At 72.6% G+C, this 57,466-nt stretch carries 50 protein-coding genes and 1 pseudogene (1 of these 51 cut by a window edge); 21 read left to right on the top strand and 30 right to left on the bottom strand.

The window, feature by feature from the left end; translation table 11 throughout:
• Positions 1 to 672, bottom strand: partial view of a sigma-70 family RNA polymerase sigma factor gene (locus OO68_RS13455; RefSeq protein ID WP_033308559.1) — the 5' portion only. It extends 258 nt beyond the left edge of the window; the window shows 672 of its 930 coding nt (coding positions 1–672); its start codon is at positions 670 to 672; its stop codon lies off the left edge, out of view.
• A 175-nt stretch (positions 673 to 847) separates the two neighbouring features.
• Here OO68_RS13455 and OO68_RS13450 point away from each other — a divergent pair, with 175 nt between their 5' ends.
• From OO68_RS13450 to OO68_RS13440, 3 genes are all read left to right on the top strand, one after another.
• Positions 848 to 1,093 (top strand): hypothetical protein, encoded by a 246-nt coding sequence (locus OO68_RS13450; RefSeq protein WP_033308558.1) that lies wholly within the window; start codon positions 848 to 850, stop codon positions 1,091 to 1,093.
• A gap of 3 nt (positions 1,094 to 1,096) precedes the next feature.
• Positions 1,097 to 1,474: a hypothetical protein gene (locus tag OO68_RS13445; protein WP_031110699.1), complete on the top strand. Its 378-nt coding sequence runs from the start codon at positions 1,097 to 1,099 to the stop codon at positions 1,472 to 1,474.
• Between the two features lie 330 nt (positions 1,475 to 1,804).
• A complete protein-coding gene (locus OO68_RS13440; RefSeq protein WP_033308557.1) occupies positions 1,805 to 3,430 on the top strand; it encodes an RICIN domain-containing protein in 1,626 nt (541 codons plus the stop codon).
• A 59-nt stretch (positions 3,431 to 3,489) separates the two neighbouring features.
• Here OO68_RS13440 and OO68_RS13435 read toward each other — a convergent pair whose 3' ends face one another.
• Both OO68_RS13435 and abmR read right to left on the bottom strand, forming a co-directional pair.
• Complete coding sequence (locus OO68_RS13435; protein ID WP_033308556.1) at positions 3,490 to 4,659, bottom strand: lactate 2-monooxygenase; 1,170 nt, start codon at positions 4,657 to 4,659, stop codon at positions 3,490 to 3,492.
• A 107-nt stretch (positions 4,660 to 4,766) separates the two neighbouring features.
• Positions 4,767 to 5,309 (bottom strand): ATP-binding transcription factor AbmR, encoded by a 543-nt coding sequence (gene abmR / locus OO68_RS13430; RefSeq protein WP_033308555.1) that lies wholly within the window; start codon positions 5,307 to 5,309, stop codon positions 4,767 to 4,769.
• Between the two features lie 326 nt (positions 5,310 to 5,635).
• Between abmR and OO68_RS13425 the strand changes: the two genes are divergently transcribed.
• Positions 5,636 to 6,070 carry a protease inhibitor gene (locus OO68_RS13425; RefSeq protein ID WP_033308554.1) on the top strand — a complete coding sequence of 145 codons (435 nt, stop codon included), beginning with the start codon at positions 5,636 to 5,638 and terminating at the stop codon, positions 6,068 to 6,070.
• Between the two features lie 162 nt (positions 6,071 to 6,232).
• Here OO68_RS13425 and OO68_RS13420 read toward each other — a convergent pair whose 3' ends face one another.
• From OO68_RS13420 to OO68_RS13380, 9 genes are all read right to left on the bottom strand, one after another.
• Positions 6,233 to 6,439, bottom strand: coding sequence for a CDGSH iron-sulfur domain-containing protein (locus OO68_RS13420; protein ID WP_033308553.1), 207 nt, complete (start codon positions 6,437 to 6,439; stop codon positions 6,233 to 6,235).
• Entirely contained in the window at positions 6,420 to 7,076 is a 657-nt protein-coding gene (locus OO68_RS13415; protein WP_245236965.1) for a HemK2/MTQ2 family protein methyltransferase, read from the bottom strand. Before OO68_RS13415 ends, OO68_RS13420 begins: the two co-directional genes overlap by 20 nt.
• Positions 7,077 to 7,097: 21 nt before the next feature.
• Positions 7,098 to 8,105 carry an iron-containing redox enzyme family protein gene (locus OO68_RS13410; RefSeq protein WP_033308551.1) on the bottom strand — a complete coding sequence of 336 codons (1,008 nt, stop codon included), beginning with the start codon at positions 8,103 to 8,105 and terminating at the stop codon, positions 7,098 to 7,100.
• A gap of 60 nt (positions 8,106 to 8,165) precedes the next feature.
• The gene (locus OO68_RS13405) at positions 8,166 to 8,360 is read right to left on the bottom strand and encodes a hypothetical protein (protein ID WP_033308550.1); all 195 of its coding nucleotides are present in this window, start codon (positions 8,358 to 8,360) and stop codon (positions 8,166 to 8,168) included.
• Between the two features lie 58 nt (positions 8,361 to 8,418).
• On the bottom strand, positions 8,419 to 9,426 hold the full coding sequence (locus tag OO68_RS13400; protein ID WP_033308549.1) for a Ppx/GppA family phosphatase: 1,008 nt from the start codon (positions 9,424 to 9,426) through the stop codon (positions 8,419 to 8,421).
• 139 nt (positions 9,427 to 9,565) lie between these two features.
• A complete protein-coding gene (locus tag OO68_RS13395; RefSeq protein ID WP_033308548.1) occupies positions 9,566 to 12,427 on the bottom strand; it encodes an NHLP bacteriocin export ABC transporter permease/ATPase subunit in 2,862 nt (953 codons plus the stop codon).
• A 1-nt stretch (position 12,428) separates the two neighbouring features.
• Positions 12,429 to 14,654: an NHLP family bacteriocin export ABC transporter peptidase/permease/ATPase subunit gene (locus tag OO68_RS13390; protein WP_033308547.1), complete on the bottom strand. Its 2,226-nt coding sequence runs from the start codon at positions 14,652 to 14,654 to the stop codon at positions 12,429 to 12,431.
• On the bottom strand, positions 14,651 to 15,457 hold the full coding sequence (locus tag OO68_RS13385) for a biotin/lipoyl-containing protein (protein WP_033308546.1): 807 nt from the start codon (positions 15,455 to 15,457) through the stop codon (positions 14,651 to 14,653). The genes OO68_RS13390 and OO68_RS13385 overlap by 4 nt, the downstream gene beginning before the upstream one ends.
• A 117-nt stretch (positions 15,458 to 15,574) precedes the next feature.
• Positions 15,575 to 15,790 carry a hypothetical protein gene (locus OO68_RS13380; protein ID WP_003994898.1) on the bottom strand — a complete coding sequence of 72 codons (216 nt, stop codon included), beginning with the start codon at positions 15,788 to 15,790 and terminating at the stop codon, positions 15,575 to 15,577.
• 744 nt (positions 15,791 to 16,534) lie between these two features.
• On the opposite strand from OO68_RS13380, the gene OO68_RS13375 reads away from it, so the two are divergent.
• Entirely contained in the window at positions 16,535 to 17,902 is a 1,368-nt protein-coding gene (locus OO68_RS13375) for a S1 family peptidase (RefSeq protein ID WP_033308545.1), read from the top strand.
• A 116-nt stretch (positions 17,903 to 18,018) separates the two neighbouring features.
• Here the strand turns inward: OO68_RS13375 and OO68_RS13370 are convergent, their stop codons facing one another.
• Complete coding sequence (locus OO68_RS13370; RefSeq protein WP_033308715.1) at positions 18,019 to 20,175, bottom strand: PP2C family protein-serine/threonine phosphatase; 2,157 nt, start codon at positions 20,173 to 20,175, stop codon at positions 18,019 to 18,021.
• 317 nt (positions 20,176 to 20,492) lie between these two features.
• Here OO68_RS13370 and OO68_RS43970 point away from each other — a divergent pair, with 317 nt between their 5' ends.
• A complete protein-coding gene (locus OO68_RS43970) occupies positions 20,493 to 21,101 on the top strand; it encodes a LuxR C-terminal-related transcriptional regulator (RefSeq protein WP_078625284.1) in 609 nt (202 codons plus the stop codon).
• A gap of 291 nt (positions 21,102 to 21,392) precedes the next feature.
• On the opposite strand, the pseudogene OO68_RS48695 reads toward OO68_RS43970, so the two are convergent.
• The 4 genes and pseudogenes from OO68_RS48695 to lanKC all read right to left on the bottom strand — a co-directional run.
• Positions 21,393 to 22,382 (bottom strand): annotated as a pseudogene (locus tag OO68_RS48695) (ATP-binding cassette domain-containing protein); the annotation flags it as partial.
• A gap of 749 nt (positions 22,383 to 23,131) precedes the next feature.
• Positions 23,132 to 24,970: an ABC transporter ATP-binding protein gene (locus tag OO68_RS13360; RefSeq protein ID WP_245236964.1), complete on the bottom strand. Its 1,839-nt coding sequence runs from the start codon at positions 24,968 to 24,970 to the stop codon at positions 23,132 to 23,134.
• 83 nt (positions 24,971 to 25,053) lie between these two features.
• Complete coding sequence (locus tag OO68_RS13355) at positions 25,054 to 25,170, bottom strand: SapB/AmfS family lanthipeptide (RefSeq protein WP_031113019.1); 117 nt, start codon at positions 25,168 to 25,170, stop codon at positions 25,054 to 25,056.
• 84 nt (positions 25,171 to 25,254) lie between these two features.
• Positions 25,255 to 27,849: a class III lanthionine synthetase LanKC gene (gene lanKC / locus OO68_RS13350; protein ID WP_033308543.1), complete on the bottom strand. Its 2,595-nt coding sequence runs from the start codon at positions 27,847 to 27,849 to the stop codon at positions 25,255 to 25,257.
• A 186-nt stretch (positions 27,850 to 28,035) separates the two neighbouring features.
• On the opposite strand from lanKC, the gene OO68_RS13345 reads away from it, so the two are divergent.
• Positions 28,036 to 30,483, top strand: coding sequence for a SpoIIE family protein phosphatase (locus OO68_RS13345; protein ID WP_033308542.1), 2,448 nt, complete (start codon positions 28,036 to 28,038; stop codon positions 30,481 to 30,483).
• A 42-nt stretch (positions 30,484 to 30,525) separates the two neighbouring features.
• Here OO68_RS13345 and OO68_RS13340 read toward each other — a convergent pair whose 3' ends face one another.
• Positions 30,526 to 31,221 carry a type 1 glutamine amidotransferase domain-containing protein gene (locus OO68_RS13340; RefSeq protein WP_033308541.1) on the bottom strand — a complete coding sequence of 232 codons (696 nt, stop codon included), beginning with the start codon at positions 31,219 to 31,221 and terminating at the stop codon, positions 30,526 to 30,528.
• Positions 31,222 to 31,374: 153 nt separating this feature from the next.
• Between OO68_RS13340 and OO68_RS13335 the strand changes: the two genes are divergently transcribed.
• The 7 genes from OO68_RS13335 (at position 31,375) to OO68_RS13305 (ending at position 36,990) form a co-directional block, all read left to right on the top strand.
• On the top strand, positions 31,375 to 32,307 hold the full coding sequence (locus tag OO68_RS13335) for a LysR family transcriptional regulator (protein WP_051814613.1): 933 nt from the start codon (positions 31,375 to 31,377) through the stop codon (positions 32,305 to 32,307).
• Positions 32,308 to 32,384: 77 nt separating this feature from the next.
• Entirely contained in the window at positions 32,385 to 32,804 is a 420-nt protein-coding gene (locus OO68_RS13330; RefSeq protein ID WP_033308540.1) for a CBS domain-containing protein, read from the top strand.
• Positions 32,805 to 32,984: 180 nt separating this feature from the next.
• A complete protein-coding gene (locus OO68_RS13325; RefSeq protein ID WP_033308539.1) occupies positions 32,985 to 33,167 on the top strand; it encodes a hypothetical protein in 183 nt (60 codons plus the stop codon).
• 104 nt (positions 33,168 to 33,271) lie between these two features.
• Positions 33,272 to 34,339, top strand: coding sequence for a glucose-1-phosphate thymidylyltransferase (locus OO68_RS13320; RefSeq protein WP_033308538.1), 1,068 nt, complete (start codon positions 33,272 to 33,274; stop codon positions 34,337 to 34,339).
• The gene (gene rfbB, locus OO68_RS13315) at positions 34,336 to 35,316 is read left to right on the top strand and encodes a dTDP-glucose 4,6-dehydratase (RefSeq protein ID WP_033308537.1); all 981 of its coding nucleotides are present in this window, start codon (positions 34,336 to 34,338) and stop codon (positions 35,314 to 35,316) included. Before OO68_RS13320 ends, rfbB begins: the two co-directional genes overlap by 4 nt.
• A complete protein-coding gene (rfbD, locus tag OO68_RS13310) occupies positions 35,313 to 36,200 on the top strand; it encodes a dTDP-4-dehydrorhamnose reductase (protein ID WP_033308536.1) in 888 nt (295 codons plus the stop codon). Before rfbB ends, rfbD begins: the two co-directional genes overlap by 4 nt.
• Positions 36,187 to 36,990, top strand: coding sequence for a class I SAM-dependent methyltransferase (locus OO68_RS13305; protein WP_033308535.1), 804 nt, complete (start codon positions 36,187 to 36,189; stop codon positions 36,988 to 36,990). The genes rfbD and OO68_RS13305 overlap by 14 nt, the downstream gene beginning before the upstream one ends.
• 121 nt (positions 36,991 to 37,111) lie before the next feature.
• On the opposite strand, the gene rfbC is transcribed toward OO68_RS13305, so the two are convergent.
• From rfbC to OO68_RS13290, 3 genes are all read right to left on the bottom strand, one after another.
• Positions 37,112 to 37,717, bottom strand: coding sequence for a dTDP-4-dehydrorhamnose 3,5-epimerase (gene rfbC, locus OO68_RS13300; protein ID WP_033308534.1), 606 nt, complete (start codon positions 37,715 to 37,717; stop codon positions 37,112 to 37,114).
• Between the two features lie 4 nt (positions 37,718 to 37,721).
• Entirely contained in the window at positions 37,722 to 39,665 is a 1,944-nt protein-coding gene (locus OO68_RS13295) for a glycosyltransferase family 2 protein (RefSeq protein ID WP_033308533.1), read from the bottom strand.
• Positions 39,666 to 39,848: 183 nt separating this feature from the next.
• Positions 39,849 to 41,744 carry a TerD family protein gene (locus OO68_RS13290; protein WP_033308532.1) on the bottom strand — a complete coding sequence of 632 codons (1,896 nt, stop codon included), beginning with the start codon at positions 41,742 to 41,744 and terminating at the stop codon, positions 39,849 to 39,851.
• A gap of 95 nt (positions 41,745 to 41,839) precedes the next feature.
• On the opposite strand from OO68_RS13290, the gene OO68_RS13285 reads away from it, so the two are divergent.
• The 3 genes from OO68_RS13285 to OO68_RS43070 are packed head-to-tail and all read left to right on the top strand — an operon-like array spanning position 41,840 to position 43,879.
• Positions 41,840 to 42,349, top strand: a complete 510-nt coding sequence (locus OO68_RS13285) for a metallophosphoesterase family protein (protein ID WP_033308531.1) — start codon at positions 41,840 to 41,842, stop codon at positions 42,347 to 42,349.
• Between the two features lie 32 nt (positions 42,350 to 42,381).
• The gene (locus tag OO68_RS13280; RefSeq protein WP_033308530.1) at positions 42,382 to 43,203 is read left to right on the top strand and encodes a methyltransferase domain-containing protein; all 822 of its coding nucleotides are present in this window, start codon (positions 42,382 to 42,384) and stop codon (positions 43,201 to 43,203) included.
• A gap of 10 nt (positions 43,204 to 43,213) precedes the next feature.
• Positions 43,214 to 43,879, top strand: coding sequence for a TetR/AcrR family transcriptional regulator (locus OO68_RS43070; RefSeq protein ID WP_051814612.1), 666 nt, complete (start codon positions 43,214 to 43,216; stop codon positions 43,877 to 43,879).
• Between the two features lie 31 nt (positions 43,880 to 43,910).
• On the opposite strand, the gene OO68_RS13270 is transcribed toward OO68_RS43070, so the two are convergent.
• The 6 genes from OO68_RS13270 to OO68_RS13245 form a co-directional block, all read right to left on the bottom strand.
• Positions 43,911 to 45,149 carry a choice-of-anchor Q domain-containing protein gene (locus OO68_RS13270; protein ID WP_033308529.1) on the bottom strand — a complete coding sequence of 413 codons (1,239 nt, stop codon included), beginning with the start codon at positions 45,147 to 45,149 and terminating at the stop codon, positions 43,911 to 43,913.
• Between the two features lie 411 nt (positions 45,150 to 45,560).
• Entirely contained in the window at positions 45,561 to 46,151 is a 591-nt protein-coding gene (locus tag OO68_RS13265) for a carboxymuconolactone decarboxylase family protein (protein ID WP_033308528.1), read from the bottom strand.
• A 68-nt stretch (positions 46,152 to 46,219) separates the two neighbouring features.
• Positions 46,220 to 47,272: an alcohol dehydrogenase catalytic domain-containing protein gene (locus OO68_RS13260; RefSeq protein WP_033308527.1), complete on the bottom strand. Its 1,053-nt coding sequence runs from the start codon at positions 47,270 to 47,272 to the stop codon at positions 46,220 to 46,222.
• Between the two features lie 27 nt (positions 47,273 to 47,299).
• On the bottom strand, positions 47,300 to 48,307 hold the full coding sequence (locus tag OO68_RS13255; RefSeq protein ID WP_209442576.1) for an NADP-dependent oxidoreductase: 1,008 nt from the start codon (positions 48,305 to 48,307) through the stop codon (positions 47,300 to 47,302).
• Between the two features lie 154 nt (positions 48,308 to 48,461).
• Complete coding sequence (locus OO68_RS13250; protein WP_033308526.1) at positions 48,462 to 48,794, bottom strand: putative quinol monooxygenase; 333 nt, start codon at positions 48,792 to 48,794, stop codon at positions 48,462 to 48,464.
• Positions 48,795 to 48,840: 46 nt separating this feature from the next.
• Complete coding sequence (locus OO68_RS13245) at positions 48,841 to 49,947, bottom strand: XdhC family protein (RefSeq protein WP_033308525.1); 1,107 nt, start codon at positions 49,945 to 49,947, stop codon at positions 48,841 to 48,843.
• A 191-nt stretch (positions 49,948 to 50,138) separates the two neighbouring features.
• Here OO68_RS13245 and OO68_RS13240 point away from each other — a divergent pair, with 191 nt between their 5' ends.
• The gene (locus tag OO68_RS13240; protein WP_033308524.1) at positions 50,139 to 52,115 is read left to right on the top strand and encodes an elongation factor G; all 1,977 of its coding nucleotides are present in this window, start codon (positions 50,139 to 50,141) and stop codon (positions 52,113 to 52,115) included.
• A gap of 82 nt (positions 52,116 to 52,197) precedes the next feature.
• A complete protein-coding gene (locus OO68_RS13235; protein WP_033308710.1) occupies positions 52,198 to 54,069 on the top strand; it encodes a cellulase family glycosylhydrolase in 1,872 nt (623 codons plus the stop codon).
• Here OO68_RS13235 and OO68_RS13230 read toward each other — a convergent pair.
• Positions 54,050 to 55,306 (bottom strand): YncE family protein, encoded by a 1,257-nt coding sequence (locus OO68_RS13230; protein ID WP_033308523.1) that lies wholly within the window; start codon positions 55,304 to 55,306, stop codon positions 54,050 to 54,052. The two genes, OO68_RS13235 and OO68_RS13230, sit on opposite strands and share 20 nt — an antisense overlap.
• 156 nt (positions 55,307 to 55,462) lie before the next feature.
• Between OO68_RS13230 and OO68_RS13225 the strand changes: the two genes are divergently transcribed.
• Positions 55,463 to 56,122: a TetR/AcrR family transcriptional regulator gene (locus OO68_RS13225; RefSeq protein WP_033308522.1), complete on the top strand. Its 660-nt coding sequence runs from the start codon at positions 55,463 to 55,465 to the stop codon at positions 56,120 to 56,122.
• Positions 56,123 to 56,268: 146 nt separating this feature from the next.
• Positions 56,269 to 56,694, top strand: a complete 426-nt coding sequence (locus OO68_RS13220) for a DUF2867 domain-containing protein (protein ID WP_329503685.1) — start codon at positions 56,269 to 56,271, stop codon at positions 56,692 to 56,694.
• Positions 56,695 to 56,709: 15 nt separating this feature from the next.
• Here the strand turns inward: OO68_RS13220 and OO68_RS13215 are convergent, their stop codons facing one another.
• Positions 56,710 to 57,060 carry a hypothetical protein gene (locus tag OO68_RS13215; RefSeq protein ID WP_033308520.1) on the bottom strand — a complete coding sequence of 117 codons (351 nt, stop codon included), beginning with the start codon at positions 57,058 to 57,060 and terminating at the stop codon, positions 56,710 to 56,712.
• The coding region (locus tag OO68_RS13210) for a cbb3-type cytochrome c oxidase subunit I (RefSeq protein WP_033308519.1) at positions 57,057 to 57,466 on the bottom strand (410 nt) is incomplete at its 5' end. The genes OO68_RS13210 and OO68_RS13215, both read right to left, overlap by 4 nt.

Below are 57,466 nucleotides of genomic sequence, written 5' to 3'. Positions count from 1 at the left end.
CTTGCCTCCGGCGTCCGTCCACGCCGTGACGTCCGGCGCGAGGACCTCCATCAGCTCGGCTATGTCCCCGCCGAGGGCCGCGCGCACGAACCGCTCGGTCGCCTCCCGCCGCACCCGCGGATGCGCCTCGTACCGCGGCCGCCGCGCGTGCACGTGCTCCCGGGCCCGGTGCGCCAACTGCCGTACGGCTGCGGGGGAGCGGTCGATGATCTCCGCGATCTCGGCATGCGGGTAGCCGAACACCTCGCCCAGCACGAACACCGCCCGCTCCAGCGGCGTGAGGGACTCCAGGACCACCAGCATCGCCAGCGACACCGACTCCGAACGCAGGGCCGGGTCCTCGGCGGTCCCGGTGTCGTCCGCGACCAGGGGCTCGGGCAGCCACGGGCCGACGTACGTCTCCCGCCGGCGGCTGATCACGGCGCGGCGGCGCAGCGCGTGGTTGACGGCCACCCGGACGAGGTAGGCGCGCGGATTGTCGACACCGGCCAGGGGAGCGCCGCCGCCGCGGGCCGTCCAGGAGAGCCAGGTCTCCTGGAGGACGTCCTCGGTGTCGGCGACACTGCCGAGCATGTTGTAGACGACGCCGAACAGCAGCTCGCGATGGTCGACGAACACCCCGGTCGCCGCGTCGAGCGGGGTGCCGGTGCCGGGTACGGAGCTCTCGGTCATTGCGGGGGCCTCCTCTGGCGCGCTCACCACTGCGAGCCGAGCAGGGCCCCGGCATGTGACATCGCCCGGCCCGATGTGACCCACATCTCAGGCCGTCCACCGTCCCGGTACCACTCGGCGACCGCGCTGACCTCGGGGTATTTACGAGTCAGTACCCGAGCGGTACCGTGAAGTCATGCCAGCTCTCAACGTGGAGTTCAGCGACCGCGAACTTGAGGACCTCAGGCAGATCGCCAAGGAGCGCGGTACGTCCATGAAGGCGCTCGTGCGAGAAGCGGCCGCGGCCGACATAGCCCGCCACCGGGCCCTGCAGGAAGGCGCGGAGGCCTTCCGCCGGTTCTTCTCCACCCACGCCGACGAGTTCGCCGCCGCGTTCCCCGACGACGAACCGCCCGTCAAGGGCGAAGGGCGGGCCGCCTGACTCATGGCGCCCGTGATCCATATCGACGTGCCCTGGCTGCTGCAGCGCCATGAGGAGGTCCTGCCGGACCAGCCCACCGTCAACGACTTCTCCGCGCTGGTCGCCGCCGTCGCCCGGCACCGCGTCGACCCGCCGCGCCTCGGGGTGAACTCCGACCCCGCCTGGCGGGCCGCCGCGCTGCTGCACACCATCACCGTGCTCCGGCCGCTGCCCTCGGCCAACGCCCGCTTCGCCTGTGCGACCGCCGTGGCGTACATGTTCGTCAGCGGCGTGGGCATCGACCCGCCCTACGGGGCGCTCGTCGACCTCGCCCGCGATCTGCTGTCCGGGACCACCGACGTGTACGGCGCGGCGGACCGGCTGCGTTCCTGGCAGATCTGAGGAACGGACGGGGCGCCCGATTCATACGGGCCGCAGGGAAATGTCGAAAACGGGTGCGAACCGCGAGCATCCGTTCCCCCGTTTCTGACTTTCTGTCAATGGCGGGGATGTTGTCCGGGCGCCTTGTTGGCCGTGTGGGGGTTGTGGAAGAGTGAAACACGCGTGCGGGGGGAATGGCCGGGTGTCGCACGTGATTTGTGGACCGCATCCGATTCACCGTCGGTGAATTCGCACCTCCCGCGCCGCGCCAAAAGAGGTACGCACCAACCGGGCCTCCTTTTGCGGCGGCATGACCTCTGTGTGTCACATGCGTGGGAAGGAACCATCTCAGTGCCCACCCCCCACCCCCCTCGTCCTCCGTATCCCCCGCCCGGCGGGGATCCGGGGGAATCCGATGAATCACTCGCCGCTCCGCTGAGAGGCAGCCCGGAGGGCGAGGTCGCCGCCCATTCCGTCGCGCTGCTGATGGCGCGGCACTACCAGCCGGTGCACGACTACGCGGTGATCTGTCTCGCCTCGTCGGCGCAGGTCGCCGCGATGGTGACCACAACCGCCTTCCACCGGACCCTGAACCGCCTCGCCTTCGGCGAGTCGGCCGTCGCGCTGCGCCCGGCCCTTCTGGTGACCGTGCGCGACACGATCCGCGAGTGGTCCGGCGACGATCGAATATCGGCCGTTCTGCCCGCGCTCCAGAAACCGGCCGGAGGGCGCGGGCTGCGCGCGGCGACGTCCATGACGCCCGAAAATCGCATCCTCGCGGAGCGGGCATTCCAGGCACTTCCCGCCGCCTCGCGCTGTTTGCTGTGGCATGTCGAGGTCGAGGCCGATCCTTTAAGCGTCCCGGCCGGCCTGCTGGGCATGGACACCGACATCGCGTCGGCGTTCCTCGAACAGGCACGGGACACATTCCGCGAAGGCTGTGTACATGCCCATCGCGAACTCGCGCCCACCCAGGATTGCCGCTTCTACAACCGCCTCCTCGACGTCCCGATCCGCCGGGGCGGTGCACTCCTGCCGGATGTCCAGCAGCATCTGGACGAGTGCCGCTACTGCCGGGGCGCCGCGGAACAACTGAGCCATTTCGAGGGCCCGCTGGGGCCGTTGATCGCCGAGGCGGTCCTCGGCTGGGGCGCCCGCCGCTACCTCGACTCGCGCCCAGGACGCGCGTCCCACGGGAGCCGGGGCGCTCGCTCCGGCCGGCGCGGCGGCGGCCGGCGGGGCGGCGGCCGGCACGGTCTGCTGTCCCGGCTTCCCGTGCCCGCCCGCGGGGTTCCGGAAGCGCTGCGCTCGTCACGAGCGCTGCTCTCGGGCGTCGGCGCGGTCTCGGCCGGGGTGCTGGCGACGGTGCTCATCATCAGCGCGTCGTCCTACGACGGCGGGGAGGCCGACCCGGCCGGGTCCAACAGCGCCGCCGGCGGCAAGGGCCCCACGTCGGCGACGCCGCCCGATACCGCCGGGCTTCCCTCGGCACCGGGTGTGACACGGCTGCGCAACGCCGGCGCCGACCTGTGCCTCGACATCCGGGGCCTGCCGAAGGAGGGCTCGGGCGCGAAGCTCGCGGAGTGCTCGACGGTGTGGACGCAGCAGTGGACGTACGAGGACGACGGGCTGCTGCGCAGCGTGGCCGACCCCGGGCTGTGTCTGGACTCCCACAAGGACGCCGGTGTCGTCGTCCTCGGCACCTGCGCCGACGAGGATGCCGAGCGGGGCGGCGACGTGCGTTACGACCTCACCGTGCAGGGGGAGTTGCTGCCCCGCTGGGACGAACGGCTCGCCCTCGCCCCGGCGGACGACGACCCGGACGCCGACATCGTCGTCAAGGTGCGCGACCGCACCTCCGAGGCACAACGCTGGCAGCCGGAGCCCTTGCCGACGGCGGAGGGTTCCCTGTCGATCGAGGAGCAGGACGACCCGGCGGCCCGCCAGGTGACAGTCACCGACGGCCGGACCGCCTGACGACGGGCCCCGGGGCCCGAGCGGGGCTGCGCGGCGAGCACGCGGCGCAGCCCACCCCGTCAGACCGGATCCTCGACGAGGTCGGCCGGGCCGATCGTGCCCGGCGTCGCGTGCCCGGAGAGGGCGAGGGTGAGGTCGAGCTCGGCCAGCAGGCAGCGGATGACGTGCTCGACGCCCGACTGGCCGTCGAGACCGAGGCCGTAGACGTACGGACGGCCCACGAGGACCGCGCGGGCGCCGAGGGCGAGGGCTTTGACGATGTCGTCACCGGTGCGGACGCCGCTGTCGAACAGGACGGTGAGCCGGTCGCCCACCGCCTCTGCGACGCGGGGCAGCGCGTCGGCCGCCGCGACGGACCCGGCCACCTGGCGGCCGCCGTGGTTGGAGACGATCACGCCGTCCATGCCGGCGCCGGCGGCCAGCCGCGCGTCGTCCGGGTGCAGGACGCCCTTGAGGACGATCGGGCCGTCCCAGTTCTCCCGCAGGAACGCGAGGTCGGGCCAGCTCTTGGCCGGGTCGGAGAACATCCCGACGAAGTGCATCACGGCGGCGTTCGGATCCTCGTGCACCGGCTTGGCCAGACCCGCCTGGAACGCCGGGTCCGAGAAGTAGTTGGCCGTCCCGACGCCGTGCAGGAACGGCAGGTACGCCTGGTCGAGATCGCGGGGCCGCCACGACAGCAGCGGCGTGTCCAGGGTGACGACCAGAACGGTGAACCCGGCCGCCTTGGCGCGGTCCAGGAAGCTGCGTGCCACCTCCGGGTCCTTCGGCCAGTACAGCTGGAACCAGCGCTCGGCGTCCCCCATGGCCTCGGCGACCTGCTCCATGGGGGTGCTGGACGCCGACGACAGGACGAACGGCACGCCCTGCGCGGCGGCGGCCCGGGCCGCGGCGGGCTCGGCGTCCGGGTGCATGATCGACAGCACGCCGACCGGCGCCAGCGCGAGGGGGGCGGGCAGGACGCGGCCCAGCACCTCGACCGACAGGTCCCGCTCGTGCACGTCCCGCAGCATGCGCGGCACGATCCGGCGGCGCTCCAGGGCCGCCCGGTTGGCGCGGGCCGTACTGCCGTTGCCCGCGCTGCCCGCCACGTAGCCGACCGGGCCGGGCCCGAGCCGCTGCTCGGTGAGCTCCTCCAGCCGGGTCAGATCGGTGGGCAGACGCGGTACGGCGCCCGACATGCCGTTCAGATAGATCTCGTACTGGAAGTCCGCCCAGTGCTTGCCCACCGTACGCCCGCCTCTCGTCGTCTCCTCGTCGAGACCGTGCCGTGCGGGCGAGGATACCGATCGGTATGCGCTCCGGCGGACCGGGGGCGGACGGGGTCCGCACAGGGTCACTCCTCGTCCGGCCGCGGCTCGGTGTCCGGGCCCTGGGAGCGGACGCGCTGTACGTGTTCCAGGGAGTCGCGCAACTCCGTGAGCCAGTCGTCCGTATGACGCTGGACCAGGCGGACGCACCAGGCCAGCGCGTCGCTGCGGCTGCGGGCCACGCCTCCGGCGATCAGGGTGTCGAGGACCTGGCGCTCCGGCTGGCGCAGCCGCGTCATGACCGGTGCGGCCACGTGCGTGAAGAGCGTCCGCCGCCCGCCGCACTCCACGCCCCAGGAGACCTTCCGGCGGAACCGGTGCTCGGCCTCGCGGGCCACGGCCATCCGGTCCTCGCGGGTGCGCTCCCGGAACTCCTGCGCCCGGCTCTCCAGGGCCGCCTCCCGTTCGGCGGCCGGGGCGTCCTCGGCCAGCCGCGGTGTAGGGATGCGGCCGATCACGGTGATCTCCTCGCGGTCGACCGTGATCTCGGTCAGCTCCTCGAAGAGGTCGTCGGGCAGCCGGCCTGCGAACCAGCCGCGAAGCTTCTCTGTCTGCTCGGTCGTAATCATGTAATGACGATTACTCGGCCGTTCCATGAACGCAAGGCATCACAAAGCAGTCGGCCGAGAGCGGAATCGGAATGTTTCAGGCCTATTAACGAACGCACGGAAATCAGCCATCTGGCCGCTTCGTGACCTGGGGGACCGCGCAGTTACGGGCTTCACCGGTCCGGATTCCGTAACTTCGCGCCACTGATTCAACACGCAAGGTTACTGAAACCCGTGGGGTCGATGTGTGTTTCCGCGGCGGACTCGGCAGACTCGCGCTCGCCGCCCCGGGCACCGACCGAGCAAGGGCCGGCACACCCTGTAATCGATGCGGAAGGATGCACACAATGCGGACCACCGCGCGCTGGGCCATGACCCTCGGACTGACGGCCACCGCCGTCTGCGGACCCCTCTCGGGGGCCGCTCTCGCCGATCCGGGCCAGGCCCCCACCGCGCTCTACGCCCCCTCGGCCCTCGTCCTCACGGTGGGCCACGGCGAGAGCGCGATCGCGACGACTCCGGAACGCGCGGTCACCCTGACCTGTGCCCCGACGCCCGCCGGCACGCACCCTGCGGCCGGACCGGCCTGCGCGGAGCTGCGCGGCGTCGGCGGCGACTTCGACGCCCTGACCGCCAGGGACGGCGTGATGTGCACCAAGCAGTACGACCCGGTGGTCGTCACCGTCGACGGCGTGTGGCAGGGCAAGCGCGTCTCCTACGAGCGCACCTTCTCCAACGACTGCATGAAGAACGCCTACGGAACGGGCGTCTTCTCCTTCTGAGAGGGCCGATCCCACAGACCGGGATCGCGCTGAATCCGTGAAGCGCAGCGGGCCGTGGCTGGGGAGCCGGGCCGTTGTCACGGAAAGTCGCGATCTCGCGCAAGGGGGCCGGCGGGCGGAGTGGGGCCGCCCGCCGGCCCCTGGCTTTCTACGCCCCGGGCTTCACGCCCGGTCGCGATGGCTCGTGTCGCACCATGGGTAGCGACGGCTGCGGCGGCAGGTGCACAGCGCCACGCGGAAGCGGTCGGAGGTGACGACGGAGCCGTCCTCCAGCTCCACCTCCACCGGCCCCTCCATGAGCAGCGGGCCCTTGCGCTGGACGGCGACGCGGCGAGGCGCGGCGGACCGGTCAGACGGGGAGTTCGGCACGGACGACCACCAGCTCTTCCTTGTCCTCGGCGGCGGACAGCAGCCCCTGCTGCCGCAGCCAGTGTTCCCGGCCGCGCAGCACCGGCCCGAGCGCGATCCGGCGCCGGCGGGTCACGGCGGCCTTCAGGCCGGCCGCGCGCAACTGCTGGACGGTCAGGTCCGGCCCGCTGAGCGCAGACTGCACGAGCAGCAGGACCCCGCCCGGCCGCAGCAGACCGGGCGCCTGCCGGCAGATCCGGTCGACGACCAGCCGTCCGTCGCCGCCCGCGTCCCAGGCCCGGGCCGCGCCCCGCGGCGGCCTGCGATGACCGTCCGGCGCCGGCACGTACGGCGGGTTGGCCAGGATCAGATCGAACATCTCGTCGCGCACGGGCTCGAACAGATTCCCGTGCAGGATCCGGACCGGCAGCCCTGCCACACGGGCGTTGAGCCGCGCGGCCCACACGGCGCTCCAGGACAGGTCCACGGCGGTCACACGGCTGCCGCGGCGCGCGGCCTCCAGGGCCAGGGCGCCGCTGCCGGTGCCCACGTCGAGGACTTCCGCCCCCGGAGGCAGCGGTTCGTCGGACAGGGCACCGGCCAGCAACTCGGTGTCCTCCTGCGGGGCGTACACGCCCGGGGGTACCAGTGCAATCACGGACACCGGGTACCCCGGCAATCAGGAGGTATGAGCTGCTTCCCGGGCAAGTGGTGCGCACAGTGACGAACGGGATGCCCGCCAGTCGGCGAGCAGCCGGGTGCCGAAGCGTTCCTCGACGAATTCGGTGGCGTCGATGCCGAAGGCGATGTCCGGGGCGAGATGCGGCTCGCTCTCCAGCAGTCCGCCGATGACATCGTGGCGCACCACCTGCTCGTGGACCGCGTCGGCCTCGACGTGCTCGTCGTAGAAGTGCTCGGCCGCGGGTCCGGCGCCGGTGCGGCGCATCGCCTCGGCGAGCCGCCGCGAGCCGGGTGACGAGGTGATCTCGACCGTCGCGAAGTGGCCGACCAGGGCGCCTCTGAGCGCCCGGTGCAGCCCGAAGAGCGACATCATGTTCACGGTGACCAGGGCCTCGGCGGACGCTGCGTCGAGATAACGGCCGTACGTGGTGTCCAGGCCCAGGTCCGTCATCAGATCGGCGAACAGCGAGGCGTGCACGCGGTCGGCGCGGCCCCCGCCCCACTCGTCGAACTCGACCGCCGCCATCGCCGCCTTCGCCCGGCCCCACAGGCGCGGCAGCACCCAGGCGTGCGGGTCCGCCTCCTTGAGGTGGTACAGGGAGCGCTGGGCCGCGTACTCGCGCACCTGCCACAGCTCGCCCTCGTCCCGCAGGAAGTGGGTGACGCCGGTGCCCTCGACGGGCTCGACCAGCAGGCCGGCCAGTGCCTCGTCCACGCTGTCGTGGACGTGCGCGTCGGTGCGCAGCGCGGACAGGAAGCGCTGCTCCATGGCGCCGCGGACGCGCAGCAGGTCGGGGTCCCACTCACGCTCCGGCGGGACGCCCGCGAAGCCGCGGTAGTGCAGCTCGTAGCACAGGTACAGGGCAAGCTGGAGGTCGTCGCCGTACACCTCGGCGCGGGCGACGTCCTCCAGCCGGGGCAGGCGGCCCGCACCGCGCAGACAGGCGTCGACGCCCCTGCTCAGCGGGCCGCGCGGGGTGGGCAGTGGTGGTCCTTCGTGCTCCATGCGCGCCGGGTACCCGCCCGGCGGCCGGGGTCACCCGCCGTGTGCCACCGCCCTGGCGGGTCAGTCGCCCTCGGACTCCTCCTGCGCTCGCGCGTTGGGGGTGATGGCCTCCCCGGCCTCGCCCCGGTGACGGCGCTGCTCCTCCGAGTCCCCGGTGCGGTTCTCGGCGTCCTCGACCTCCCGCAGCACCTCCTCCAGAGCCGTCTCGGGCGGCTTGCCGTGCTGGTCCTGGTCGTGGTCCTTGTGCTGGGACACGGGGGTCTCCTTCCTGTCGGTGCGTCGTCCGGTACGTCACGCCCCGGCCGTGGGCGGTTCAGCGGGAGGCCGCGGCGATGCGCAGCGGCACCGGGTCGGGAGGGGCGGCCTCCGCACTGCGGCGGGCGACCTCCGCCCACCAGGAGGGGCCGTCCTCGATGTGGCGCAGCAGCACCCCCTCGCGGATCGCCCACGGACAGACCGTGACGGCCTTGATGCCGGTCAGCTTCAGCGCGGTGTGCCCGACCACGGCTCCCGCCAGGCTCTGCGCGGCGCGCGGCGCGGAGATGCCGGGCAGGTGCGCGCGTTCGGCGGCGGGCAGGGCGGCCAGCCGGGCGATCGCCGCCCGCAGTTCGGAGCGGTGCATCTGCCGGTCGACGAACGGGCCGTGGCGTCCGGGCGCCGCGCCGCACAGCCGCCCCAGCTGCTGGAAGGTGCGGGAAGTGGCGACCGCGGTGCGCGGGCCCTCCCAGCGGATCCGTGCCGCGACGTCCCGCAGCTGGTGGCGGACCTTGCGGCGCAGCGCCCGCACCCGCTCGGGCGACGGCGGATCCTCGTCCGCGAAGAACTCGTGCGTCAGCCGCCGTGCGCCCAGCGGCAGGGACGCCACGAAGTCGGGCAACCGGCCGCGTCCGAACGCGACTTCGAAGGTGCCGCCGCCGATGTCGAGCAGGGCGAGCGGCCCCGATCGCCAGCCCATCCAGCGCCGGGCCCCGAGGAACGTCAGTTCGGCCTCGACCTCGCCCGGCAGGGTGCACAGGTCGACGCCCGTACGGGCGCGGACGGTGCGCAGAACCTCGTGCCGGTTCGGCGCGTTGCGCACCACGGCGGTCGCGAAGGCCAGCGGGCCCGCCGCACCCCACCGGGTGGCGGTCCTGCTCGCCTCGGCCACCGCGTCGACGAGTTGGTCCACGGCTCGCTCCGGGACGGGTCCCCCTGGTGTGACCTGCTCGGACAGCCTGAGTCGCCACTTGGCGGTGTGCACCGGCAGGGGCACCCCGTCCGCCGCGTCCGCGACCACCAGTCTGACCGTGTTCGATCCCACGTCCACCACGCTGATTCGCATGGGCGGTGGGTACCCGTTTACGGGCCGGCTCAACAGACCGCACGCCGTGGACCGGCGAGGACGCGCCACCGGGGGCCGCCGTGTCAGCGGTCCCGGCGAAACGGCGATGCTTCGCCGGGACTGTGAGGGACGCGCCGCGTCACGCCATCTGGCGCCGCACCAGCTCGTGCAGCCGTCCCTGGGTGTCGGCGAGCAGCTGGGCGGGCGGGCCCTGCTGGATGACCTTGCCGTCCTCCATGACCACGACCCGGTCGGCGTCCATCACGGTCGACAGCCGGTGCGCGATGACGACCCGGGTGGCGTTGAGGGCCTTGGTGCTCTCGATGACCGTGCGCTGCGTCTCGTTGTCGAGCGCGCTGGTCGCCTCGTCGAAGAAGAGGATGCGCGGCCGCCGGATCAGTGCCTGGGCGATCATCAGCCGCTGGCGCTGACCGCCGGAGACGGCTCCGCTGCCCGCGACGATGGTGTGCAGCCCCATCGGCATCCGCTTGATGTCCTCGGCGAGACCGGCCATCTCGGCGGCGGCCATCGCCTCCTCCGGCGTGTACGGTTCCGTGCCGCAGATGACGTCCAGGATCGAACCGCTGAACGGCTGCGCGTGCTGGAGCACCACGCCGCACTGGCGGCGCACCGCCGACTGGTCGAGGGCCGCGAGGTCCTGACCGTCGTACAGCACACTTCCCGAAACCGGCCGGTCGAAGCCGATCAGCAGCCGCAGCAGCGTCGACTTGCCGCAGCCGCTCGGGCCGACGATCGCGACGAACTCGCCCGGCCGCACCTCGAACGACACGTCGTCCAGGACCAGCGGGCCATCGTCCGCGTAGCGGAAGGACACCCGTCGGGCCTCGATCGCCCCGGTCAGCGGACCAGGCCGGGTGCTCGCCGTCCGCACCTCCGGCGTCGCGTCCAGCACCGGCTTGATCTCCTCGAACAGCGGCAGCGCGGCCACCGCCGAGACGAACGCGCCCGTCAGCTGGGTGACGGAGGTCAGCACCATCGTCACCGAGGTGTTGAAGGTGAGGAACGCCGCCGCCGACATCGAGCCGCGGGCCGGACCGGCCAGCAGCATGAACATCAGCAGGGTGCACAGCGGCAGGTACACCGCGCCCAGCACCGTCGTGAGGTTCTTGATGCGGCCGACCTTCTGCTGGAGCTCCCGGCTGCGCGCGAATTCCGACGCCCACGCGGCGTACGCGTAGTTCTCGGCGGCGGCCACCCGCAGTTTGGGCAGGCCCCGCAGCGTCTGGAACGCCTGGTTGTTCAGCTTGTTGGAGAGCACCACGAGACGCCGCTGCCAGCGCACCTGCCACAGCCCGAGCCCCAGGAACACCGCCGCGATGACGACGAGCATCCCGATCGCGGCCATCGCCATCGCCACGCTGTACCAGAGCAGCAGCCCCAGGTTCATCGCGCCGACCGTCACCGACTGGGCGACGGTCGGCCCGACCCCCGCCAGCAGCCGGCGGATCGAGCTGATGCCCATGGCCGCACTGGCCAGTTCGCCCGTGGAGCGCTCGGTGAAGAACCTCGTCGGCAGCCTCAGCAGCCGGTCCCACACCGCCGGCTGGAGCGTGGCCTCGATCCGGCCCTCGATCCGCAGGATGGTGAGGTTCTGCAACAGCATGAAGGCCGCCGCCACCACACTGCTCAGCAAGACCGCGAGACACACCTGCACGATCAGGTCCGTCTGCGCCTTCGGCACGAACTCGCCCAGCACCTTGCCGGTCGCGATGGGCACCAGCGCGCCGATCGCCACCGTGACCAGACCACTGAGCAGCAGGCCCGTCAGATCGCCGCGCATGCCCTGCATACAGAACCGCAGCAGCCGCAGCGGACTGAGCCCCCGCTCCGGCAGGGGACGGTAGAACATCACCGCGCGCGGCTCGAACTCGTCGGCGTTGGCCTTCTCGATCGGCGTCTCACGCCCGGTCGACGGATGCACCGCGACATAGCCGCCGCGCCGCCACAGCAGCGCCACCGGCGTGCCCGACAGGGCCCGTTGACCGACCAGCGGCCCCACGTTGTCCCGCCACCAGCGGCCGTCGAGCCGTACGGCCCGGGTCCGCACGCGGGAAGCCAGGGCGACCTGCTCGACCGGGTCGAGGCGGTCGCCCCCGGTGCCCTTCTGAGTCGGCTCGGTGATCCGGATCCCGGCGGCCTGCCCGACCAGCTTGCAGGCCGCGTACGTGGCGTCGGCGTCGGCCGAGGTGGTCCGCTTGCCCGACCGCTTCCCGATGGAGGCGAGCAGCGTCTGGTCGGCCTGGGCGCGCACCGTCTCACCGGCCTTGATGCCCTCGGCCGTGCGCGTCTCGTGGGTGCGCTCCAGCTGTTCGATCCAGCGGTCCAGCGTGGTCAGCAGCCGGTACTGCTGGTCGACCACCGACTGCCACAGCGCGGGGTCCATCAGCAGGTCGGCCGCGGCCTCCGCGCCGTACAGCGAGCCGTACTGCACGCTGCCCGGCGGGACCTGCATCCAGAACACGTCGTCGTCGTCCCCCACGCTCGAATGCGCTCGCGCGGGGGGAGCCCCGGGCGCCGCGGCCCGCTCGGTGGCCATCGGCGCCTGGAAGAGGATCGACAGACTGCGGCCGACCCCGAGGGCGAGCGCGTACTCCAGCGGACTCGTCGTCGGCGGCACGTACTGCGGGTTGCCGTACTCGTCGTAGGACCAGGTCGCCGTGTTGGCGGGCTGGTACAGCTCGCGCAGGCCGATGCGGTGCACCACGCAGTCCCGCAGCGGCCGGGCCACCAGGGTGTGCTGCGGTCCCGGCACCGGGCCGAGCACCAGCGAACCCGCCTCCAGCCGGCCCAAGTGGTGCCAGTGGCCCTGCTGTCCGGCGTCGACCGCGAAGAGGTCGACGGCGCCGGACGCGACCAGCCACAGCACCTGCGGGCCTTCGAGGTCGAGCCGGTTGAACCCGGCGCAGTCGATGCGCGAGCCCATCTGCCCGAAGGCTCCCAGCACGAGGTCGCCGTCGTGCCCTTCGTGAACGGCCGTCATCTCACCGCTCCCTGACCAGTGCCGCGTACGCGCCGCCGCGCGCCACCAGGTCCTCGTGCCGTCCCCGCTCCACGACCGTGCCGTGCTGAAGGACGACGATCTCGTCGCTGTCGCGCACCGTGCTCAGCCGGTGCGCGATCACCACGCAGGCGCAGCCGCGCCGGCGCAGGTTGTCCATCACGACTTGCTCGGTCTCCGCGTCCAGCGCGCTCGTCACCTCGTCGAGCACCAGGATGCTCGGCCGGCGCACCAGGGCCCGCGCGATCTCCAGGCGCTGGCGCTGCCCGCCGGAGAAGTTGCGGCCGTCCTGTTCGACCTTGCTGTGGATGCCGCCCGGGCGGCGTGTGATCACGTCGTACAGGGCGGCGTCGCGCAACGCGTCCTCCACCGCGTCGTCCGGGATCGACGGGTCCCACAGCGCCACGTTGTCGCGGACGGTGCCCTCGAAGAGGAACACGTCCTGGTCGACGAAGGAGACCGAGGCGGCCAGCGCCCCGCGCGGTATGTCCTCGATGCGCTGCCCGTCGATGCGGATCACGCCTTCCCACGGCGCGTACAGCCCGGAGATCATCCGGGACACCGTCGATTTGCCGCTGCCCGAACCGCCCACCAGCGCCACCTGCTGCCCGGGGCCGACCGTCAGGTCGAAGCCGGTGAGCAGGGGTTTGTCGAGCGGGCTGTAGCCGAACGTGATGTTCTCCAGTTCGACATGGCCCTGGAGGCGGCGCGTGGACTCGCTCGCGCCGGGCCGGCCGTAGAGCGGGTCGGCCTTGAAGTTCTCCACGTCCTTCAGCCGGGCCACGTCCGCCGCGAAGTCCTGGATGCGGCCCGCGACGCCGTTCAGCCGCGTCAGCGGGGCAGTGAACCGGGCGACCAGGGCCTGGAAGGCGACCAGCAGGCCGACCGAGATGTGCCCCTCGACCGCCCGCATACCGCCGATGCAGAGAATCAGCGCGCTGTTGACGGTGGCCAGCGTCGGCGCGACCACGCCCAGCCAGGCGCTCGGCACGCCCAGGCGCTGCTGCTCCTCCAGGGTGGTGGCGTGCTGCCCGGCCCACTTGCGGAAGTAGCCGTCCTCGCCGCCGGTCGCCTTCATCGTCTCGATCAGCTGAAGGCCCGTGTAGGCGGTGTTGGTGAGCCGGGCCGTGTCCGCGCGCAGCTTCGCCGTGCGCGTCGCCCGCAGCCGGATCACCACCCGCATGGCGACGATGTTCAGCAGGGCCACGCCGATGCCCACGAACGTGAGCTGCGGGTCGTAGGTGTACAGCAGCACCGCGTACAGGACGACCACGACCGCGTCCACGCCCGCCGCAGCGAGGTCCCGGGACAGGGTCTCGGACACCGCGTCGTTGGACTGCAGGCGCTGGACCAGGTCGGCCGGGCTGCGCTGGGAGAAGAACGTCACCGGCAGCCGCAGCAGATGCCGCAGGAAGCGGGCGCTGGACAGGGTGGAGGAGATGATGCGGCCGCGCAGCAGGTTGGCCTGCTGGAGCCAGGTCAGCACCACCGTGAGCAGCACGCACGCCGCCATCGACGGGAACAGCACGTCGAGCAGCGAGGTCTGGTTGCCGATCAGGAACTCGTCGATGTAGGTGCGGCTCAGCGCGGGGACCGCCGCGCCCACCGCCACCAGCAGCAGACTCGCCAGCACCGCAGCGGGCATCGTGCCCGCCGTGCCGCGCAGCCGGGCCGGCATCGCGCCCAGGACCCCGGGCTTGCGGCCGCCCCGGGCGAAGTCCTCACCGGGCTCCATCACCAGCACGACACCGGTGAAGCTGCCGTCGAAGTCCTCCATGGGGATGAACCGGCGGCCCTTGCCGGGGTCGTTGATGTAGACGCCCCGGCGGCCGAAGCGCCGCCCCATGCCGTCGTAGACGACGTAGTGGTTGAACTCCCAGAACAGGATGGCCGGCGACGTGACCTCGGCGAGGGCTGCCAGGTCCATCTGCATGCCCTTGGCCGTCAGGCCGTAGGAGCGGGCCGCCTTCAGCAGGTTGCTCGCGCGTGAGCCGTCCCGGGAGACACCGCAGGCGATGCGCAGTTCCTCCAGCGGGACGTGCTTGCCGTAGTGGCCGAGCACCATCGCCAGGGAGGCGGCGCCGCACTCGACGGCCTCCATCTGGAGCACGGTGGGCGTGCGGACGGTCTTCGCCCGGGCCTTGGGCACCTTGCGCTTGGGCGGGGCGGCGCGGCGCCTGCTCCGGGGTTCCTGTGCGGTCGCGCTCATGGCAGCAGCCAGTCGACGGGACGCTGGTCGGACAGCCGGATCGAACCGGAGGCCAGTGTCATGGAGGCCAGCTTGTAGGGGGGCCCGTCCGCGGAGGACCACGTGTAGCCGCTCTTGGTGGCGGAGGACCTGTCCAGCCGGACCGTCACGGCCACCGGTCTGCCCTTCTTGGTGAACTGCTCGCCCAGCTGGCTGTCCCCGAGGAACGCGGCGATCTGCTGCGGGGACTGCGCCGAGCGGTCCACCGACTTCACATGGCCGCGCAGCACGCCGTACTCCTGGGTCGGCACCGACTGCACGGTGAGGTCGACGGCCGCGTCGTCGGGGATGGAGGCGGCGTTCTCGGCGGGGACGTACACGGTCGCGTAGAGCGGGTCCCCGGCGCGGGCGACCTTCTCGACGGCGGCGACGTTCGCGCCGGTCTGGATGATCTGCCCGACGGTCGCGGCGAGCGCGGAGACCCGGCCCGCGTCGAGCGTACGGACGACTGCTTCTCCCTTGCCCGTGCGTACCTTGAGCACGGGGGAGTCCGAAGGCAGTTGTTCGCCCTGCTTCGCGAGCACCGCGGTGACCTGGCCCGCGACGGGGCTCTGCAGGACGTAACTGCCCTGCCCGTGCGTGATGATGGCGGGTGCGCTGACGGTGGAGGTCACCGAGCCGGTCACCGCCCACACCGAGGCGGCGGCCATCGCGACCACCGTCACCGAGAGCACGAGCCAGCCCTGCGGGCGGGCGAAGCGCACCGGCAGGTCGAGTTCCTCCGGTGACTGGAGCTTGGCGAGGGCCTGTTGGCGGAACTGCAAGGAACTTCCCTCACCCGTGGAAGAGGTACGGACGGCCGAGGCGTAAAGCTTCTACGGAACCCGAAGAACCCGGAACCGCCGGCTGCGGTTCCGGGAATCAACGGCACAAGGGCTCGATCAGAGGCCGGAGACCAGGCCGGTGACCGGGGCCGTGTTGAGGCCGGTGACGCCCTCGACGGTGCCGACGGCGGTGTCCACCAGGCCGGAGACCGGGGCAATGCCGTCAACGGTGTCGGTGACGGTGTTCACGGCGTTCACGGACAGGCCGCCGGAGATGGCGTCGAGCTGGGCGTCGGCGATCTCGACGGTCTCAACCTGGGGGGTGGAGTTCATGATGGAACTTCCCTTCATATGGATATCTCACAAGGGGGGAGCGGCCCCCTCTGGGGACAGATGACGGCCGCGACCGCGAGCACCGGGCATCCGTTTCCGAGTGCCCTGAGCGGCCCCCGCGGTGCGATGGATCAAAGCACGCCGCTGCTCCGCGCTTCCAATCAACCACCCGCCTCACCAGGCAACTTGCGCCTCAGCGGCACCGATCCGTGCAGGTTCGTGCACGGCTTGGCGGCGAGTTCTTCACATGCGGCACCGCATCGGCGCATCCGGGCCCTTGCCCGGCGGGGCGGCGAATCCGGCACTCCCGCCCCAAAGGCGTGTCCGACCCTGCCGGGGTGTGGATAACCCTCATTTCGGTGACCGGGTTGAGCATTCGATGTGCAGATTCGCTGAAGCCGGGATTTGGCCCTGTGACGTCGACGGATCGTTTCCGGGCGGATACGGAGGGTTGCGTTCCGCCCGGTCGGCGGGCGCCCGTCGCTGAAAGGCCGTCATTCGGCCATGGATCTCCCCGGTCCGGCCTGACCCGCTCTCCTGGACCGGCCCTGTGCGAGCAGGGGGGCAGGGGACCGCGTGGTCGCCGTGCGGGCGGCGGGAGTTGGCTGATTCCGCGATGCGAAGGGATCACTTGCAATCGGAATTGAACGCCCCGTGCGGCCCGTGCGTACCAACAGCCATCCAGGCGCCCCCCAGAAGCTGCCGGACGGCGGCACCTACTCCGTTCCCCAGGAGGAGAGAAGTTTGAGTCACAAGCGAATTCCGAAGCGCAAGGCCGCGATAGCGGCGGGCAGCGTGGTGGCGCTCGGCGCGGCCGCGATCCTGCTCCCCAACGCCAACGCCTCGCAGGACGGTTCGTCCGACGACGCCGCCGCCGCGCCGAAGACCCTGAAGGCGGGCGACGCCTCGGATCTCGCCTCGCAGCTCTCCGGGCTCCTCGGTGAGGCGTTCGGCGGCTCCTACTACGACGGCGACAGCCAGCAGCTCGTCGTCAACGTGGTACCGGGCGACAACAACAACGTGATCGTGCAGGCGAAGGCGGCCGGCGCGAAGGTCCGCGAGGTCGACAACAGCTGGTCGGAGCTCCAGGACGGCGCCTCGACGCTGAAGTCCGAGGCGACCATCGCCGGCACCTCCTGGTCGATCGACCCGCGCACCAACAAGCTCCTGGTGACCGCCGACAGCACCGTGACCGGTGCCAAGTGGGACAGACTGGAGAGCACCGTGCAGGAGCTCGGCTCCGGCATGGCCACGCTCAAGAAGTCCCCCGGTACCTTCAAGCCGTTCGTCTCCGGAGGCGACGCCATCTTCGCGGGCGGCTCGCGCTGCTCCCTCGGCTTCAACGTCACCGCGGGCGACGGCTCGCCCGCCTTCCTGACGGCCGGTCACTGCACCCTCGGCGGCAACGAGTGGTCGGACACCCAGGGCGGTCAGCCGATCGCCACCGTCGACCAGTCGACGTTCCCGGGCAACGGTGACTTCGCACTCGTGAAGTACGACGACCCGGCGACCGAGGCGCCCAGCGAGGTCAACACCGGCAACCAGACCGTCCCGATCACCGAGGCCGCCGAGGCGACCGTCGGCCAGGAGGTCTTCCGGATGGGCAGCACCACCGGGCTCGCCGACGGCCAGGTCCTCGGCCTGGACGCCACGGTGAACTACCCGGAGGGCACCGTCACGGGCCTCATCCAGACCAACGTCTGCGCCGAGCCCGGCGACAGCGGCGGCTCGCTGTTCACCCAGGACGGTCTCGCCATCGGCCTGACCTCCGGTGGCAGCGGCGACTGCACGGTCGGCGGCGAGACGTTCTTCCAGCCGGTGACCACCGCCCTGGAGGCGGTCGGTGCGACCCTCGGCGCGGGCGGTGCCGCGGGCGGCGGTGCCGGTGCCGGTGACGAGGCCGGTGCCGGCCAGGACGCCGGTGCCGGCCAGGAGGCCGGTGCGGGCGAAGAGGCCGGTGCCGGTCAGGAAGCCGGCGCCGGTGAGGAAGCCGGCGCCGGTGAAGAGGCCGGGGCCGGTGAGCAGGCCGGAGGCGACGAGGCCGGTGCCGGTGCCGGTCAGGACGCGGGCCAGGGTGTCGAGGACAACTCCGGTCTCGTCGAGAGCCGCTGACACCCCCACAGCCGTCGGCAGCCGGTCCGACGCCGCCGGCCCGGTTCCGCCCCCTTCCTGGCGGTACCGGGCCGGCCACCGGCGTTCCCGGCCGGGGTGCCGGCCCGGCCCGCGGCCTACCCGAGGGCCCTGATCAGCAACAGGGCGATGTCGTCCAGCCGTTCCTCCCCGTCCGTGCGCTGCCGCTGCTGATGGACGAGGCGGTCGGCCAGTTCGTCCAGCGGCTGGTCCCCGGCGTCGCCCAGCCGCCGGCCCAGCTCCGCGAGCGCCTCCTCGAAATCCGTGCCCGGCGACTCGACCAGTCCGTCGGTGTAGAGGACGAGGAGCGAACCGGGAGCCAGAACGACCTCCGTCGTCGGGTACACCGCCGAGGCGTCGATGCCCAGCAGCGGTCCGCCCGCCAGGTCGAGGACGCGTACCTTTCCGTCCGGTCGTCGCAACAGCGGCGGGGGGTGACCGGCCCGGGACATCACGGCCCGCCCGTGCTCCGGGTCGAGCCGCAGGTACAGGCAGCTGGCGAACAGGTCGGACCCCAGGTCGAGCAGCAGCCGGTTGGTGCTCCGCATGACCTCCTCGGGCGCCTGCCCCACCGTCGTGTACGCGCGCACCGCCGTGCGGACCTGCCCCATCAGCCCGGCCGCCGTCACGTTGTGCCCCTGGACGTCGCCGATCACCGCCGCCGCCGTCCCCCGGGTACCGACCAGGTCGTAGAAGTCCCCGCCGATGTCCATGCCCTGCGTGGCCGGCACATAGCGGCCGACCGCCTCGATGCCGGGCAGCGACGGCAGCGAGTGCGGCAGCAGCGCCTCCTGGAGGCCGTGCGCGAGCCGGTGCTTGGCGTCGTAGAGCAGCGCCCGCTCCAGCGCCTGGGCGATCAGCCCGGCCATGCTGGTCATCACCGCCCGCTCCTCCGTCGGGAACGGGTGCGGCTCGGCGTAGGAGAGCACGCACGTCCCCACCGGGCGGCCCTGGGCGATCAGGGGGAGATAGGCCCAGGCCGCGAATCCGTCGGGGGTCGCGAGCCGCGCCGGGTACAGGCGCTCCAGCTGCTCCTGCGACTCGAAGAAGGCGGGCACGCCCGTGCGCAGCACCTGGGTGCCGGGTGTCGGCTCGGTCAGGGGCATCCCGTCGAACCGTTCCACCAGGTGGGGGTCCGGGTATCCGCGGTGCCCGAGCACCTGCAGGCGGTTCGCCCGTGAGCCCAGCACGACCAGGGCCTGACTGCCCACGGCCGGGGCGATCTCGTCCGCGACCAGCTGCACCACGTCCTGCACCCCCACCGCCTCGGTGAGCGCCCCGGCCAGGTCCAGCACCTGCGAGATGGTGACCAGCCGGGAGGGGGCGCCGTCGGGCGGCGGTGCGGTCCGGTTCATCCGCGACACGGCCCTGGACCTGGTGATGCGCACGCTCAGACCCGTCGTGCTCGGGTACAGCCGGAACGACAGCCACTCGCCGGGCGGGCGCAGCGCCACGAACGACGTGACCTGCTGACTGAGCAGCGCGGCCCGGTAGCGGTCCTCGTACACCGGGTCGTTGAGCCAGGGCACCGACGCCCACAGCTGGGTGCCGAGCAGCCGGCTCACCGGGACGTTCAGCAGCTCGGCCGCCGCCGCGTTCACGAAGCCGATGCGGCCGTGCAGGTCCAGCGAGACCAGCCCGTACGGCAGCCGGCTCACCATCCGGGCCGCCTCGACCGTGCCGAGCGTGCCGGCCATGCCGCCCACCAGGGGCGCGGCGAGCAGATCGGCCTCGGGGTGCGGCGGGACGCTGTGCTCGGCGGCCCGCTCCAGCCGGACCGCCAGCCGGCCGCAGGCCGCGGTCAGATGCTCGCGCTCGTGGTCGGACATCTCCGCCGGATGCGCGCCCGGCCAGGTCACGAAGACCGCGCCGTAGACGGTGGACTGGGTGGCGATCGGCACCGCTGCCAGGGCGAAGGGGTACGGCAGCACCACCGCGATCCGCGGGTAGAGCCGGGCCATCTGCTCCTCGCCCCCGACCCACACCAGCCGCCGCTCGCGCGCCGCGTCGGAGACCGGGATCGGCGCGCTCAGGCCCACCCGCTCCCAGGGTGCCGCGAACGCCCGCGGCAGCCCGGCCATCACCGCCATCTCCAGCACCGGCTGATCGGGTGCCATGAGGTACACCGCGCCGGAGTGGGCGTGCACCTCGTCCATCATCGAGGCCAGCGCCAGGGAGAGCACGGGGCGGCCGACCGGCGCCCTGGCGGCTGCCGGCGCCTGAGCGGAGGACTGCCCGTCGGACACGCCGACCACCTCCTCGCACGGCCGCGCGACCGGGTCCAGGAACAAATCTCCCCCCTGGCGGCCCGTCCCGCACGACGAGCGGCTCCGGAGCCACCCCGGTTACCGTCGGTCACCTGTGCTGCGGCCCCGCCGGGGGCATGTGCCTACCCCGACCGCCCCGACCCATGCCCCCGTAGTCGAAGCGTGGCCGGGCGTACGGGCGCTGGGCGTGCGCCCCCGCGCACCCTGATGGCCGGTTCTCCGCGCCCACGCAGGGTCACGGTCGCGAACAATGGGGCACGCGCTCAATACGACGAGGGGGCGTACGGCGAGCGGAGGGGGTGGCAGTGATCCGGGTGCTTCTGGTGCACGATGAGTGTCTGGTGAGGTCGGTGCTGGCGGAGTGGCTGCGGCAGGAGTCCGACCTGACGGTGCACGACACGTCGTGGCGCGGCGCGCCGGGCATGATGCGGTCGGTTCGGCCGGACGTGTGCGCGGCGGACCTGGAGTGCGCGGACTCCTACGGCATCCCTCCGCTGGGCGAGCTGTGCCGGCCGGGGCCGGAGCGGGTGCGCCCGCGATTACTCGTGCTCGCCACCGCGAACCGGCCGGGCCTGCTGAAGCGTGCGGCCGAAGCGGGGGCGCTCGGCTACGTCGACAAGGAGGGATCCCCGCAGAATCTGCTGCGCGGGATCCGTCGCGTCGCCGAGGGGGAACGTTTCGTCAACGACTCGCTGGGCTTCGGATTCCTCAAGGCGGCCGAGATGCCGCTGACCCGCAGAGAACTGAGCGTGTTATCCCTCGCCGCTGAGGGTGCCTCCATCGCGGAGATCGCCGGGAGCCTGCACCTGTCCCATGGGACGGTGCGCAACTACATGGCGGCCATCACCCGCAAGACCGGAGCCCGCAACCGCATCGACGCGATACGCATTTCGCAGGGCCAGGGCTGGCTCTGACCCCCGCCGGGCCGGTGCGGGAGCCCAGCTCCCGACGAGGTCCCGGTACAGCGCGCAGGACCGCATCAGCTCCTCGTGCCCGCCGAGCGCGGTGCTCCGGCCGTCCATCACCAGGACACGGCCGGCGCGGCGGGCCGAGCTGATGCGGTGGGCGACGACGACCAGGGTCCCGCCCGGCCGCGCGGCGAACGCCCGCTCCGCGCGCTCCTCCGTCTCGGGGTCCAGATGGCAGGTCGCCTCGTCCAGCAGGGCCAGCGGGGCGTGCGACAGCCAGGCCCGGGCCAGGGCGACGAGCTGCCGCTCGCCGGCCGACAGCGCCGTCGGATCGACCCGGGCGCCGAGCCCGCCGAGCCGGCCGGCCAGCGGGGTGAGGCCGACCGCCTCGGCCGCCGCCAGCAGCTCCTCCTCGGGCACCGGGTCCGGGCGCAGGTACGCGAGGTTCTCGGCCAGGGTGCCGCCGAACACGTACGCCTCCTGCGGGATGAGGACCCGCCCGGCGGCGGCCTCCGGGCCCGGCACGGGATGCCCGCCCACCCGGACGGTGCCCCGCGAGGGCGTGAGCAGCCCCGCCACGAGCGCGGTGAGCGTGGACTTGCCGGCGCCGCTGGGACCCACGACGGCGAGGTGCGCGCCGCGCGGCAGGTCGAGGTCGAGATCCTGGACGACGGGGGTGCTGGCGGGGCCGTAGGCGAAGGTGACGGAGGTGAGGGAGAAGGCGGGGGGTGCCTCTTCGCCCGGATCGATTCGCGCGGGGCGGGGGAGCGGGAGGCCGCGGCCGGCGTGTGCGGGGGAGCGGTTTCCGTTGGGGCGGGGTGCGTCGGTGCGGTGTGCGGCGGCAGGGGCGGGCCCGTCGGCCGGCCAGGGCGCGTCGACAGCGTCATCAGGGGTGTTCGCGGGGTGGGTGCCGGGGACCGGGTGAGGCGTGTCGCCGTCGGCGTGGGTGGCGTTCGTGGGCGGGGTCGGGTGTGGCGTGCCGCCGTCGTGGTCGGTGGTGTTCGGCGGGTGGGCCGGCGCGGTCGGGCGCGATGTGTCGCCGTCGTCGGCGGCCTTCGGGAGGTGGCCGCTCGGGACCGTCCGAGGTGTGTCGGTGTCAGTCGTGCCGGGTCGGGTCAGCCGGCGTAGTACCACCGTCAGCCGGGAGCCGCTCGTGCCCAGGCCGTGGATCAGGTTGCGCAGGGCCGGGAGCAGGGACTGGGTGACGTAGGCGAGGGCACCGACCAGGGCGCCGGCGGTGACGCCCTGGGACAGGAGCCAGGGGGCGGCGGCGAGCAGCAGCACCATCGGGAGCTGGCCGCCGATCGTCAGGGACACCACGCGCAGCACGCCCCAGTGGGCCAGGGCGCGCGCCGCCCGCAGTTCGGCCTCGACCCGTTTCCCGGTGCCGGCGGCGATGTGGGCCTCGGCGCCCGTCGCGGTGATGTCCCGCAGGCCCGGGCAGACGGTGCCGAGGTCACCGGCGAGGGCCTCGTCGGCGAGCAGGAACGCCTCCTGCCGCCGGGCGAGCGGCCGCAGCGTCGCGGCGAACAGCACCACGCCCAGGGCCAGGGGCGGTCCCACGACCAGCAGGAGCGGCGGGGCGAGGGTGAACAGGCCCGCCAGGGCGCCGACGGCGGTGACCACGAAGGAGCGGGACACCATGACCAGCCCGGCGAAGGTGTCCCGGGCGATCTCCACCTGCTGGGTGAGCCCGGACAGGGAAGCCGCGTCACCGGTCCGCACCCCGCGTGCGACCACGCGTTGCACGAGCCGGTCCCGGAGTGGTTCGACCAGGGCGGCGACGGCGGCGTAGACCCGGGCGGTCCCGTACGCGCCGAGCAGGACACCGATCCCGGTCACCGCCAGCCAGACCAGCCCGACGTCCGGCCGCCCGCGAAGGAAGCCGTCGTCCAGGGCGCGGGCGGGCCCGTACCCGATGAGGAAGGTCTGCCCGGTCTCCAGGACGGACCAGGCGGTCAGCCGCAGCAGGACCCGCCGGCGGGCCAGCAGAAAGCGCAGGCCCCGGGCGGGGAGGGCGTCGGGGGACCGGGCCGTCACGGAGCCGTCCCGTCCCCGGCTGCCGCCGCGGGCCGTATCCGTCCGCTCATGCCGTCATGTCCCTCTCCGTTCCCGCCCCGGGTGTCCGAAACCGGTGGCACGTCGCTGTCGCCCGGGTCCGGGGGCCCGGCCCCCTCCCCGAACACCGCCCGGTACTCCACGAGCCGCCACAGCTCCTCGTGCCGCCCCACCGCCCGCACCCGCCCCCCGTCCAGCCACGCCACGGCATCGGCGCACGCGGCCGTGGCGCCGCGGTGGGCGACCAGCAGCCGGGTGGTGCCCGGGCCGTCGCCGAACAGCGCGTCGGTGATGTGCCGTTCGGTCACCGTGTCGAGGCTGGAGAGGGCGTCGTCGAGGATCAGCAGGCGGCCGCCGTGCGCGAACGCCCGGGCGAGACCCAGCCGTTGGGACTCGCCGCCGGAGCGCGGGGCGTCGGCTACGGCCGTGTCGTAGCCGTCCGGGAGGCGGCGCACGAAGTCGTCCGCGAGGGCCGTGCGGGCCGCCTCGCGGATCCGGCCGGGCGAGGGGGACGGCAGACCGAGGCCGATCGCCTGCCCGATCGTGCCGCCGAGGAGGGCGGGACGGGCGAAGGCGAAGCCGACGGCGCCGCGCAGGTCGTCGCGGCGCAGCTCGCGCAGCGGCACACCGTCGAGGAGCACCTCGCCCGCGTCCGGGTCGGCCAGCCGTCCGGCGAGCGCGGCCAGCAGTGACTTGCCCGAGCCGGACCGGCCGACGACGGCCAGGGTCGTGCCGCCCGGAACGTCGAGGTCCACCCCGTCGAGTACGGCGCGTCCGCCGCGCCGGGCCGTCACCCCGCGCAGCTCCAGCCGTCCGGGTCCTTCGGGCAGCCGGCGGGTGCCGAACGCGGTGGCGGGCTCGGCCTCGACCTCGCCGAGGCGCCGGGCCGCGGCCCGGGCCCGCGCCAGGCCCGCGAGCCGGCCGACCAGGACACCGACGCCCGTGGCGAGCACCGCGTACCGGGAGGCCGCGAGCACCTCGCCCACCGAGAGCCGGCCCCGGGTGAGCAGCACACCGGCCACGGCGACGACCGCGAGCTGCAGCAGCGGTGCCACGGCGACCGCCCGGGCCGCGGCCCGCCCCTGCACCCGCCACATGCGGTGCCCGGCAGTCGAGAGATCGGGCAGCGGCCGCAGCACCCGGGCCGTCTCACGTTCCTCCGTGCCGGCCGCGCGGACGGTGCGGACGCCCTCGACGGCCTCCGCCAGCGCGGCCGCGATCCGGCCCTGGGCCCGCTGGTAGCGCGAGGCGCTCTCGGAGGTGTCCCGGGAGACGGCGCGCAGGAGAAGGGCGAGCACGGGCGCACCGGCGAGGAACACGGCCGCGAGCCACCAGTCGATCAGACCCAGCGCGACCACCCCGCCGACGGGACCGGCGAGCGCGGCGACCAGCGCCGCACGGGCCGCCGGAGTGGTCCCCGCCTCGGCGGCGTTGCCGACCAGCCGCGCGACGAGGTCACCGGAGCCGAAGCGGTCGGCGGCGCGCGGGCCGACGCCGAGCACGTGCCCGGTCAGCCGGCGGCGCAGCCACGCGGTGGTGCGGGCGTCGATGGTGCCGGTGAGGACGGTCTGGACCGCGTCGAGCAGTCCGAGCAACAGAACGAGGCCGGCGCAGTACAGCACCCAGCGGGTCGCCGGAGCCTGCGCCAGCAGCAGATCGAGGGCCCGGCCCAGCACGGCCGGGAGCAGCAGTCCGGCACCCGTCGCGGCGATGCTCACCAGGCACAGCGCCGCACAGCGGGACCCGCTGTACCGGGTGGCCGTGCGCAGCAGCGTGCGCGCGTGTCCGGCCGCCGGGTCGTCGTCGCGCGCGGTCATACGGGGCCTTTCCTGGGAGGGGAAGGACCCCGGGCGGCCCCTCCCCGAAGGGAGGGAGCCGCCCGGAGCGAGCAGACCGTCGGTCAGAGACAGAGCAGAACGCTCGCGGCGCTGATGCAGGAGAGCAGGCTCACGGTGCTGTTGCCGCCGCCGTCCGTGCGCTCTTCGGTCTCGATGGTCTGCAGGTCGAGAAGTGCCATGGTGTGTCCTTCCATTGGGTGTCCGTCCGTGGTCATCCGTGGGGACGGGGTTGGGTCACGACTCCGCGGGATCGCGCAGCCGCGTCAGTGGGGCCGCCCTCCGGGCGGCGGGAGGAACGGCAGGTGGGCGTCGGCCGCCGGGCCGAGGGCCGCGCCGAGCGCCAGCAGGCACCCTGCCGTTCCGGTGGCGAGGTCCATGGAGAGCCGCATCATCTGGTGGCCGGGAAAGGCGAGTTGGCCCTGGTACGCCATCGCGAACCAGCCGAGCCCGGCGATCTGCGCCGCCAGCCGGTCCCCGGTCGCGCCCGGCGTGGTCGTGCGGCTGAGGTGCAGGATCATTCCGGCGCGGCCCTGGAAGAGCCCGGGCTGCGCGTAGAAGCGTGAGGTGGCCGCGGCGAGCACACCGGAGCGGGCCGTCGCGAACTCCCCGGCGAGCCCGGGGGAGTGGTGGACGAGATCGTCGAGGACCATGCCGAGGCCCGCGCTGCCGTCGCCGAGGTAGGGCAGGGTCCGCCAGCCCTCGTCGACCTCCAGCGAACCGTTCTCGCGGGTGACGCAGGAGGCCAGGTCCCGGCGCAGGGCCACGGCCGCCGCCTCCAGCCAGGCCTCCTCGCCCGTCCACTCGTACTGCCGCAGCATGAGCAGGGCGGGGCCGCTCGCGCCGCGCAGCAGTCCGGCGCGCGGCCGGGACGAGGCCGGGACCGGCTCCGTGAGCCGTTGTACGAGGATCCGCGCCGCCTCGTGGGCCCGATCGCTCAGTGCCGCCTCCCCGGTCGTACGGGCCAGGTGCCCGAGGACGAGTCCCAGCCCGGCCAGTCCGCCGTGCAGGTCGGAGGAGAGCTTCTGCCACCGCTCGGCGAGGATGCCCTCGACCAGGTCCAGCGCCCGCTGCCGGTGCCCGAGCCGGTCGAGGACCAGGGCGACACCCGCCAGCCCGTCGTACAGGCCGAGCGGGGTACCGACCGGGGCCGGTGCCGTCCGGTCCAGCAGCCAGCGCTCGCCCTCCTCGTACCGCTCGGCGCCGGCCGCGTCCAGCGCGAACAGCACCCCCGCTGCGCCATGGGCGAGCCCGAGCCCGCCGCCGTCCGAGAACTGCGCGACGTCGCCGGGGAAGAGCCGGTCGTCGCGTTCCGGGGTGGCCGAGGCGAGGATGGCCTTGACCATCGAGTCGCGGCTGTAGGGCCAGTCGCCCGGGTCCACCGGCGAGGAGGGAGCGGCCACGGTACGGCCGGACACCTCCCGGGTGATCTCCGTGACCGCCTCGTCGAGGAACTCCCGCGGCACGTCCGGGAACTGCTGAGCGATCACCTCCGCCAGGTGCGCCGCCTTGCCCCGGTCGACCACGAACAGCGTGGTCACGGGCAGGAACAGGGCCAGCCGCAGACAGGCCAGCGCATAGCGGTCGATGTCGGCGCCCCGGCGGTCCGGCGGCGCGAAGAACCCGGGGTGGGCGACGACCTGCCGGCCGTTCTCCCCGGTGGGCGCCGCGGCCTCGAAGTCGAGGAGGAACACCGTCTCCTCGTCCGGGGCGACCATGATGTTGAAGACGTGCAGGTCATTGAAGACGATGCCCCGGGCGTGCACCGCCGCCACGGCCTCCTCCACCCTGCGGTGGATGCGCAGCGCCCAGGCCGTGTAGGAGGCGACGGCCTCCGGGTCGGGGTCCTGGGTGAGCAGCGGGTGCCGCTCGGCGAAGAAGGAGTTGAGCGGACGGCCCTCCAGGAAGTCCATCACCAGGAAGCGGTGCCCGCCGAGCTCGAACCAGTCGCGCACCTCCGGGACCACGCCCGTGCCCGCGACCTGCTCCAGCGCCCGCTTCTCCCGCTCCAGCCGGGCGATCGCGTCGGCGCCGTCCGAGGCGAGCCCCGCATGCGGCCGCCCCTCCTTGAGGACGACCTTGCGCCCGTCCCGGGTGTCGGTGCCGGCGTAGACCCCGCCGCCGTTGGAGAAGTGCAGCGCCTTCTCGATGCGGTACGGCAGCTCGCCGGTCGTCGTGTTGTTCCGCGCGTCGAGGTGCGGCTGGAGGAACGCCGGGAGCGTCACCCACTCGGGCACCTGGAAGGACGGCGATCGCCGGTCCGGCACCAGCCGCCCCTCGCCGTCCCGCACCGCCGGCACCAGCGAGCCCCGCTCGTCCACGACGAACGCCCGAGCGAAGGCGCCGTAGCGCACGTACAGCGGGCCCTCGCCCCAGCGCAGATCGGTGAGGATGTACGGCCCCTCGAACCCCTCCAGCAGTGCGCCCAGCTCGCGCAGCACCTGGTGCAGCTGCTCCTCGTCGGCCGGGTAGACGGTGACGAACTTGCCGCTGCCGTCGCGCGGGGCGTACTTGGTGTTGCGCAGGTGGAGCAGGTGCGGGCCCGGAACGAACTTGAAGGGGACGCGCCGCTCGACGCAGTAGTCCCACACGATCGCGGCGATCTCCTCCGCGTTCGCCCGGGTCGCCGAGGCGTGGATCTTCCACCCCTGGGCCGGGCCCTGGAGGGGTTCACCGTCCGGGCCGAGCGGTGTCATCGTCTGCCAGTCGCCGATCCGGGCCGACTCCCAGCCCTCGGGCAGCGGCCGGCGGGCCGTCTCGTAGAGGTGGGCGGCTGTCCCCTGCCCGTCCTGCGCCAGCCGGTCCGGCGTCTCGTAGAAATGCCGGTCGGCCAGCGCGTACACCTCGTACCGCTTGTCCATGCGTCCCCCTCCGTGACGAGCACCGAGCTTTCCAGCCACGAACCGTGCACGCACAGTCACGCCTGTCACGAGAACACCGTGCGGAACGCATGCGTTAAGACATGTTCGGATCCTTTCGAGCGCACGCGCCGCCGAGCCTCCACGGAACGCCCACAGGGGCTGCGCAGGTGTCCCATAAGCGCTGTAATGGCCAACGTGGTCAGTCAGGGCGCCCAGGAGCGCGGAACGCGAACGACGCGTGCCGAAGGTGCCCTCAAGGCGATCGCGGCCGATCGGGACTCACCCGAACGCCTGCGCCGCGTCCTCGAACAGGCACTCGTCTTCGCCGGTGCCGCCTTCGCCGCCGTCTACGCTCCCGCCCAGGACGGCGAGCTGCTGTGCCTGATGGAGTCGGCCGGAGTCCCGAGGACGCTGTACGGGCTGCGCGACAGCTACCCGCGGGCCGGGCGGTCCCCGGTCGCCGCGGCCCACCGCGGCGGACGGCCGGTGTCGCTGGGCCCGGCGGAACTGGCCGCGGACGCTCAGGCGCGGCGCGTTCCCTCCGGGGACTTCTTCCTGACGGCCCTGCCCGTGCAAGGGGACGGCGGCTGCCTGCTGGCCGTGAGCGAACTCCCCGGCGGCTTCACCGCCGACGACCTCAGGTGCCTGGAACTCGTCTCCGACGCGGTCGCCTTCACCGCCCCGGCCGCGCCCGCCGAGGCCGGCGACCTGCCGCCGAACGCCTTCAGCCTCGCCATGGACACCGGCCGGGTCCGGGTCGGCGACGACCTGCTGGACCTGTTCGGCCTGGACCTCCAGGAGTTCGACGGCCGGGTCGAGACGCTGCTCAGCCTGACCGTCCCCGAGGACCTGCCGTCCCTGATGTCCGTCGTGGAGGCGGACCACATGTCCATCGGCGACCGCGAGCTGGAATTCCGGGTGCTCCAGCCCACCGGCCCGCCGAAGTGGCTCCGGCTGCGCGGGCGCCTCCTGCCCGGCGGCGAGGGCCGCCCGGCGCGGCTCGTGGGCACGGTCGTCGACGTCTCGACGCTGCGCTCCGACGTCACCGACGTGGCCCGCGTCCAGCGGCTGGCCGCCGCGCTGGCCACCGCCGTCACCGTCCGCGACGTCGGCAAGGCCGTGGTCGCGGCGCTGCGCCGGCCGCTGAGGGCCGACCGGATCGCACTCGCCGAGCTGGAGAGCGAACGGCTCGTCGTCACCGTCCTCGACCCGCCCGAACCCGAGGCATGGCCCGAGCTGTGGCGCTCGGAGTGGCGCACCGAGTGGCCCGACGCCCCCGTGCGCGCCATGCCCACCCTCGCGGCCGCGCTGCGCGAGGGCCGGGCCCGCATCTGGCCCGCCGGCAGCCCCCTGGAACGCGCGTTGGCCGAGGTCGGACCCGGGGGCCTCGCCGTCCTGCCGCTGCCCGCCGGCAACCGCATGGCCGGAGCCTGCCTGATCGGCTGGGACACCCCGCACGACTTCGGCACCGACGAACGCGCCCTGCTCACCGCCTGCGCCGGTCTCGCCGGACAGGCCCTGGTGCGGGCCCGGGCCTTCGACGCCGAGCACGAACTCGTCGGCATGCTCCAGCGCCAACTGCTGCCGCGCAGCCTGCCCCGGCTGCCGGGCGCGGTGGCCGTGGCCCGCTACCTGCCGAGCACGGCCGGACTCGAACTCGGCGGCGACTGGTACGACGTCATCCCGCTGCCCGACAACCACGTGGCCCTCGTCATCGGCGACGTCCAGGGCCACAGCGCCGGCGCCGCCACCCTCATGGGCCAGATGCGCACCGCCCTGCGCGCCTACGCCGTCGAGGGGCACCCGCCGGACGTGGTGGTCGCGCACGCCAACCGGCTCCTGGTGGACATGGAGAGCGACCTGTTCGCGACCTGTTGCTATGTCGACGTCGACCTGGAAGAGGGCGCCGCCTGGTGCGTGCGCGCCGGGCATCTGCCGCCGGTGCTGCGCCACCCGGACGGCCGGACCGAGATCGCGGAGGCCGAGGGCGGACCGCCGCTCGGAGTGGTCGCCCGGGCCGACTTCCCCATGAGCCCGCTCCGCCTGGCGCCGGGCATCCTGATCGCCCTCGCCACGGACGGGCTCGTCGAGACGCCCGAGTCCGACATCGACGAAGCCATGGACCACCTCGCCGAGCAGCTGGCCGCCGCCGGCCCCACCGACCTCGGGCTCGTGGCCGACGCCCTGCTGGGCAACGCCCCGCGCAGCGACGACGTCGCCCTGCTCCTGATGCGCTACGACGGCATGGACCTGCGCCCGCTCCGGGAGAGCTGGACGGTCTGGCGGGTGCCGCAGGCCGTCGGGCACGCCCGCCGCTTCGCCCGGCGCACCCTGCGCTCCTGGGGCGTCACCGCCGAGTACGACGCCGTCCTCCTCGTCGTCTCCGAACTGGTCACCAACGCCCTCGTCCACACCGACGGCAAGGTCCGCATGGACCTGACCCTCGTGAACAACCGGCTGCGCGTCGCCATCGCCGACGCCTCCCCCCGGTCGCCGGTCAGGCCGACCAGCATCGGCTGGGAGGCCACCGGCGGCCGGGGCATCCTCCTCGTCGAGGCCGTCTCCGCGACCTGGGGGACCCTCCCGGTCAGCGGCGGCAAGCAGGTGTGGGCGGAGCTGGTGCTGGGCCGCTGAGCGGCATCACCGGCCCCCGGCCCGGCGGCCCCGCGCGAGTTCTCAGCCCAGCCGCTTCAGCAGTTCCTCCGCCAGCGGGGCCGACGACGCGGGGTTCTGGCCCGTGACCAGGTTGCGGTCGGTGACCACGTGCGGGGCCCACGGCTCGCCGGCCCGTACGGTCACCCCGGCTTCGGTGAGACGGTCCTGGAGCAGCCACTTCGCGCGGTCCGCGAGACCGCCCTGGACCTCCTCGGCGTTGGTGAACGCCGCGACCTCGTAGCCGGCGAAGGCGTTCTCGCCGTCGGTCCCGACGGCGGCCAGCAGCGCGGCAGGACCGTGGCATACGACACCGAGCGGCCTGCCCGACTCCAGAGCCCGGGCGAGCAGCCGGCCGGAGTCGGCATTCACGGCGAGGTCCTCCATCGGGCCGTGGCCGCCGGGGTAGAAGACGGCCGCGTAGTCGTCCAGCCGGACGTCCTCCAGCCGGACCGGACGCCGCAGCTCGGCAAAGGACTCCAGCGCCTTCGCGATCCGGTCGGCGTTCTCCTGGCCGCCGTTCACCTCGGGCGCCAGGGAGGCCCGGTCGACGGTGGGCTCGACACCGCCGGGCGTGGCCACGACGACCTCATGGCCGGCCGCCCGGAACGCCTCGTACGGGGCGACGGCCTCCTCGGCCCAGAAGCCGGTGGGGTGCTCGGTGCCGTCGGCCAGGGTCCAGGTGTCGGCGCCGGTGACGACGAAGAGGATCTTCGACATGGGGGTGCATCTCCGTGGGACGGGCCGCGGTGGGACACGCGGCGATGACTCGTACGAGAACGACCGTAGGGCGCCGGACCCCCGGATTTCCAATGGCAGAGTCAATGGCAGTCATAGGGATTCCAATGGCGGGGGCCGGTAGGGTCGGATCGTGTGAGGCCCCTCGACCCCCTCGGCGCCGGTGGCGCGCCCCCGCAGCCCGACCTGAACCTGCTGCGCACGTTCCTGGCCGTCTACCGCTCCGGCTCCTTCACGGCCGCCGCGCAGCTGCTGGGCCTGTCCCAGCCGACCGTCACCACCCAGATCCGCTCACTGGAGCGGCAGACCCGCCGGGAGCTGTTCGAACGGCTGCCGCGCGGCGTCGCCCCGACCGCCGTCGCCGACGAGCTGGCGGCCCGTGTCGCGGGGCCCCTGGACGCGCTCGCCGAGGCCACCGGTCACGGCCCCCGGGAGTCGCGCGCCGAGCCGGTCCACCTGGCCGGGCCCGCCGAGCTGCTGTCCACCCGGGCCCTGCCCGCCCTCGCGCCGCTCGTCACCGAGGGCGTACGGCTGCGCGTCACGACCGGACTGACCGAGCCCCTGCTCGACGAACTGCGCGCCGGCCGCCACGACCTGGTGATCGCCACCACCCGGCCCCGCGGCCGCACCCTGTCAGCCGTGCCGCTGACCGATGAGGAGTTCGTCCTGGTCGCCGCCCCCGCCTGGGCCGACCGGGTCGCGCGGCGCCGGGCCGACGACGTGCCCGCCGCGTTGCACGACGTTCCGCTGATCGCCTACGCCGAGGACCTGCCCATCGTGCGCCGCTACTGGCGGCACGTCTTCGGCCGGCGGCTGAACTGCCGCGCCGCCGTCTCGGCGCCGGATCTCAGGGCCGTCCTGGCGCTGGTCACGGCCGGTGCCGGCTTCAGCGTGCTGCCGCGCTACCTGTGCGCCGCCGACCTTGCGTCCGGCGCCCTGGTCCTCCTCGACGCCCCCGCGGACGCGCCGATCAACACCGGCTTCCTCGTCCGGCGGCCGGGCACCTCGGACAACCCGCACGTGACCCTCGTCCGCGACCGTCTGCTGGAGGCCGGCCGTACCTGGTGACACCCCGCGGCGACCGGGTACCCGGCACGGCGCAGGACGGAGCAACCGCCACGAGCCGAAGGAAGAAGAGGAACGTCATGGCTCAGCATGTCCGCGACATCATGACCGGCGACCCGGTCACCGTCGAGCCGCAGACCTCCGTCGCCGAGGTGGCGCGCATCATGCGCGACGAGGACCTCGGAGTCGTCCTGGTGACGGACGGCGACCAGCTGCGCGGGCTGGTCACCGACCGGGACCTCGTGGTCCGGTCGGTCAGCAAGGGCGGCGACCCGGAGCGGATCACCGTGGCCGGCGCGTGCAGCGACGAGGTGGTCACCGTCAGCCCCGACGACGACCTGGTCCAGGCGGTGCGGCTGATGCGCGAGCACTCCGTACGCCGCATCCCGGTCCTCGACCACGGGCACCCCGTGGGCATCGTCTCCCTGGGCGACCTGGCCATGGAGCGCGACCCGGAGTCGGCACTCGGCGACATCAGCGCCGCGCGCCCCAACGCCTGACCGGCGGCGACCCGATGGACGGCCCCGCGCACTCACCGTGCGCGGGGCCGTCGTGCGTCCCGGAACACCGGTCGGCGGCGGGGGAGTTCGACGGCAGGGCACCGGCGTCCCGGTCCGGGTTTGTTCGGTTTCTCCCTGGGGACTCGAACAGCAGTGGAAGCAGAAGGAAGATGATGAGTCGTGGAGTCCATGGACACCAGTGAGAAGCCCGTCGTCCGTCAGCACGAGACCGGCTGGTCGAAGGCACGCCGCCTGCGCGGAAAGGCCGCGCTGCGGACCTGCCTCCCCGCCGTCGAGGACCGGGGCACCCCGCAAGCGGTCCGCTCCGGAGCCGAGTGGAACATCGTCCGGGGTGAGGACTGACCCCCCTCCGCGGGACCGCGCGGCGACGACCCGGGTAACTCCGCGCGTCGACAACTAAAAGAAGTGATGTTCACATCCGCCGGATCACGACTAAGGTGAACCGAATGAAGGCTCTCGTGCTGTCCGGCGGCGCAGGAACAAGACTGAGGCCGATCACACACACGTCGGCCAAACAACTGGTACCCGTGGCCAACAAGGCCGTGCTGTTCTACGGGTTGGAGTCGATCGCCGAGGCCGGCATCACCGACGTGGGCATGATCGTCGGGGAGACGGCCGAGGAGATCGAGGAAGCGGTGGGGGACGGGTCGAAGTTCGGCCTCGACGTCACCTACATCCCCCAGGAGCGGCCCCTCGGGCTGGCCCACGCTGTGCTGATCGCCCGGGACTACCTCGGCGACGACGACTTCGTGATGTACCTCGGCGACAACTTCATCGTCGGTGGCATCACCGGCCTCGTCGACGAGTTCCGCGCACACCGGCCCGACGCCCAGATCCTGCTCACGCGCGTGGCCGACCCACGCGCCTTCGGCGTCGCCGAACTCGACCCGTCCGGCCGGGTGATCGGCCTGGAGGAGAAGCCCGACCAGCCCAAGAGCGACCTCGCGCTGGTCGGCGTCTACATGTTCACGCCCCTCATCCACGAGGCGGTCCGCGCCATCGAACCCTCCTGGCGCGGCGAACTGGAGATCACCCACGCCATCCAGCACCTGATCGACACCCGCGCCGACGTGCGCTCCACGGTCATCAAGGGCTACTGGAAGGACACCGGCAACGTCGGCGACATGCTCGAGGTGAACCGCACGGTCCTCGAAGCCATGGAGCGCCGCGTCGACGGCGAGGTGGACGACGCGTCGGAGACCATCGGGCGCGTCGTGCTCGAAGAGGGCGCGCGGATCGTCAACTCCCGTGTCGTCGGACCGGTCGTCATCGGCTCGGGCACCGTCGTCAGCAACTCCTACGTCGGCCCCTTCACCTCCGTCGCGGAGAACTGCCGGATCACCGACAGCGAGCTGGAGTTCTCCATCGTGCTGCGGGACTCCTCGATCCAGGGCGTCGGCCGCATCGAGGCCTCGCTGATCGGCCGGCACGTCGAGGTGACCCCCGCCCCCAGCGTCCCCAGCGCCCACCGTCTCGTCCTCGGAGATCACAGCAAGGTGCAGATCACTTCATGAACCTCCTCGTCACCGGCGCCGCCGGGTTCATCGGCTCCCGCTACGTCCGCGCCCTGCTCGCCTCGGACGCGCCCGACGCGCCGCGCATCACCGTGCTGGACAAGCTCACCTACGCCGGCACCCTCGACAACCTCGAACTGACCCACCCCCGCCTGGAGTTCGTGCAGGGCGACATCTGCGACGCCGAGCTCGTCGACAAGCTGATGGCCGGCGCGGACCAGGTCGTGCACTTCGCCGCCGAGTCCCACGTCGACCGGTCGATCAGCGGCGCCGCCGACTTCGTCCGCACCAACGTCCTCGGCACCCAGACCCTGCTGGACGCCGCCCTGCGCTACGACGTGGGCCCCTTCGTGCACGTCTCCACCGACGAGGTCTACGGCTCCATCGAGTCCGGCTCCTGGCCGGAGGACCACCCGCTCCAGCCCAACTCGCCGTACTCCGCCTCCAAGGCCTCCTCCGACCTGCTGGCCCTGGCCTACCATCGCACCCACGGCCTGGACGTGCGCGTCACGCGCTGCTCCAACAACTACGGCCCGCACCAGTTCCCCGAGAAGGTCATCCCGCTGTTCGTCACCAATCTCCTCGACGGCCACAAGGTGCCGCTCTACGGCGAGGGCCGCAACGTCCGCGACTGGCTGCACGTCGACGACCACTGCCAGGGAGTCGACCTCGTCCGCACGAAGGGCCGGCCCGGCGAGATCTACAACATCGGCGGCGGCACCGAACTGACCAACAAGGAACTCACCGGCCTGCTCCTGGACGCCTGCGGGGCGGACTGGGACCGGGTGGAGTACGTCGAGGACCGCAAGGGCCACGACCTGCGCTACTCCGTCGACTGCTCCAAGGCCCGCGCCGAACTCGGCTACCGCCCCCGCCACGACTTCACCACCGGCCTCGCCGAGACCGTCGCCTGGTACCGCGACAACCGGGCCTGGTGGGAGCCCCTGAAGCGGCGCGTCGCCCAGGAGCGGGCATGAGGTGGCTGATCACCGGCGCAGGCGGAATGCTCGGCCGTGACGTCGTCGGGGAACTGACCGGCCGCGGTGAGACCGTCGTGGGACTCGACCGCGCCGCCCTGGACATCACCGACCCCGAAGCCGTCGACGCCGCCGTGCGGGAGCACCGCCCCGACCTCGTCGTGAACTGCGCCGCCTACACCGCCGTCGACGACGCCGAGACCGACGAGGCCCGCGCCCTGGAGATCAACGGCGACGGTCCCCGCTTCCTGGCCCGGGCCTGCGCCGCGCACGAAGCCCGCCTGATCCACGTCTCCACCGACTACGTCTTCTCCGGCGAAGCCCGCACCACCCCCTACCCGGAGGACCACCCGACCGGCCCACGCACCGCCTACGGCCGTACCAAGCTGGCAGGGGAACGGGCCGTGCTGGAGGAGCTTCCGGGGGCGAGCGCGGTGCTGCGCACGGCGTGGCTCTACGGCGTCCACGGCTCCAATTTCGTCCGGACCATGATCGGGCTGGAAGCCCGCCGCGACACCCTCGACGTCGTCGACGACCAGCGCGGGCAGCCCACCTGGAGCGCGGACGTCGCCGAGCGGATCGCCGGCCTCGGCCCCCGGCTCGGCCCCGACGTGCACGGCGTCTTCCACGCGACCGACTCCGGCGAGGCCACCTGGTACGACCTCGCCCGCGAGGTGTTCTCCCTCATCGGCGCCGACCCGGACCGGGTGCGCCCCACCAGCAGCGCGGCCTTCCCCCGGCCGGCGCCCCGCCCGGCGTACAGCGCCCTCGCCCACGGACGGTGGCAGGAGATCGGCCTGCCGCTGCCGCGCGACTGGCGCTCCGCCCTGCATGAAGCACTGCCCCGCATCCGCAAGGAAGGTCTTCCTCGTGAAACGCCATGAGTTCCTCCGGGAACTGCACAAGGTCAGCGCCAATCGCAACTACCTGGAGATCGGCGTCAACGACGGGCGCAGCCTGACGCTGTCCCGCGTCCCCAGCATCGCGATCGACCCGGCCTTCAAGGTGGTCTCGGAGCTGAGGTGCGACGTCCACCTGGTGAAGGCCACCAGCGACGACTTCTTCGCCCGCGACAACCCGCTCCAGCACCTCAAGGGCGGCCGTCACCCGCTGCGCAACCTGCGCCGCGGCCGCAGCCCGATCGGCTACTGGCGCAAAACGACGCTGGACCTGTCGTTCATCGACGGCATGCACCTGTTCGAGTTCGCGCTGCGCGACTTCATGAACGTCGAGCAGTACTCGGACTGGGGCAGTGTGATCGTCCTGGACGACATGCTGCCGCGCAGCATCGACGAAGCGGCCCGGGACCGGCACACCAACGCCTGGACCGGCGACGTCTACAAGATCACCGAGGTGCTGGCGCGCTACCGCCCGGACCTGGTCACGGTGCAGGTGGACACCGCGCCCACCGGCCAGCTGGTCGTCTTCGGCGCCGACCCGGACAACCGGGTCCTGCACGACAAGTACGACGAGATCATGGCCGAGTACAAGATCCCCGACCCGCAGAAGGTCCCCGAGGCGATCCTGGAGCGGGCCGGCGCGGTCCGCCCCGAGACCCTCCTGGGAGCGGGCTTCTGGCGTCCCCTCACTCAGGCCCGTAACCGCGGTCTGCCCCGCTCCATCGGCTGGGAGCCCCTGCGCAAGGCCCTTCAGCAGGTCGGCGTGAGCCGCTGAACGACGGCGCCGGCCACCGCCCGGGGGCGGCCGGCGCCGACGGCCTCCCTCGCCTGGCGCGACACAGGCCCGGACGCTGCGCGCGTCCGGGCCTGCGGTGTGTCCGAGGGGTGGCCGAGGGCTACGTCCCCTGCCCGCCCCGCAGTTCCTCGTAGTAGGCCCGGCAGGCCTCGTACGACGGCAGCAGCCCCTGGCGTTCCGCCTCGGCCAGGGTGGGGGCCTGCTCGTCCTTGGGGGAGAGGAGCGGGGTGATGCCCTCGGGCCACTCGATGCCCAGCGCCGGGTCGAGGGGGTGGATGCCGTGTTCACGGCCCGGGGCGTAGCCCTCCGAGCACAGGTAGACCACCGTCGCGTCGTCCGTGAGGGCCATGAACGCGTGGCCGAGGCCCTCAGCGAGGAACACCGCGTGCCGCGTGTCGTCGTCGAGCCGTACCGCCTCCCACTTCCCGTAGGTGGGGGAGCCCACGCGGATGTCGATCACCACGTCCAGGACGGCACCGCGTACACAGGTGACGTACTTGGCCTGGCCGGGCGGCACGTCGGCGAAGTGCACGCCCCGCAGCACGCCCCGCCGCGAGACCGAGCAGTTGGCCTGGGCCAGCGACAGGTCGTACCCCGTCGCCTCGCGGAACTCCGCACCCCGGTACCACTCGTGGAAGCTGCCCCGGTCGTCCGGGAAGATCTTGGGCTCCAGGACCCAGGCGCCCTCTATACCCAGGGGTCGCATACCGTCACCGCCCTCCGGTCCTGATACGGGAATTCACCTTCCGGCGCGCGGCCCCGAGCACGCGTCGCGCGCGCCGGGCCAGCCGCAGCGCGACACCGGGCCCCGGCACCGGCGTCACCAGCACGCTGCCGCCCCCGGCCCGCAGCGCGAACGGCAGACCGGTGAAGCGCGCCTGGTCGGAGTGCGGGTTCAGGCACACGGCGACCCGCCAGACGTCGCCCGACAGGTCCTCGGCGGGCAGGTCCGCCGCCAGCACCGAGGCCGGCCGGTCCGCCTCGGGGGACAGCGTGCCCGGTACCTCCAGGATCCGGCGGGAGGAGACGAACCTCAGCCGCACGTCGGTGTCGCCCGTGACGTGCACCGGGAGCAGGACCCGGAACCGCTCGTCGGACACGCTGACGTCGCCCAGTTGCACGCGGCCCAGCCCGAGGCGCTTGCCGCGCGGGCGGAGCTCCAGGGAGAGGTTGCCGTGCGGTTCGGTCCAGTACAGCAGGACCGGGCGGTCGCCGACGACGGCCACTTCCGGAGTGGGCCGGTCCTCGCGTGGCGCCGGACCCAGCCGGCATTCCTTGGTCCAGCCGCCCGTCTTCACCCGGACGAGCGCGTCCCAGGCGCCGTCACGCGGCAGGGCGGCCGGATCGACGGTGGCGGTCGCCCGCAGCACCAGCCGGACGTCCTCGCCGTCCCCGACCGGCACGGTCTCGCGCGTGAACTCCACCGGCTGGAAGTACTGCGCGGCGCTGGAGCGCTCCCGCAGCAGCAGATCGGCCGTGGCCTGCCCGAAGCGCGCGGCGGTCTCCGAGGCCACCCACCGCACGGCCTCGGTCACGTCCTTCGGCACGTCGGTCAGGGGCGCTGCCTCGGCGCCGGCCGGGAACAGCATCGGCTCGCCGCCGGACAGGTACTCGGCCGTGAAGTCGATGCGGAGCAGGCCGTCGCCCCATGCGATGTCCCCGGGGGTCGCCCGGGGGGCGACGCCGGCCTCCCACTCCGCGAAGGCCACCACGTCGTCGTACCGGTCGGCCGCCGTCAGCGCGGCGACGACCTGCTGCGTCGGCTGCAGACCGGCCGCGACACCGGGCCCGAAGCGCTCGACGACGACCTCGTGAATCTCCGCGAACAGCTCCCTGCGGTAGTCGTCCGGCAGGTTCAGCAGCCGCCGGGACCGCAGCCGCTCCACCATCTCCACCCGCAGCCAGCGCCGGAACAGCCGGTCCCGCACCGGACCGGGCTCGGTGTACCGCTCGACGACGTCGAGGGCCTCGCGCAGGTTCTTGAAGTAACCGACCGGGTCGAAGCGTTCGAAACCGGCGTTGGAGCCGTCGTCCCGCCGGAGGTGGTAGTAGCAGACGTAGTCGCTGAGCACGGAGACGTTCTCCGCGCGCAGATACGCCTCGGCGATGAAGACGTGGTCCTCCAGGCGCCGCCTGCCCTCGGGGAAGCGCAGGCCGATGCGGTCCAGGAAGGCGCGGCGGAACATCTTGTGCGGGGTGAGGCTGTCGATGAGCGGGGCGTTCTCGACGGTGGCGCGCGGATGGTTGCGGCGGAACAGCTCCACCGGCACCCCGCGGCCCTTCCCGGCCATCTTGCCCACGACGACGTCGGCGCCGTTGGCCACGCCGTACTCGTACATCCGCTCCAGGGCCTCGTCGCCCAGGTAGTCGTCGTTGTCGACGAACATCACGAACTCGCCCCGGGAGGCCTCGATGCCGACGTTGCGGGGCTTGCCCGACCAGCCGGAGTTCTCCTGGTGGATGACCTTCATCCGGGGGTCCTCGGCGGCGAGTGCGTCGAGCCGGGCCGGCGTCTCGTCGGTCGAGCCGTCGTCGACGAAGATCACCTCGAACTCGTCCGGAGGCAGCGACTGCCGCTGCAGCGAGGAGATGCAGTCCTCGATGTAGATCCCCGGGTTGTACACGGGGATGATGACGCTGACCTTGACCGGCATCGGGTTTCCGGGCCCCTTCGGGTCGCTCGCCGTAGACGTCCTGTTGTAGTGCGTGTTGCCCGATGCTAACCCGCTCGGCGAGGCCGCCTCACCTTTCGAGACCTCGCCGTGATCATCTCTGTCCGCGGGCAACTGAGCTGCGCAGTCTGTCTGTTCGCGGTCAAAGTGCTTCGGCCGGGCACTTCAGTCGGCGACATTCACGCCGTAGCTCCGTGCCAGGGCGCCCAGACCTCGGTCGTACCCCTGCCCCACCGTGCGCAGGCGCCACAGCGGGCCGCGGCGGTAGAGCTCGGCGAGCAGCAGGGTGCGCTCCGTGGTCGCGGCGTCCAGAGTGGCCTGGACCAGGGGTGCGGCGCTGGGTCCCGGCCCGGAGCTGATGTGGATCGCGCCGACGTCGCCGAAGGTGGGCGAGCCGTCGATGGCGGCGGCGACCACGACCTTGCGGGCCGAGGGCGGCAGTGCGGCGAGATCGACGCCGATCGTCTGCTCGGTCGGCCCGTCGCTGTGCAGCCGCACCGTCCCGCCCGGGTTCTCCGGCGCGCCGTAGAAGACGAAGTCCTCGTCGAAGCAGACCTGTTCGTCCTCGTCGACGACGAAGGCGACCACGTCGATCTCGCACGACGTCTGCTGCGCCCAGGCCGCGGTCACGGTCCAGGGCACCGCGGCGGCGGATCCGCTCGGCTGCGGCAGGTCGATGACACCGCCGCGCGGGAGGACCCGCGGTGCCGCCGGCCCGCCGCCCTGCCGGGCGAGCGGGGTGATGACCGGCGCGTCGAGCCACGCCGCCTCGTGCGTGGGGAAGGCGAGGGCGGTGATCCGCTTCATCCGGCGGTCCCGTTCGCCGCCCTCCAGGAGTACGACGTCGGTGACGCTGGAGGAGAGGTTGATCGCCGCTGCTCCGCCGAGTTCGACGATCCGGCCGCGGGCCGCGACGGCATCGGGATGCGTACCACCGAGCACCAGGACGCGCCGCCCGGAGAGCGGGCGGTCCTGGGCGGCCGGGTGTGCCGGACGCGGTGGCACGGACGGCGCCGATGACGCCGGCTCGGGGAGGGTGGCGGCGGGCGGCGCGGGCTCCTGGACCGGCTGCGGGATGCGGGCCGGGGCGGGGGGCGTCGCGGGAGAGGGGATCGCGGCTTCCGGGCTTCGGGTCCGCTCGTGCGGTGTCCCCGGCCGTACGTCCCCCAGCAGCCGCACGAACGTGGACTCGTCGAGCACCGGCACCCCCTCGGCCAGCGCGCGCCGTGCCTTGCCGGAGCCGGACGAGGCGTCGTTGGTGACCAGTGCGCTGGTGTGCCGGCTGACGGACGCCATGACGTTCAGCCCGGCCTCGGCGGCCTGCCGCTCCAGCTCCGCGCGCGGGGTCAGCGTCTCACCGGTGATCGCGACCTTCATGCCCTGCACCAGTGGTCCGCCCGGCTCCGGCCGCCCCGGATTGCGGTAGGCGCACGGCGTCTTGGGCGTCCGGGGAGCGAACCGGGGGTCCTGGCGGGGCGGGCAGGACACGAACGGCAACGGCAGTTCGAGGCGCGCCGCCTCCCGCAGCGAGGCACGCAGCACGCCCGCCAGCACCCGGGTGTCGTCGAGCGCGTCGTGCGCCCTGACCTGGGGGACGCCGTAGTGGGCGGCGAGCGTGCCCAGCCTGAGATCCTCGGTCGGCGGATCGACCCGGCGGTTCAGTGCGAGGGTGCACAGGCGACGGGCCACCGGCAGCGCGGCGCCGGCGCGGGCGAACTCGTGGGCGAGGAAGTCGTAGTCGAACTGCGCGTTGTGCGCGACGAGCACCCGGTCCCGCAGCATCCCGGCGATCCGCGGCGCGACCTGGTCGAAGACCGGCGCACCGCGCAGCCTCTCGGCCGTGAGCCCGTGGACATGCACCGGCCCGGGATCGCAGCCGGGGTCGAGGAGCGTCGAGAACTCCTCCCTCTGCTCCCCGTCCGGCCCCAGCACCACCACGGCCACCGACAGCACCCGGTCCCGACGGGCGACGAGTCCCGACGTCTCCACGTCGAGCACCGCCCAGTCATGGGCGTAGTCGCGCAGGCCGGGCTCGTCGAAGGCAGGAGAGAGGAGAGGCATGGACGAAGGATGGAGGGATCTTCACCGGCTCTTCAACCCGGATGTCGATTCATCCGTATAAGTGGATATCGAACGACACCCTCTAGGGTGATGATGTGCGACTGCTCCTGATGTCCGACACCCACCTGCCCAAGCGCGCCAAGGTCCTGCCCGGCCCCCTGCTCGCCGAAATCCCGCACGCCGACGTCGTGTTCCACGCCGGGGACTGGGTCGACTCCGAGACGCTCGACCTGCTGGAGGCCCGCTGCCGGCGGCTCGTCGGGGTGTACGGCAACAACGACGGGCCGGAGCTGCGCGCCCGGCTGCCGGAGGTGGCGTACGCGGAACTGGAAGGGGTGCGGTTCGGCGTGATCCACGAGACGGGCGCCAAGCAGGGCCGGGAACAGCGGTGCGCCGCCCGCTTCCCCGGCCTGGACGTGCTGGTCTTCGGCCACAGCCACATCCCCTGGGACACCATGGCGCCCACCGGCCTGCGCCTGCTGAACCCGGGCTCCCCGACGGACCGCCGCCGCCAGCCGCACTGCACGTACATGACCGCCACGGTCGCCGACGGGCTGCTCACGGACGTGGAGCTGCACCGTCTGCCGCCGCGCGCACCACGCTGAACCGGCCGGCCGGGGCATGACATGATCGCCGGATGGCTCAGGACGAGGGGTACCTCCTGGACAACCGGCAGTCCGAGGCCGGAACGCGCTTCGACGCTCTGGCGGCCCTCTTCGACGCCTCGACGTTCCGGCACCTCGAAGCGGCCGGGATCGCCGAGGGGTGGCGGTGCTGGGAGGTCGGGGCCGGCGGGCCGAGCGTGGCGGCGTGGCTGCGCGAGCGGGTCGGGCCGCGCGGCCGCGTGCTCGCCACCGACATCGACGTGTCCTGGACGGGTACGGCCGCCACCGCGGGCGTAGAGGTGCTCCGGCACGACGTGGGCCGCGACGACCCTCCGTCCGGCCCCTTCGACCTGGTGCACGCCCGGCTCGTCCTGGTCCACGTCACCGAGCGCGACGCCGCGCTGCGCGCCATGGTCCGGGCGCTGCGCCCGGGCGGGCTGCTGCTGGTCGAGGACGCCGATCCCGCGCTCCAGCCGCTGATCTGCCCCGACGAGCACGGCCCCGAGCAGGAGCGGGCCAACCGGCTCCGCAGCGGCTTCCGCGACCTGCTGCGGCAGCGCGGCGCGGATCTCTCCTACGGGCGCAGACTGCCCCGGCTGCTGCGCGAGGCGGGCCTGGTGGACGTGGAGGCCGACGCCTACTTCCCGGTCACCTCGCCCGCCTGCGACGCCCTGGAGGCGGCCACCGTCCGTCAGGTGCGGGACCGGCTCGTCGCCGCCGGCCTCGCCACGGACGAGGAGATCGACGGGCATCTCGCCGCCGTCGAGGCGGGACGCCTGGACCTCGCCACCTCGCCGATGATCTCGGCGTGGGGCCGCCGGCCGGCAGGCGACGGTTCGCGACTTCTCCCTTAGAGTCGGCCCCATGACGCAGGCACCGGCCCTGGACCGTGGCGCGCGGTCCCGTGACGCGATACTGGACACCGCCGGCGAGTTGATGTCGCGCCACGGCTACGCCGCCACGTCCATCTCGATGATCTCCACCGCGTGCGGTCTGCCGGTGAGTTCGATCTACTGGCACTTCCGCAGCAAGGACGGGATCTACGTCGCGGTGCTGGAGCGCGCCAGAACCGCGCTGCTGGCCGCCCTGCCCCCGGCCGAGGTGCCGGGCGCCGACGCCGTTGAGCGTCTGGACACCTTCCTCACGAACCTCGCGGGCGCCTTCCGGCATCACCCGCGAGGCGTGAAGCTGCTGTTGGGGCTGGGCATGGTGCAGAAGGACGCCAGTGCGGCCGCCGTGGCCGAGGTGCGTCACTACCGCGACGCGCTGGTGGTCTGGGCCCGGGATTCCGTCAGCTCGGTCTTCGCCCTGCGTGACCGCCCCGAGGTGGCGGAGGAGCTGGCGCGCTTCACGCTGAGGATGACGAGCGGCACTGCGGTGGCCCGCTGGTTCGATCCGGACGTGGTCCTGGAGGCCGAACCGCTGCGCGTGGCCCTGCTGGCGCTGGCCGCCCACCACGGCGTTCCCGTGCGGGACGCCCCCGGCGCGGACGGCCCCTCCGCCGGGGGCACGCCCAGGCCCGCACCTTGAGGTCACGCCCCCGGCGCGTGTGTCGCGGGGGTCATCTCACGGCCTCGTAGGAGCCGATGTCGCAGCCGGTGCCCTGAGGGCGCGTGACGCCGCGCTGGTCGGTGGCCGGGCAGTCGTCGGCCGCGTCCAGGCCGGGGCTTCCGGGGAGCAGCGCGACCGTGTCGGTGGGGCCGCCGTTGTTCGCCAGCGGTCCGGTCACGGGGGTGCGGCTGGGCAGGTCGCCCGTGGCGGTCAGCCGGCAGCTGCCGTCGCCGTCGAGGTTGTGGCCCTGCGACGTGATGGTGGCGAAGGCCCTCTTGCAGTCGGCGGGCGCGCCGCCGACGGTGTTGTCCGCGATGACGGAGTTGCGCAGCGTCATGCGTCCGAGGGGCAGATCGACGATGTCGGGGATCGGCGCGGGCAGACTGTCGAGATAGGCGGGGGCGATGTTGATCCCGCCTCCGCCATCGCTGGAACGGTTGCCGGTGATGGTCGAGTTGAGAATCTCCACGAGCCCGATGCCCCGGATGTCGATGCCTCCGCCGTAACCGGCGAGGCTCCCGGGGCGGTCGCCGGGGTTCGTCACCCGGTTGTCGGCGATCGTCGAGTTGGTCACGGTGCCGGTGTCGTCGAACCTGATGCCGCCGGCCTCTCCCGCGGCGTTCCCGCTGACGGTGCTCTCGATCAGGTCGAGGTGGGAGTCCGGGACGTTGAAGATGCCGCCGCCGTAACCGGCGGAGTTCCCTCTCACGGTGACCCGGCGCAGCGTCATGTGGTGTCCGTTGGCGATCGCGCCACCACCGGTGTCGGTGATGGGCAGTTCGCGTTGCCTGGCCACCCCGCCGGTGATCGTCAGATCGGACAGCCGGGAGTCCGCCTGCATGCGGAAGGCCCGGTCCAGGCGGTTGGCGTCGATGACGGTGGTCCGTGCGCCGGCACCCTTGATCGTGACGGGGGCGGTGACGTTCAGGTCGCCCGTGGTGGGGTCGGGGTTGTCGCCGATGATCAGCCGCGGGTCGGGCGGGATCGTCAGCCGGTAGTGGCCGGGAGGCAGCGTGATCGTACTGCCCGGCCGTGCGTTGGCGGCCATTACCGCGGCACGCAGGCTGCACCCGCCCGAGGCGGTGCGACACCGGCCGTCCGCGGCATCGGCGTCGACGGCGTCGGACGTGGTGTCCACGGTGAACTCCGCAGGACCGGAGTCCACGGGCGCGGCGGCGTGGGCGACGGGAGGCGCGGCGGTGGCTAGGAGGACGGCGGAGATTGCGGCCGTGACGGCTGTGCGTTTCATGGGGGAACCCCTCTCGGCGAGGCATCCGGGCGTACCAGGACTCGGCTTCTGCGAGGACTTCGTGCTGGTGAGCGATGCGCGGCTCGTACGGGGAAACGGCGTCGGCGCGACCGGGGGCGCGCCTTCCGGGCACCGCCCCGCGGCTCTGGAGGGAGCGTTCCATTCAGACCGACGCGTGTCCACCGGCGAACTCGGAATTGGCCGAATGGGGATGAGCCCCGGGGCGCGGGGGTACGCGCGGACGATCGGGCCCGAAGCGGTACGCGCGGACGTGATGTCGCAGGTGCGGCCGCAGAGCGGGAACGCGGCGGCCTTCGTGGCCGGCCTGCTGTGCCCGCACCGGCCACGAGCACCTCGAGGCCGGTCAGGTGACGGTTCGTCTTCTTCGGGCGTCCCTCGCCCGTGGTCCCTCTATGACTCCGCGAAGCCGGTGGCGTCGAAACCGGGTTCCAGTTCCACACCGGTGGCGCTCAGGAAGAAGGCCACCATGTGGTACTGCCCCACCAGCATGACGATCTCGATCAGGTCGGCCTCGTCGAAGTGCTCGGCCAGACCCGCCCAGGGGGCGTCGGACACCGTGGCATCGCGGTTCAGCTCGTCCGCCGCGCGGATCAGGTGCCGCTGGAGGCCCGTCCAGCCGGGTGCCTCCGGCCCTTCGCCGATGCGGTCGATGTCCGCGTCCGCGACGCCCTCGGCCCTGGCCAGGGGGAGGTGCCGCCCCCACTCGTACCGCGAGCCGGTGTTCCACGCGGTGCGCAGGATCAGTAACTCGCGCACGTCTCCCGGCAGTCGGCCGCTGACGAGCAACTGACCGCCGAACGGCAGGAACTGCGCGTAGAGGTCGGGATGGCGCACGAGCGTGGTGAAGATGTTCGGGATCCCGTCCCCGGGGTCGTGGGGAGCGATGGCCAGCAGGTCCCGGGTCCTCGGGTCCCTCTGCGCCTCGGGGAGCGGCGTCAGCCGCGGACGGGTCGGTCGGGCGGCTTCGTGGCGCTGTGGCATGGCGGCCTCCAGTCTCCGAGGGACTCACCCTAGGAGACCGCGCTCAGCGAGTGAGAGGCCCGGAGTGGTCAGCCGGCCGGGTCGAGAAGGATCTTGCGGACGCCGTCGGAGCGGCTTGCGAACAGTTCGTACGCGGCCGGGCCTTCGGAGAGGGCGAAGCGGTGGGAGACCACGGCCTCGGGCCGGAGCCGGCCGGCCCGGGTGAGGGCGATCAGGGGAGGGAGTTCGTAGTGCACCGAGCACAGCCCGATGGCGAACTCCAGTTCCTTGACCTGCGCCAGGTACATGTGGAACGGGAACGCCTTGTTCTGGCTGACGCCGATGACGCTGACCCGGCCGGCCTGCCGGACGGCCTTGAGGGCGAGTTGGATGGTGGCGTCGGAACCCACCGCCTCCACCACGGCGTCCGGCCCGCGGCCGGCCGTCATGTCCCGGACGGCCGCCCGCGTGTCGTCACCCTCGACCGGCTCGACGCCCAGCCCGGCGGCGAAGGCGCGGCGCTCCGCGACCAGGTCGACGCCCAGCACCCGGGCCGCGCCCATCGCGAAGGCGGACTGGGCGGCCATGAGGCCGACCGGGCCGAGGCCGATGACCAGGACGGTCTCGCCGGGCTGGATGCGGGCACGGCGGCAGCCGTACCAGGCCGTGGGGGCGTTGTCCGTCAGCACGACGGCGGCGTCGTCGGAGATGTCCTCGGGCAGGTGCACCAGATTGACGTCGGCGCAGGGCACGGCCAGGAGTTGGGCCTGGCTGCCCGGGAGCTTCCGGCTCACTCCGTAGCAGAGCTCCGTGCTCGACGCCGCGCGTTCGCAGCGGGCGGTGAACCCGGCCGCACACTGCCCGCACCGCGCACAGCCGACGGACGCGGGCACCAGAACACGGTCGCCGGGCTTGAAGCGGGTGACCTGGCCGCCGGTGTCGACGACCACGCCGACACCCTCGTGTCCCGGTGTGTAACCCAGGTCCGGGCTGAAGGCGTTGCCGCCGTAGATGTGCAGGTCGCTGCCGCAGATCCCGGCCGCGGTCACTCTCACCACCGCGTCGGCGGGGCTGGTGACGGCCGGGTCGGGGACCTCGCCGTAACGGATGTCGTGACGGCCGTGGTAGGTCAGTGCCTTCATCGGATCTCTCCCTCCCCTCGGGCCCGGTCAGTCCGCGATCTTCAGCACCAGCTTGCCGTGGTTGTCACCGCGGAACAGGCGCATCAGGGTCTCGGGGAACTCCGCGACAGAGCCGGACACCACGTCCTCCAGGGACTTCAGCCGGCCCTCCGCCCGCCACGCGGCCATCTGCGTGATGCCCTCCGCGTACCGGTCGGCGTAGTCGAACACCACGATGCCCGTCATGGAGGCGCGGTTGACCAGCAGCGACAGGTAGTTGGCGGGGCCTTGCGGCTTGGTGCTGTTGTACTGGGAGATCGCGCCGCAGACGACCACGCGGGCGCCGCGCGCCAGCCGCAGCAGCACGGCGTCCAGAACGTCGCCGCCTACGTTGTCGAAGTACACGTCGACGCCGTCGGGGGCGTGCTCGCGCAGGGCCTTGCGGACGTCCTCGCTCTGGTAGTCGATACACGCGTCGAACCCGAACTCGTCCACCACCAGGCGGCACTTGGCCTCGCCGCCCGCGATGCCGATGACCCGGCAGCCCAGGATCTTGGCGATCTGCCCGACGACGCTGCCGACGGCCCCGGCCGCTCCGGAGACCACGACGGTCTGCCCCGGCTCGGGACGCCCGACCTCGATCAGGCCGAAGTAGGCCGTCAGGCCGGACATGCCGAGCGTGCCGAGATAGGTCGGCAAGGGGGCCGCCGCGGGGTCGACCTTGGTCACGCCGCGCCCGTCCGAAAGGCAGTACTCCTGCACGCCGAACGTGCCCGACACATGGTCGCCGACTTCGAACCCGGAGTGCCGTGAGGCGACCACCCTGCCCACCGCGCCGGCGCGCATCACCTCGCCGATCTCCACCGGGCGGATGTAGGACCGGCCCGCGTTCATCCAGCCGCGCATCGCCGGGTCGATCGACAGGCAGAGCACCTGCACCAGGAACTCGCCGTCGCCCGGCTGTCCGGCCGGCTCCTCGGCGAGCTGCCAGTCGGTGGGGCGCGGCTCTCCCACGGGACGCGCGGCCAGGCGTATCTGGCGGTTGATCGTGCTCATCTCCGGAGCCTCTCCTCGGCGGCATACCGTCCAGTCGGTACGGCCGTGAGCGTACGGGTGCCCGCCGTCCGAGGCAAGAGCGGACCGGCCACGACTTACGGATCATGCCGGTGCCGGTGCCGGTGCCGGTGCCGGTGCCGGTGCGGGCAGGGAGCTACTCCTCTCCCGGCACCGCCATCTCCCCGAGGAGCGACCAGTCGTCCTGCGGGACGCTCGCGTTCACGATGCGCGGCGTCTCGGCCAGATGCGGGGGCAGCGTCTGCTGGGCGGCCCGGAAGTGCGCGGACTGCACGTGGGCGGCTCCGGCCTCGTCGTCGCGGAAGGCCTCGACGAGGACGTACTCCGTCGGCTCGTCCACGCTGCGCGACCAGTCGAACCACAGGCAGCCGGGCTCGGCGCGCGTCGCGCGGGTGAAATCGGCGGCGATCTCGGGCCAGCGGTCGGCGTGCTCGGGGCGGACACGGAACTTCGCGGTGATGAAGATCATCGTAATCCCTTCGGTGAAGTGCTGAAGTGCTGAGGTGCAATGGGGTTCAGGAGGAACGGTACGGATGCACCGCCCCCTCCGTCGCGGTCAGCGGCGCGCCGCTGCCGCCCCAGCGCAGTGCCACGATCTCCGCGGCGACGGACACCGCCACCTCCTCGGGCGTACGGGCCCCCAGGTCGAGGCCGACCGGTGAGCGCAACCGGGACAGCTCGCGTTCCGTGAGTCCGGCCTCGGCCAGCCGTGCGGCCCGCTCGGCGTGGGTGCGGCGGCTGCCCATCGCCCCGATGTAGGCGGCCGGGCGGCGCAGTGCCTCCGTCAGCAGCGGCACGTCGAACTTCGGGTCGTGTGTCAGGACGCAGATGACGGTGCGCTCGTCCGTGGCGGTCTCGCGCAGATAGCGGTGCGGCCACTGCGCGACCACCTCGACGCCCTCGGGGAAGCGCCGGGGCGTGGCGAAGACGGGGCGGGCGTCGCAGACGGTGACCCGGTAGCCGAGGAAGTCCCCGATGCGGGCCACGGCCGCCGCGTAGTCGATCGCGCCGAAGACCAGCATCCGCGGCGGCGGTGCGAAGGACTGCAGGAACACGCTCACGGAGTCCTCGCGGCGCTGCCCCTCGGGCCCGTAGTGCCGCAGGCCGGTGGCGCCGAGCGCGAGTCCGCCGCGGGCGTCGGCGGTCACGGCCGCGTCCAGGCCGCTCGCGCCGAGCGTGCCGAGGGTCCGGTCCGGCCAGACGGCGAGGGCCGCCCCGCGCGGCGCCGGCCCGTCGGTCACGGTCGCCACCGTGACCGGCTCACCCGCCGCGACCGAGTCCGCGATGGCGCCGAAACCGGGATCCCGCACGGGCGTGACTTCGCGCACCAGGACGGTGATCTCACCGCCGCAGGTCAGGCCGACCGCGAAGGCGTCCTCGTCGCTGTAGCCGAAGGTCTCCAGACGGGCCTCGCCGCCCGCGGCGACCTCCTGCGCCAGTTCGAACACGGCGCCCTCGACACACCCCCCGGACACACTGCCCACCACCTCGTCGTCCGGGCCCACCGCCATCGCCGCGCCCGGGTCGCGCGGTGCGCTGCGGCTGACGCCGACGACCGTCGCGAGGCCGAACGGGACCCCGGCCGCGTACCAGCGGCCGAGCACCGGGAGAACGTCCCGCACAAGCCGCTCCTCTCCTTGCGCGCACCCCACCGGGTACCCCGGCAGCGGTTAATTCCGTTGTGACTCCCCGTGCCGGTCTGGTGCACTGCACAGGTCAGCGACGTCACCGACTCCGGAGGAGTTCCGAATGCGCACTGCGTGCATGTCCCCCCAGCCAGGAACGGACCTCTCTCCGAAGGACATGACGCTTCGTGCACATGCTCAACCTTGGAATTCTCGCCCATGTCGACGCGGGTAAGACCAGCCTGACCGAGCGGCTGCTCCATTCGGCCGGGGTGATAGACGAGATCGGCAGTGTCGACGACGGGAACACCCGCACCGACACCCTCGCCCTGGAGCGGCAGCGCGGCATCACCATCAAGTCCGCCGTCGTGTCTTTCCCGCTCGACGGCGTGACCGTCAACCTCATCGACACCCCCGGCCACCCGGACTTCATCGCCGAGGTGGAGCGTGTCCTCGGCGTGCTGGACGGCGTCGTCCTCGTCGTCTCCGCCGTCGAAGGAGTGCAGGCGCAGACGCGTGTGCTGATGCGGACGCTCCAGCGGCTGCGTATCCCGACCCTGCTCTTCGTGAACAAGATCGACCGGAGCGGGGCACGCCACGACGAGGTGCTGCGGGAGATCGCGGCCCGGCTGACCCCCGCGATCGTGCCGATGGGCACCGCCACCGGCCTCGGTACCCGCGCGGCCGGCTTCACCCCCTCTCCCGGACCGGCGGCCGGCGCCCTCGACGTCCTGACCGGACACGACGACGTCCTGCTGGCCGCGTACGTCGAGAACACCGTCACGGACTCCCTGCTGCACGGCTCCCTCGTCGCGCAGACCCGGGAGGCGCTCGTCCACCCGGTGTACTTCGGGTCCGCCGCGACGGGCGCGGGCGTGGCGGCGCTCCTGTCCGGCATCGAGACGCTGCTGCCGGCGGCGGAGGGGAATGCGGACGGGCCGGTCTCCGCCACGGTGTTCAAGGTCGACCGGGGCCCGGCGGGGGAGAAGGTCGCCTACGCCCGGATGTTCTCCGGGACCCTGCGCACCCGCGACCGGATCCCCTTCGGCACGGACGGCGCCGAGGGCCGGGTCACCGGCATCAGCGTCTTCGGGCACGGCACGGACACCCGTGCCGACTCCGTCGCGGCCGGCCGGATCGCCCGCCTCACCGGGCTCGGAGACATCCGGATCGGTGACGCGATCGGCGAACCGCGCAAGACGTACGAGCACGTCTTCGCCCCGCCGACCCTGGAGACGGTCGTCGTCCCCGGCCCGGACACGCACCGGGGAGCGCTCCACCTCGCCCTCACCCAGCTCGCCGAGCAGGACCCGCTGATCGGCCTGCGGCACGACGAACGCCGCCAGGAGACCTCCGTCTCGCTCTACGGCGAGGTGCAGAAGGAGGTCATCCAGGCCACCCTCGCCGACGAGTACGGCCTCGACGTCGGGTTCCGCGAGACGACGCCGCTCTGCGTCGAACGGCCCGTCGGCACCGGGCAGGCCGTGGAGTTCAACAAGAAGGACCCCAATCCGTTCCTCGCGACGGTCGGTCTGCGCGTCGAGCCCGCACCGATCGGCTCGGGCGTCCGCTTCCGCCTGGAGGTGGAGCTCGGGTCGATGCCCTACGCCTTCTTCAAGGCCGTCGAGGACACCGTGCGCGAGACCCTCGACCAAGGCCTGCACGGCTGGCAGGTCACCGACTGCGTGGTCACCATGACGCACAGCGGCTACTCGCCCCGCCAGAGCCATGCCCACCAGGGCTTCGACAAGAGCATGTCGAGCACCGGGGCCGACTTCCGGGGTGTGACCCCGCTGGTGCTGACCGAGGCGCTGCGCCGGGCCGGGACGCGGGTCCACGAGCCGATGCACCGCTTCCGGATCGAGGCCCCCGCCGACACGCTCGGCGCCCTGCTGCCGGTCCTCGCCGGGCTCGGGGCCGTACCGGAAACGACGCGGAGCCGGGACGACGTCTGCGTCCTCGAAGGCACTGTGCCGGCCGCCCGGGTGCACGCCCTCGGACAGCGGCTGCCGGGACTCACCCGGGGCGAGGGCGAGTTGGAGAGCTTCTTCGCCCACTACGCGCCCGTCACGCACGGCACGATCCCCGAGCGCCCGCGCACCGACCACAACCCGCTGAACAGGAAGGAGTACTTGTTGAACGTGACACGGAGGGTCGGTGGCTGACGTGTGAGGGTTGTCCGGACGGGAACTTACTCCAGAGTCAGGGGTGTTGACGGTGTCCTGATATCGCCGGACTGTAGTGGACATGCCGACTATCCGAGCGCGTCTCCTGGTCGTCCTGGTCGTCCTCTTCGGTTCGGTCTCGGTGGCGGGCGTCCCGCCGGCCGCCGCCGCGTCCCCTCCCGGCTCCCTCTGGTTCGACGACCCGGCCGTCACCGTGCGGGACGGCCGCTTCACCGACGCCCACGGCCGCGAGATCGTGCTGCGCGGCTACAACGTCTCCGGCGAGACCAAGCTCGCGGAGAACAAGGGCCTGCCCTTCGCCTCGGTCGCCGACGCCCGCACGTCGGCGACCGCGCTGCGCGCCCTCGGCGGCGGCAACACCGTCCGCTTCCTGCTCTCCTGGGCCTACGCCGAGCCCGAGCGCGGCCGGGTGGACACGGCCTACCTGGCCGCCGCCACCGACCAGATGAAGGCCTTCCTCGACGCAGGCATCCGCGTCTACCCCGACTTCCACCAGGACCTCTACTCCCGGCACCTGTTCGACGCCGACAGCTGGTACACCGGCGACGGCGCCCCCAAGTGGGCGGTGGACGCCGGGAACTACCCCGACGAGTCCTGCGGCATCTGCCTCTTCTGGGGGCAGAACATCACCCAGAACGAGGCCGTGAAGCGCGCCACGTACGACTTCTGGCACAACGCGCACGGCGTGCAGGACGCCTTCCTCGCCACCGCCGAGAAGACCATGCGGTACGTGCAACAGCACTTGACCGCCGACCAGTTCAAAGGCGTCGTCGGCTTCGACCCCTACAACGAACCGCACGCGGGCGTCTACGACTCCGGGCAGACCAGCCGCGCCTGGGAGAAGGATGTCCTCTGGCCCTTCTACGAGAGGTTCCGGGCCCGCATGGACACGGCCGGCTGGCGTGACAAGCCCGCGTTCGTCGAGCCGAACCTCTTCTGGAACGCCAACCTGGACTTCCAGAAGCAGGAGGGCGGCCTGCTGGACGCCGGCACCCTCGGTCCGCGCTACGTCTTCAACACGCACTTCTACGACCAGAAGGCCATCTCCGGCGTCTTCATGTGGGGCAAGGCGGCCGACGGCCAGTACGCGGGTGACTTCCGCACCGTCCGCGACCGGGCCGCCGCCGCGCGGACGGCCGCCGTGGTCAGCGAGTTCGGACACCCGCTCGCGGGCAACGTCTCCGACAAGGCGCCGACGGTCCTCAAGGCGATGTACCAGGCCCTCGACTCCCGGCTCAAGGGCGCCGACTGGTGGACCGACCCGGCGGCCTCGGGACCCGTGCTCTCCGGCTCCCAGTGGCAGTGGGACATCTACAACGGCCGCCATCGCGAGCTGATGAACGGCAACCCCGACAAGGTGCTCACCGCCGGCGACGCCTGGAACGACGAGGACCTCTCCGCCGTACGCCTCGACGACACGGGCAAGGCCGTGCTGCGCCAGGACGCCCGGCTCATCGACCGTCTCTACCCGAGCGCCACGGCGGGTGAGACCGTCGGCTTCACCTACGAGGACCGCTCCCGGGACGGCTCGACGACCCTGACCTGGAACCCGGTGCCCGGCTCCCTGCCGAACGTGCAACGACTCGTGGGATCAGGGCAGTACGGGCTGCTGCTGTGGCGTTCGAACGGCGGCCCGGCACCCACCGAACTGCACCTGCCAGCGAGCTTCCCGGCCGCGTCCACCACGGTCGTCTCCGACCTGGGCACGGTCCACGGCCCGCCGGCCTACACCTCGACGACCCCGGTCGGCGTGGCGCAGGAGCCCGGTGGCACGGGAAGCCGCCGCCTGCTGCTCACCGCGCCGGACTCGGGCGTCCTGCACTACGCGCTGGTGACCAACGGGGCGACGGCTCCCTCGGCGGAGCTGCTCGCCGCGGCCCGTTCCGAACTGGCGGCCTGGGCGGCGAAGGAGGTCAGCCGGCGGAAGGGCTAGTCCAGTCGGCCTGCACCTTGCCGAGCCGGACGCGCTGCGGGTGGTCACCGACCGGTACGGACACGATCTTCTTCCCGGTGGCGAAGTCGATGGCCGTGACCTGGTCGGTGCCGCTCTCGGAGACCACACAGGACTTGCCGTCACCGCTGACCGTGGCCCAGTAGGGCTTGGAGGCGGTGACGAGCGGGCCCTCCTGGAGGGTGGCGCGGTCGACGACGGTGGCGTAGTCGTCCATCGTGCCCGCGACGCACAGCTTGCGGCCGTCCGGGCTCATCGAGATGCCGTGGTGGCGCGAGTCGTTGACGAAGGTCGTGCGGTCGTCGCTGGTCGCCGGGTTCTTCGGCAGGGTCTTGGTGCGGGTGATCTTGTCGGTGGCGATGTCGTACTCGAAGAAGCCGTTGAAGAAGGAGACCTGGAAGTACAGCTTCGACTCGTCCGGCGAGAAGACGGCCGGGCGGACGGCGTCGGAGTGGTCCTTGAGGCCGAGCGCGTCCAGCTGCGGGCGCATGTCGATGACCTTGACCTGCTTGTACGTCGTGGCGTCGACGACGGTGATGCGCCGGTCGCCCTTCGTCCAGTCCAGCCACGGGGCGTCGGTCTGCGTGTTCACGTCGCCGATCGCCATGTTGTAGATGTACTTGCCGTCCTGGGTGAAGATGTTCTCGTGCGGCTTGTCGCCGGTGCCGAACTTGCCCAGTTCCCTGCCGGAGACGATGTCCAGGACGTGCACGGTGTTGGAGGTCGACGCCGACACCGCGACCCGCTTGCCGTCGGGGGAGACGGCCATGTGGTCGGAGCGGTAACCGGACACGGGGAAGCGCCAGTTGAGCTTCCCAGAGGCGAGGTCGATCGAGACCACGTCGGCGAAGCTCGGCCGGGAGACGACCACCGAGGTCCCGTCCGGCGTCGAGTACATGTCGTCGACGAACTGGTCGTGGCCCTCGCCCACGCTGTTGCGGATCGCCATGAAGTAGATCCACTTGATCGGGTCGGCGTTGATCGCCGCCATCCGCTCGTCCTTGTCGGGGATGACGTTGATCCGGCCGATCTTCGCGAAGTCGCCGGAGGACCGGATGACGTCGGCGGTGCCGTCCCAGTTGTTGCCCACGAACATCACCTCGCGCAGCGCGGTGGAGGAGCCCGGGGTGGCCGCGGTGGCGGCGGTCGCGGGAACGGTGGCGGTCAGGGCGAGGGCTGCGGCTACGGAGCACAGGTGCCGGCGTCGGAAGACGGGCATGACTGCTCCCCTCTCTGCTGGGGGTGTCTGCGGGGCGCGCGAAATCTGAACACACGTGCTTTCAGAGTCAACTTACTGAAAAGTAAGGAAGGGGCGGCCTTCTCCACAAGACCGCGTGCACGACAAAATCGGTGTCTGACGACGAAGGGAGAGCCGGTGCCGGGCAGACTCAGAGCGCCGACCGGCCGCTACGGCGGCAAGACCGCGGAGGAACGGCAGGCCGAGCGGCGCCGGCGGTTCCTCGACGCCGCCCTCCACCTGTTCGGCGACGCCCCCGGCTTCCGCTCCACCACGGTCGCGGCCCTCAGCGAGACGGCCGGGCTCTCCACCCGCCAGTTCTACGAGGAGTTCCGCACCCTGGAGGACGTACTCGCCGCGCTGCACCTCCAGGTCAACGGCTGGGCGGAGGCGGCCGTGCTGGAGGCGGCCGCGGGCGCCGCGGACCTGCCGCTCGTCGAGCGTGCCACCGCCGTCTTCCGCGCCTACGCCGGAAACCTCGCCGCCGATCCGCGCCGGATCCGCATCACCTTCGTCGAGATCATCGGCGTCAGCCCGCGTCTGGAGGAGCAGCGGCTCGCCCGCCGGGCCGGCTGGGTCGACCTCATCTGCGCCGAGGCCGAAGCGGCCGCCGCCCGTGGAGAGGCCGCCCCCCGCGACTACCGCCTCGCCGCGACGGGCTTCATCGGCAGCGTCAACGGCCTCCTGCACGACTGGAGCGCCGGCTGGGTCGACGCGACACTCGACGAGGTCGTCGACGAACTGGTCCGGCAGCTGCTGGGGATCCTGCGGCCGCCGGGGTGGAAGCCGGAAGGGTGAGGGCGGGGGCCGGGTGAGGGTGGCTGCGGGGGCGGCGAGCGTCCTGCCGCACGCCGCACGGACCCTGACCGGTCCCGGCCCTGCCGGGCGGGACTCGCGTCGGCGCTCCCCGGATCGGCTCACGGCCACCCGGCGCGGTTGCGGGCGTGGGCCGCTTCCTGTTCGCGGTGCGCTGGAAGCTCGGAGCGCTGCTCGGCCGGGACAAGCCGGACTCGGGCGTCGGCGGCCGGGTGGCGACGCTGCGCGACCGGCTGCCGGACGACTTGCGCGAAGGGCCGCAGGGGCCCGACCTCAGCTCGGCGCCCTTCACATCGGGTTTCCAGTCGCATGACGAACGGGCCGCCGAGTACGCCAGCAAGACCATGCACGGAGTGATGCACATCGGCTGGGTCTCCGACGGGAACGGCGGCTACCGCGGCCAGCTGGACGTTCTGGTGAAGCCCAACGGCCGCATCGGCTCCCTGTACATGCTCGCTGTCCGACCTCTCCGGTACCTGGGGGTGTACCCGGCGCTCATGCGGTCGATCGGCCAGGAGTGGCGAGAGAACGCGGAGCGCCGAACAGCACGCTGAGGGCACCTGAACCGCTCAGACCGACGCCAGTACCACCACATCCACCGCCACCAGCAGCGCCACCCCCAGCAGCAGTCCGGCCAGCAGCCGGGTGCGGAGCGTGCGGTACAGCGCCTCGTACTCGCCCCGCAGTTCCTCCCCGCGCCGCGCCGTACGCTGCCACGACGCCCGGGCGAGGGCGAGATGCTCCGCCGTGAACTGCCGTTCCACCTGCGCCCGTTGAACCTCCGGCAGCCCGTCGAGCCCGGCAGCGAAGCGGACGGCGGCCCTCCGGGACTCCTCGCGCGCGGCGGCGGCGAGCAGATGTCCCTCGACCTCGTTGTGGAACGCCCGCAGGTCCACGGGGAGCCCTTCCATGGCGGTCATCGGAGCGTCAACTCCCGCTCCGCCGCCGCGATGGCGTCATGGTGCAGGTCGAACGCCGGGGATTCGCTGCGGATCTTCGGCAGGGCGATGAAGTTGTGGCGCGGTGGCGGACAGGACGTCGCCCACTCCAGGGAGCGGCCGTAGCCCCACGGGTCGTCGGCCGTGACCTTCTCGCCGTACTTCGCCGTCTTCCACACGTTGTAGAAGAACGGCAGCATCGACATGCCGAGCAGGAACGAGAAGACGCTCGACACCGTGTTGAGCGTGGTCAGGCCCTCCACCGCCAGATAGTCCGGGATCCGCCGCTGCATGCCCTCGGCGCCCAGCCAGTGCTGGACGAGGAACGTGCCGTGGAAGCCGATGAACAGCGTCCAGAAGGTGATCTTGCCGAGACGCTCGTCCAGCA

Source organism: Streptomyces iakyrus, assembly GCF_000717055.1.
In the GTDB taxonomy this organism is placed as follows: domain Bacteria; phylum Actinomycetota; class Actinomycetes; order Streptomycetales; family Streptomycetaceae; genus Streptomyces; species Streptomyces iakyrus.
Note: the sequence above shows the minus strand (reverse complement) of the source record. Positions and strands in the feature narration are given on the sequence as shown.

Bases quoted from the DNA above. Each gene is read 5' to 3' on its own strand.
- lanKC (WP_033308543.1), bottom strand. From the start codon at position 27,849: ATGGACAAGCGGTACGAGGTGTACGCGCTGGCCGACCGGCATTTCTAC.
- OO68_RS13340 (WP_033308541.1), bottom strand. From the start codon at position 31,221: ATGTCGAAGATCCTCTTCGTCGTCACCGGCGCCGACACCTGGACCCTG.
- OO68_RS13390 (WP_033308547.1), bottom strand. From the start codon at position 14,654: ATGAGCGCGACCGCACAGGAACCCCGGAGCAGGCGCCGCGCCGCCCCG.
- OO68_RS13280 (WP_033308530.1), top strand. From the start codon at position 42,382: ATGGCTCAGGACGAGGGGTACCTCCTGGACAACCGGCAGTCCGAGGCC.
- OO68_RS13450 (WP_033308558.1), top strand. From the start codon at position 848: ATGCCAGCTCTCAACGTGGAGTTCAGCGACCGCGAACTTGAGGACCTC.
- OO68_RS13320 (WP_033308538.1), top strand. From the start codon at position 33,272: ATGAAGGCTCTCGTGCTGTCCGGCGGCGCAGGAACAAGACTGAGGCCG.
- OO68_RS13260 (WP_033308527.1), bottom strand. From the start codon at position 47,272: ATGAAGGCACTGACCTACCACGGCCGTCACGACATCCGTTACGGCGAG.
- OO68_RS13425 (WP_033308554.1), top strand. From the start codon at position 5,636: ATGCGGACCACCGCGCGCTGGGCCATGACCCTCGGACTGACGGCCACC.
- OO68_RS13230 (WP_033308523.1), bottom strand. From the start codon at position 55,306: ATGCCCGTCTTCCGACGCCGGCACCTGTGCTCCGTAGCCGCAGCCCTC.
- OO68_RS13410 (WP_033308551.1), bottom strand. From the start codon at position 8,105: ATGGAGCACGAAGGACCACCACTGCCCACCCCGCGCGGCCCGCTGAGC.
- OO68_RS13445 (WP_031110699.1), top strand. From the start codon at position 1,097: ATGGCGCCCGTGATCCATATCGACGTGCCCTGGCTGCTGCAGCGCCAT.
- OO68_RS43070 (WP_051814612.1), top strand. From the start codon at position 43,214: ATGACGCAGGCACCGGCCCTGGACCGTGGCGCGCGGTCCCGTGACGCG.
- rfbB (WP_033308537.1), top strand. From the start codon at position 34,336: ATGAACCTCCTCGTCACCGGCGCCGCCGGGTTCATCGGCTCCCGCTAC.
- abmR (WP_033308555.1), bottom strand. From the start codon at position 5,309: ATGATTACGACCGAGCAGACAGAGAAGCTTCGCGGCTGGTTCGCAGGC.
- rfbC (WP_033308534.1), bottom strand. From the start codon at position 37,717: ATGCGACCCCTGGGTATAGAGGGCGCCTGGGTCCTGGAGCCCAAGATC.
- OO68_RS13265 (WP_033308528.1), bottom strand. From the start codon at position 46,151: ATGCCACAGCGCCACGAAGCCGCCCGACCGACCCGTCCGCGGCTGACG.
- OO68_RS13360 (WP_245236964.1), bottom strand. From the start codon at position 24,970: ATGACCGCGCGCGACGACGACCCGGCGGCCGGACACGCGCGCACGCTG.
- OO68_RS13355 (WP_031113019.1), bottom strand. From the start codon at position 25,170: ATGGCACTTCTCGACCTGCAGACCATCGAGACCGAAGAGCGCACGGAC.
- OO68_RS13270 (WP_033308529.1), bottom strand. From the start codon at position 45,149: ATGAAACGCACAGCCGTCACGGCCGCAATCTCCGCCGTCCTCCTAGCC.
- OO68_RS13255 (WP_209442576.1), bottom strand. From the start codon at position 48,307: ATGAGCACGATCAACCGCCAGATACGCCTGGCCGCGCGTCCCGTGGGA.
- OO68_RS13400 (WP_033308549.1), bottom strand. From the start codon at position 9,426: ATGCGAATCAGCGTGGTGGACGTGGGATCGAACACGGTCAGACTGGTG.
- OO68_RS13330 (WP_033308540.1), top strand. From the start codon at position 32,385: ATGGCTCAGCATGTCCGCGACATCATGACCGGCGACCCGGTCACCGTC.
- OO68_RS13215 (WP_033308520.1), bottom strand. From the start codon at position 57,060: ATGACCGCCATGGAAGGGCTCCCCGTGGACCTGCGGGCGTTCCACAAC.
- OO68_RS13380 (WP_003994898.1), bottom strand. From the start codon at position 15,790: ATGAACTCCACCCCCCAGGTTGAGACCGTCGAGATCGCCGACGCCCAG.
- OO68_RS13295 (WP_033308533.1), bottom strand. From the start codon at position 39,665: ATGCCGGTCAAGGTCAGCGTCATCATCCCCGTGTACAACCCGGGGATC.
- OO68_RS13395 (WP_033308548.1), bottom strand. From the start codon at position 12,427: ATGACGGCCGTTCACGAAGGGCACGACGGCGACCTCGTGCTGGGAGCC.
- OO68_RS13235 (WP_033308710.1), top strand. From the start codon at position 52,198: ATGCCGACTATCCGAGCGCGTCTCCTGGTCGTCCTGGTCGTCCTCTTC.
- OO68_RS13250 (WP_033308526.1), bottom strand. From the start codon at position 48,794: ATGATCTTCATCACCGCGAAGTTCCGTGTCCGCCCCGAGCACGCCGAC.
- rfbD (WP_033308536.1), top strand. From the start codon at position 35,313: ATGAGGTGGCTGATCACCGGCGCAGGCGGAATGCTCGGCCGTGACGTC.
- OO68_RS13345 (WP_033308542.1), top strand. From the start codon at position 28,036: ATGGCCAACGTGGTCAGTCAGGGCGCCCAGGAGCGCGGAACGCGAACG.
- OO68_RS13290 (WP_033308532.1), bottom strand. From the start codon at position 41,744: ATGCCTCTCCTCTCTCCTGCCTTCGACGAGCCCGGCCTGCGCGACTAC.